The 57671-nt window shown below is 44.6% G+C and carries 55 protein-coding genes (1 of these 55 cut by a window edge); 21 read left to right on the top strand and 34 right to left on the bottom strand.

Annotated features, from left to right (window positions below; all coding sequences use genetic code 11):
• The 4 genes from AB4407_RS12940 to AB4407_RS12925 form a co-directional block, all read left to right on the top strand.
• Positions 1-1418: the 3' portion of a M48 family metalloprotease gene (locus AB4407_RS12940; protein ID WP_372120835.1), read on the top strand. It extends 37 nt beyond the left edge of the window; only the last 1418 of its 1455 coding nucleotides appear in the window; its start codon lies beyond the left edge, outside the window; the stop codon is at positions 1416-1418.
• Between the two features lie 123 nt (positions 1419-1541).
• Positions 1542-1892 (top strand): arsenate reductase (glutaredoxin), encoded by a 351-nt coding sequence (gene arsC, locus AB4407_RS12935; protein WP_372120834.1) that lies wholly within the window; start codon positions 1542-1544, stop codon positions 1890-1892.
• A 6-nt stretch (positions 1893-1898) separates the two neighbouring features.
• On the top strand, positions 1899-2492 hold the full coding sequence (gene wrbA / locus AB4407_RS12930) for an NAD(P)H:quinone oxidoreductase (protein WP_372120833.1): 594 nt from the start codon (positions 1899-1901) through the stop codon (positions 2490-2492).
• Entirely contained in the window at positions 2489-2926 is a 438-nt protein-coding gene (locus AB4407_RS12925) for a DUF2069 domain-containing protein (protein WP_372120832.1), read from the top strand. The genes wrbA and AB4407_RS12925 overlap by 4 nt, the downstream gene beginning before the upstream one ends.
• A gap of 123 nt (positions 2927-3049) precedes the next feature.
• Here the strand turns inward: AB4407_RS12925 and AB4407_RS12920 are convergent, their stop codons facing one another.
• Positions 3050-4306 (bottom strand): DUF2066 domain-containing protein, encoded by a 1257-nt coding sequence (locus AB4407_RS12920; RefSeq protein ID WP_372120831.1) that lies wholly within the window; start codon positions 4304-4306, stop codon positions 3050-3052.
• A gap of 277 nt (positions 4307-4583) precedes the next feature.
• On the opposite strand from AB4407_RS12920, the gene AB4407_RS12915 reads away from it, so the two are divergent.
• On the top strand, positions 4584-5822 hold the full coding sequence (locus tag AB4407_RS12915) for a uracil-xanthine permease family protein (protein WP_372120830.1): 1239 nt from the start codon (positions 4584-4586) through the stop codon (positions 5820-5822).
• A 137-nt stretch (positions 5823-5959) separates the two neighbouring features.
• On the opposite strand, the gene upp is transcribed toward AB4407_RS12915, so the two are convergent.
• A complete protein-coding gene (upp, locus tag AB4407_RS12910) occupies positions 5960-6586 on the bottom strand; it encodes a uracil phosphoribosyltransferase (RefSeq protein WP_009847387.1) in 627 nt (208 codons plus the stop codon).
• 169 nt (positions 6587-6755) lie between these two features.
• On the opposite strand from upp, the gene purM reads away from it, so the two are divergent.
• Together purM and purN are read left to right on the top strand one after the other, a co-directional pair.
• Positions 6756-7796: a phosphoribosylformylglycinamidine cyclo-ligase gene (gene purM, locus AB4407_RS12905; protein ID WP_008222945.1), complete on the top strand. Its 1041-nt coding sequence runs from the start codon at positions 6756-6758 to the stop codon at positions 7794-7796.
• A gap of 120 nt (positions 7797-7916) precedes the next feature.
• Complete coding sequence (gene purN, locus AB4407_RS12900) at positions 7917-8603, top strand: phosphoribosylglycinamide formyltransferase (RefSeq protein ID WP_372120829.1); 687 nt, start codon at positions 7917-7919, stop codon at positions 8601-8603.
• Positions 8604-8716: 113 nt separating this feature from the next.
• Here the strand turns inward: purN and AB4407_RS12895 are convergent, their stop codons facing one another.
• On the bottom strand, positions 8717-9562 hold the full coding sequence (locus AB4407_RS12895; protein ID WP_372120828.1) for a class II glutamine amidotransferase: 846 nt from the start codon (positions 9560-9562) through the stop codon (positions 8717-8719).
• Positions 9563-9629: 67 nt separating this feature from the next.
• On the bottom strand, positions 9630-10205 hold the full coding sequence (lpcA, locus tag AB4407_RS12890) for a D-sedoheptulose 7-phosphate isomerase (protein WP_009847390.1): 576 nt from the start codon (positions 10203-10205) through the stop codon (positions 9630-9632).
• Between the two features lie 328 nt (positions 10206-10533).
• Here lpcA and fadE point away from each other — a divergent pair, with 328 nt between their 5' ends.
• Positions 10534-12999: an acyl-CoA dehydrogenase FadE gene (gene fadE / locus AB4407_RS12885; protein ID WP_372120827.1), complete on the top strand. Its 2466-nt coding sequence runs from the start codon at positions 10534-10536 to the stop codon at positions 12997-12999.
• Between the two features lie 189 nt (positions 13000-13188).
• On the opposite strand, the gene AB4407_RS12880 is transcribed toward fadE, so the two are convergent.
• Both AB4407_RS12880 and dnaQ read right to left on the bottom strand, forming a co-directional pair.
• Positions 13189-14436 carry a TIGR03503 family protein gene (locus AB4407_RS12880; RefSeq protein WP_372120826.1) on the bottom strand — a complete coding sequence of 416 codons (1248 nt, stop codon included), beginning with the start codon at positions 14434-14436 and terminating at the stop codon, positions 13189-13191.
• Positions 14437-14445: 9 nt separating this feature from the next.
• Entirely contained in the window at positions 14446-15213 is a 768-nt protein-coding gene (gene dnaQ, locus AB4407_RS12875; RefSeq protein WP_372120825.1) for a DNA polymerase III subunit epsilon, read from the bottom strand.
• 56 nt (positions 15214-15269) lie between these two features.
• Here dnaQ and rnhA point away from each other — a divergent pair, with 56 nt between their 5' ends.
• The gene (gene rnhA, locus AB4407_RS12870) at positions 15270-15734 is read left to right on the top strand and encodes a ribonuclease HI (protein ID WP_372120824.1); all 465 of its coding nucleotides are present in this window, start codon (positions 15270-15272) and stop codon (positions 15732-15734) included.
• A 76-nt stretch (positions 15735-15810) separates the two neighbouring features.
• On the opposite strand, the gene AB4407_RS12865 is transcribed toward rnhA, so the two are convergent.
• The gene (locus AB4407_RS12865; RefSeq protein WP_372120823.1) at positions 15811-16596 is read right to left on the bottom strand and encodes a class I SAM-dependent methyltransferase; all 786 of its coding nucleotides are present in this window, start codon (positions 16594-16596) and stop codon (positions 15811-15813) included.
• 53 nt (positions 16597-16649) lie between these two features.
• Between AB4407_RS12865 and gloB the strand changes: the two genes are divergently transcribed.
• The 3 genes from gloB to AB4407_RS12850 all read left to right on the top strand — a co-directional run bounded on the left by gloB (position 16650) and on the right by AB4407_RS12850 (position 19733).
• Positions 16650-17408 (top strand): hydroxyacylglutathione hydrolase, encoded by a 759-nt coding sequence (gene gloB, locus AB4407_RS12860; RefSeq protein ID WP_372120822.1) that lies wholly within the window; start codon positions 16650-16652, stop codon positions 17406-17408.
• A gap of 70 nt (positions 17409-17478) precedes the next feature.
• Positions 17479-19050 (top strand): LysM peptidoglycan-binding domain-containing protein, encoded by a 1572-nt coding sequence (locus AB4407_RS12855; protein WP_372120821.1) that lies wholly within the window; start codon positions 17479-17481, stop codon positions 19048-19050.
• Positions 19047-19733, top strand: coding sequence for a YIP1 family protein (locus AB4407_RS12850; protein ID WP_372120820.1), 687 nt, complete (start codon positions 19047-19049; stop codon positions 19731-19733). The genes AB4407_RS12855 and AB4407_RS12850 overlap by 4 nt, the downstream gene beginning before the upstream one ends.
• A gap of 22 nt (positions 19734-19755) precedes the next feature.
• On the opposite strand, the gene AB4407_RS12845 is transcribed toward AB4407_RS12850, so the two are convergent.
• The 21 genes from AB4407_RS12845 to rpsB form a co-directional block, all read right to left on the bottom strand.
• A complete protein-coding gene (locus tag AB4407_RS12845) occupies positions 19756-20598 on the bottom strand; it encodes an endonuclease/exonuclease/phosphatase family protein (protein ID WP_372120819.1) in 843 nt (280 codons plus the stop codon).
• 61 nt (positions 20599-20659) lie between these two features.
• Positions 20660-20998, bottom strand: a complete 339-nt coding sequence (glnB, locus tag AB4407_RS12840) for a nitrogen regulatory protein P-II (RefSeq protein WP_017063373.1) — start codon at positions 20996-20998, stop codon at positions 20660-20662.
• Positions 20999-21128: 130 nt separating this feature from the next.
• Positions 21129-21452 (bottom strand): cytochrome c, encoded by a 324-nt coding sequence (locus AB4407_RS12835; RefSeq protein ID WP_206208344.1) that lies wholly within the window; start codon positions 21450-21452, stop codon positions 21129-21131.
• 46 nt (positions 21453-21498) lie between these two features.
• A complete protein-coding gene (tilS, locus tag AB4407_RS12830; RefSeq protein WP_372120818.1) occupies positions 21499-22839 on the bottom strand; it encodes a tRNA lysidine(34) synthetase TilS in 1341 nt (446 codons plus the stop codon).
• A 131-nt stretch (positions 22840-22970) separates the two neighbouring features.
• Positions 22971-23930, bottom strand: coding sequence for an acetyl-CoA carboxylase carboxyl transferase subunit alpha (gene accA, locus AB4407_RS12825; RefSeq protein WP_372120817.1), 960 nt, complete (start codon positions 23928-23930; stop codon positions 22971-22973).
• 45 nt (positions 23931-23975) lie between these two features.
• Entirely contained in the window at positions 23976-27455 is a 3480-nt protein-coding gene (gene dnaE, locus AB4407_RS12820; protein ID WP_372120816.1) for a DNA polymerase III subunit alpha, read from the bottom strand.
• Between the two features lie 160 nt (positions 27456-27615).
• Positions 27616-28236 (bottom strand): ribonuclease HII, encoded by a 621-nt coding sequence (gene rnhB / locus AB4407_RS12815; protein ID WP_372120815.1) that lies wholly within the window; start codon positions 28234-28236, stop codon positions 27616-27618.
• Positions 28237-28284: 48 nt separating this feature from the next.
• Positions 28285-29481: a lipid-A-disaccharide synthase gene (lpxB, locus tag AB4407_RS12810; protein WP_372120814.1), complete on the bottom strand. Its 1197-nt coding sequence runs from the start codon at positions 29479-29481 to the stop codon at positions 28285-28287.
• Between the two features lie 129 nt (positions 29482-29610).
• Positions 29611-30399, bottom strand: coding sequence for an acyl-ACP--UDP-N-acetylglucosamine O-acyltransferase (lpxA, locus tag AB4407_RS12805; protein ID WP_372120813.1), 789 nt, complete (start codon positions 30397-30399; stop codon positions 29611-29613).
• Position 30400: 1 nt separating this feature from the next.
• Positions 30401-30853 (bottom strand): 3-hydroxyacyl-ACP dehydratase FabZ, encoded by a 453-nt coding sequence (fabZ, locus tag AB4407_RS12800; RefSeq protein ID WP_009847408.1) that lies wholly within the window; start codon positions 30851-30853, stop codon positions 30401-30403.
• A gap of 93 nt (positions 30854-30946) precedes the next feature.
• Positions 30947-31978, bottom strand: a complete 1032-nt coding sequence (lpxD, locus tag AB4407_RS12795; protein ID WP_372120812.1) for a UDP-3-O-(3-hydroxymyristoyl)glucosamine N-acyltransferase — start codon at positions 31976-31978, stop codon at positions 30947-30949.
• Positions 31979-31983: 5 nt separating this feature from the next.
• Positions 31984-32484, bottom strand: a complete 501-nt coding sequence (locus tag AB4407_RS12790) for an OmpH family outer membrane protein (protein WP_009847410.1) — start codon at positions 32482-32484, stop codon at positions 31984-31986.
• A 27-nt stretch (positions 32485-32511) separates the two neighbouring features.
• A complete protein-coding gene (gene bamA, locus AB4407_RS12785; protein ID WP_372120811.1) occupies positions 32512-34917 on the bottom strand; it encodes an outer membrane protein assembly factor BamA in 2406 nt (801 codons plus the stop codon).
• A 48-nt stretch (positions 34918-34965) separates the two neighbouring features.
• Entirely contained in the window at positions 34966-36324 is a 1359-nt protein-coding gene (rseP, locus tag AB4407_RS12780) for a sigma E protease regulator RseP (RefSeq protein WP_372120810.1), read from the bottom strand.
• Positions 36321-37529 (bottom strand): 1-deoxy-D-xylulose-5-phosphate reductoisomerase, encoded by a 1209-nt coding sequence (gene ispC / locus AB4407_RS12775; RefSeq protein WP_372120809.1) that lies wholly within the window; start codon positions 37527-37529, stop codon positions 36321-36323. The genes rseP and ispC overlap by 4 nt, the downstream gene beginning before the upstream one ends.
• A gap of 51 nt (positions 37530-37580) precedes the next feature.
• Positions 37581-38423, bottom strand: coding sequence for a phosphatidate cytidylyltransferase (locus AB4407_RS12770; RefSeq protein ID WP_372120808.1), 843 nt, complete (start codon positions 38421-38423; stop codon positions 37581-37583).
• A gap of 15 nt (positions 38424-38438) precedes the next feature.
• Positions 38439-39191: an isoprenyl transferase gene (locus AB4407_RS12765; RefSeq protein ID WP_076656873.1), complete on the bottom strand. Its 753-nt coding sequence runs from the start codon at positions 39189-39191 to the stop codon at positions 38439-38441.
• Between the two features lie 98 nt (positions 39192-39289).
• On the bottom strand, positions 39290-39847 hold the full coding sequence (frr, locus tag AB4407_RS12760; RefSeq protein WP_372120807.1) for a ribosome recycling factor: 558 nt from the start codon (positions 39845-39847) through the stop codon (positions 39290-39292).
• A 97-nt stretch (positions 39848-39944) separates the two neighbouring features.
• Positions 39945-40676 (bottom strand): UMP kinase, encoded by a 732-nt coding sequence (pyrH, locus tag AB4407_RS12755; RefSeq protein WP_017630771.1) that lies wholly within the window; start codon positions 40674-40676, stop codon positions 39945-39947.
• A 162-nt stretch (positions 40677-40838) separates the two neighbouring features.
• Entirely contained in the window at positions 40839-41684 is an 846-nt protein-coding gene (gene tsf, locus AB4407_RS12750; protein WP_017630772.1) for a translation elongation factor Ts, read from the bottom strand.
• 141 nt (positions 41685-41825) lie between these two features.
• Positions 41826-42557: a 30S ribosomal protein S2 gene (gene rpsB, locus AB4407_RS12745; protein WP_009847420.1), complete on the bottom strand. Its 732-nt coding sequence runs from the start codon at positions 42555-42557 to the stop codon at positions 41826-41828.
• Positions 42558-43014: 457 nt separating this feature from the next.
• On the opposite strand from rpsB, the gene map reads away from it, so the two are divergent.
• The 3 genes from map to AB4407_RS12730 all read left to right on the top strand — a co-directional run bounded on the left by map (position 43015) and on the right by AB4407_RS12730 (position 47243).
• Positions 43015-43893: a type I methionyl aminopeptidase gene (gene map / locus AB4407_RS12740; protein WP_372120806.1), complete on the top strand. Its 879-nt coding sequence runs from the start codon at positions 43015-43017 to the stop codon at positions 43891-43893.
• 139 nt (positions 43894-44032) lie between these two features.
• Positions 44033-46654 carry a bifunctional uridylyltransferase/uridylyl-removing protein GlnD gene (gene glnD / locus AB4407_RS12735; RefSeq protein ID WP_372120805.1) on the top strand — a complete coding sequence of 874 codons (2622 nt, stop codon included), beginning with the start codon at positions 44033-44035 and terminating at the stop codon, positions 46652-46654.
• A 205-nt stretch (positions 46655-46859) separates the two neighbouring features.
• Positions 46860-47243, top strand: coding sequence for a DUF3461 family protein (locus AB4407_RS12730; protein ID WP_004734354.1), 384 nt, complete (start codon positions 46860-46862; stop codon positions 47241-47243).
• Between the two features lie 159 nt (positions 47244-47402).
• Here AB4407_RS12730 and truC read toward each other — a convergent pair whose 3' ends face one another.
• Positions 47403-48152 (bottom strand): tRNA pseudouridine(65) synthase TruC, encoded by a 750-nt coding sequence (gene truC, locus AB4407_RS12725; protein ID WP_372120804.1) that lies wholly within the window; start codon positions 48150-48152, stop codon positions 47403-47405.
• On the bottom strand, positions 48152-48466 hold the full coding sequence (locus AB4407_RS12720) for a YqcC family protein (RefSeq protein WP_048661214.1): 315 nt from the start codon (positions 48464-48466) through the stop codon (positions 48152-48154). Before AB4407_RS12720 ends, truC begins: the two co-directional genes overlap by 1 nt.
• 87 nt (positions 48467-48553) lie before the next feature.
• On the opposite strand from AB4407_RS12720, the gene AB4407_RS12715 reads away from it, so the two are divergent.
• Both AB4407_RS12715 and AB4407_RS12710 read left to right on the top strand, forming a co-directional pair.
• Positions 48554-49594, top strand: a complete 1041-nt coding sequence (locus AB4407_RS12715) for a DUF3549 family protein (RefSeq protein ID WP_372120803.1) — start codon at positions 48554-48556, stop codon at positions 49592-49594.
• Positions 49595-49681: 87 nt separating this feature from the next.
• A complete protein-coding gene (locus tag AB4407_RS12710) occupies positions 49682-49990 on the top strand; it encodes a DUF3301 domain-containing protein (RefSeq protein WP_102467008.1) in 309 nt (102 codons plus the stop codon).
• On the opposite strand, the gene AB4407_RS12705 is transcribed toward AB4407_RS12710, so the two are convergent.
• The gene (locus AB4407_RS12705; protein ID WP_372120802.1) at positions 49956-50474 is read right to left on the bottom strand and encodes a GNAT family N-acetyltransferase; all 519 of its coding nucleotides are present in this window, start codon (positions 50472-50474) and stop codon (positions 49956-49958) included. The genes AB4407_RS12710 and AB4407_RS12705 overlap by 35 nt on opposite strands.
• Positions 50475-51259: 785 nt before the next feature.
• Between AB4407_RS12705 and AB4407_RS12700 the strand changes: the two genes are divergently transcribed.
• Both AB4407_RS12700 and AB4407_RS12695 read left to right on the top strand, forming a co-directional pair.
• On the top strand, positions 51260-51547 hold the full coding sequence (locus tag AB4407_RS12700) for a hypothetical protein (RefSeq protein WP_372120801.1): 288 nt from the start codon (positions 51260-51262) through the stop codon (positions 51545-51547).
• 22 nt (positions 51548-51569) lie between these two features.
• Positions 51570-52013, top strand: a complete 444-nt coding sequence (locus AB4407_RS12695; RefSeq protein WP_017630780.1) for a YaiI/YqxD family protein — start codon at positions 51570-51572, stop codon at positions 52011-52013.
• 341 nt (positions 52014-52354) lie between these two features.
• Here AB4407_RS12695 and AB4407_RS12690 read toward each other — a convergent pair whose 3' ends face one another.
• From AB4407_RS12690 to AB4407_RS12680, 3 genes are all read right to left on the bottom strand, one after another.
• Positions 52355-53941, bottom strand: a complete 1587-nt coding sequence (locus AB4407_RS12690; RefSeq protein WP_372120800.1) for an AbgT family transporter — start codon at positions 53939-53941, stop codon at positions 52355-52357.
• Between the two features lie 386 nt (positions 53942-54327).
• Positions 54328-54453: a type B 50S ribosomal protein L36 gene (gene ykgO / locus AB4407_RS12685; RefSeq protein WP_010436457.1), complete on the bottom strand. Its 126-nt coding sequence runs from the start codon at positions 54451-54453 to the stop codon at positions 54328-54330.
• A gap of 1 nt (position 54454) precedes the next feature.
• Complete coding sequence (locus tag AB4407_RS12680; protein WP_004734366.1) at positions 54455-54715, bottom strand: type B 50S ribosomal protein L31; 261 nt, start codon at positions 54713-54715, stop codon at positions 54455-54457.
• A 124-nt stretch (positions 54716-54839) separates the two neighbouring features.
• Between AB4407_RS12680 and tsaA the strand changes: the two genes are divergently transcribed.
• Positions 54840-55535, top strand: coding sequence for a tRNA (N6-threonylcarbamoyladenosine(37)-N6)-methyltransferase TrmO (gene tsaA / locus AB4407_RS12675; RefSeq protein WP_372120799.1), 696 nt, complete (start codon positions 54840-54842; stop codon positions 55533-55535).
• Positions 55536-55636: 101 nt separating this feature from the next.
• Entirely contained in the window at positions 55637-57352 is a 1716-nt protein-coding gene (locus tag AB4407_RS12670) for a proline--tRNA ligase (protein WP_372120798.1), read from the top strand.
• Positions 57353-57671 lie beyond the last annotated feature (319 nt).

Genomic DNA, 57671 nt, shown 5'->3' with positions numbered 1-57671 from the left:
TCGCAGCTACATTAAGCACTCCAACGTTGGCAAATACCAATGGTTTGGAGCTACCCGATATCGGCACCGCTGCTGGCGGCACACTCACTATCGATCAAGAACTTATCTATGGTGATGCCTACATGCGCATCATCAGAAGCAGCCAGCCTATCGTAAACGACCCTGTTCTAAACCAGTATATTGATACGCTTGGTCATCGCCTTGTCGCTAACGCAAATGATGTAAAGACACCTTTCCAGTTCTTTATGATCCGTGACCGCAACATCAACGCCTTTGCTTTCTTTGGTGGCTATGTTGCTTTGCACTCAGGTTTGTTTCTGCATGCACAATCGGAAAGTGAATTGGCTTCCGTATTAGCGCACGAAATCGCGCACGTTACCCAACGTCACTTAGCACGTAGCATGGAAGATCAAGCTCGCCGTTCTCCTGCAACCATCGCAGCACTAGCCGCTTCTGTATTATTAGCGATTGCAGCACCAGAAGCCGGTATCGCAGCAATCACTGCAACATCTGCTGGTAACATGCAAAGCCAAATAAACTACACCCGAAGTAATGAAAAAGAAGCCGACCGCTTTGGTATCAACACGCTTGCAAAAGCAGGGTTCGATGTAAACGCTATGCCACGTTTCTTTGGCCGCTTAGCTGATGAATACCGCTATGCGAGCACACCGCCCCCAATGCTATTAACTCACCCGTTGCCTGAAGATCGAATCACAGATTCACGTGCGCGTGCTCGTAGCTATACCCCACTAAAACTGGCTCCGTCATTGGATTATCATCTAGCAAGAGCTCGGATTGTTGCACGCTATGCAGGTATTAATAATGATGCAGCTCTTGATTGGTTTGAGCGCAAGCTGAAGAAAGCCCCCAAAGCCTTGGTTCCATCATTAGAGTATGGGCAAGCACTGGTTTACCTAGATTCAAAAAAACTGGATAAAGCAGAACCGATTCTGACCAAGCTGATGAATAGCGATCCAACCAACTTGTTCTATCTGGATGCTATTTCAGATCTGCACATCGAACAGAAAAAGCCTGATATTGCGATTAAAGAACTGAAGTCAGCACTTGAGCGTCAACCAAACAACTCAGTTCTAACTATTAACTACGCCAATGCACTGATTGAAAATGAAGACCTACAGGAAGCAGTCCGCGTATTGCAACGTTACACACACGATAACCCGAACGACACCAATGGTTGGTACCTGCTTTCAAAGGCAAATACAAACCTTGGTAACAGCGATGAAGAATTGTCTGCTAGAGCAGAGATCTTGGCACTGCAAGCCAACTGGAACAAAGCGATTCAGTACTACACACAGGCGAGCCAAATAGCAGAACTAGGCAGCCTAAAACAAGCACGTTATGACGCTCGAATTGATCAACTAATGATACAGCGCGAACGCTTCTTATCGTTGCAATAAGTATATTGACTGGCAGCGAAGCTCGTTGCCAAAATACAAAGAAAGCTCAACGTTACATAATAAGAAGCCACTCAGTTGGCTTCGACTAAACGATTAAATCAAAAATAATAATGAGGAAGAACCATGTCTGTCGTGATTTATCATAACCCACGCTGCTCAAAGAGCCGTCAAACTCTCGAACTGCTTGAAGCAAACGGCGTACAACCAGAGGTGATCAAATACCTAGATACGCCTTTGACTGTTGAACAGCTGAAAGTGCTTTTCACTCAGCTTGGTTTTGAGAGTGTTCGCGACATGATGCGTACCAAAGAAGCGGATTACAAAGAAGCGAACCTTGGTGGCGCATCAGTGACTGATGAAGATCTTTTCGCTGCAATGGCAACGAATCCAAAACTATTTGAACGCCCAGTGGTTGTCGCGAACAACAAAGCAAAAATTGGTCGTCCACCAGAACAAGTACTAGAGATTCTGTAATCCAATATGAGCATCAACATTCTTGTTCTCTACTATAGTCGACACGGCAACACCCAAGCGCTAGCAAGGCAAATCGCTCGTGGGGTGGAATCCATCCCGAACTGCGAAGCCATACTAAGAACGGTGAACAACGTGTATACGGTAGAAGAGCAGCCGGATTCGCGCTATCAGCCAACAGATCCTATTGCGACCTTACAAGATCTCCGTTCTTGCGACGGTTTAGCACTCGGCAGCCCAGTATGGTTTGGCAATATGGCTGGGCCAATGAAGCACTTTTGGGATAGCACAACATCGTTATGGATTAATGGCGATCTCATCGATAAACCAGGTTGTGTATTTACTTCCTCTTCATCACTACATGGTGGTCAAGAGACGACACAGCAAAGCATGATACTGCCTCTACTTCATCATGGCATGTTAATCGTGGGCATCCCCTATTCAGAACCTGCGCTGCACACCACTCAAACCGGTGGCACACCTTACGGTGCAAGCAGCACTGGAGAGAGCGCTTCATTAAGCAAAGAAGAAATTGAGTTGGCGCAAAACCTAGGCAAACGCGTAGCGCGCATCGCTATTAACCAGAAGGGAATGCCTCAATGATGTATATGTCAGAGAGACCGATGTCTCCCAAAACCAAGCTATTTCGCTACCTTGCTTTAACGGGCAATTTGTCGCTGTTATTCTGGGTGGTTGCTTGGCAAATGACACTTTCACCGCACCCTCACCTCAGTAATGTAACACTGGCGATTGCTTGGGCTATACCGCTGTTACTGCCATTACCGGGCATCCTAGCTGGTAAACCTTATACGCATGCTTGGGCGAACTTCGTCCTAATGCTCTACTTCCTACATGCATTAACCATCTTGTATATAGATGGTGGAGAGCGCTTGTTAGCCGCTGTAGAACTGCTTTTGACGACTCTAGGCTTCGCAGGCAATATATTATTTACCCGTTTTAGGGCCAAAGAGTTAGACATCAAGTTGAAGCGCCTTTCCGAAGTAGAAAAGAAAGAGAAAGCTAAGTTCGAGCAATAATATTGGTTCGATGCTCTGGATCTGACATGACAACAGATAAACAAAAAGCCCTGCGATCTTCTCTTACAGGGCTTTTTTTCATGATTTCATATCGATCTGTCTGTCTGTCATGTCGGTAGACGATTACGAGCGAACCCATTCGTATACTAAGCTTGGCTTAGCGTGTACTGGCGCTGTGACTGGTAACGCTTCCTCATCAGATTCACCTAGCGTCATCTCAGCTGTATTTGTTAGCTCAGCATCTGTAGATAACTCACTGCCTTTAATCACTTGAACGCTTGGAGTTTCATTGCCCATCGCATCAGTAACAACAGCAGAGTCATCGCCTACAGACATAATGTTATCTTGCGCTTCAAATTCTGGGCTCACTTCAGGTTCGATATAAGACTCTTCAACCTTCGCGACTTGGCGAATGCTTGCAACTTCTTGTTCAAACTCTTGTTGGGTCGATAACAAATGAATTCGGAACGTCACTTCATTGTTTTGAATTTGTAGAATATCTAAGCTTGCCACCGAGTTTAGACGCTTCAGTGCATTCTCCAATTGGAAGAAGTCTCGCGCATTATTCAAACTGATAAACTGCGTTAAAATCGACTCTGATGATTCACTTGCTACAACAACAGCGCTTTTGCCTGCGTAGTAGTTACTGATTTGATCAACCAATTTCTTAGAAGTCGTCGCACTGTTACCCGATACCGAACCACTTACCGGTGATGTTGGTGCACTCGTCAGTTGGTTTGGTTTTTGGTCATACAAAGTCCAGCGTAATCCAGAAGACTGTGCCTTAATCACCAAAACAGCATCAACAGGGTAACGTTGACTCGCGTTGCTAATCGGTATGACAAAGCTGCCCCACAAATCCGAGGTAGCCACTCCCGTAACATCATCAAAATCACCAACAGGAAGCATCAAAGGCAAACCACGTTCTTTTGCATTAGCTTGTAAGCCTGCAGCTAATAATGAATTGGAGTGTTCCCAGACAATGCTCTTGTCGTAGTTATTCTCTTCTACCAGCCAAACAAGAATATTTGAGCGAGTATCAGGCCAATACGGTAATTGCGCTTGAGTCAGTAGTGAACGAATTTGAGCACCGTTAAAACGCATACGCAATGTTGATTGGTCATTGCTTTCGCCAAAACTCATTTGAGACATGTACTGCGCACTCTTACGCATCGCCTTTTGAATCGTTTCATTCGACGCAACATCAGTTTGGCCTGTCGCACGTATCAATACCTGCTCCATGCCAGTATTTCTTGCCACTTGTTCTGGTTGTTTGTCTTCAGCGTTAATCGCAACTTCAGCACTAAAGATATCTACTTGAGTTAAGGCATAACTCGGAGAGGCTAATAGTCCCATCAACAACAATGCTATGTAGCGCATATTGATCCTAATATTCAAAGCTTGTGCCTTGATGATAAGCAACTATGGATTAAGGGGCAAGGTCGTTAGCACCCACCGTGTTTAATAACCACAAAATATCACCTGACCATAATAAATCGTTCACTTGTAAACTGAATTTTTCTTATTTTGATAGAGATAAACATAACTAATATAAATAAATTTGATCTATCTGACATAGCAACCGATTGCCAAGTGATAGAATCCCGCGAATTTTATTTTTCGCTTTTCATATAACGACCATTTTTAAGGACATAACATGAAAAATGCTCTGCAAGGTGCGCAAATGCTATTTGTCGCTTTTGGTGCACTTGTACTGGTGCCCCTGCTGACAGGCCTTGATCCCAACGTAGCGCTCTTTGGTGCAGGTATCGGTACCCTTTTATTCCAACTTATTACACGCCGTTCAGTACCTATTTTCCTTGCGTCTTCTTTTGCATTCATCGCACCTATTATGTTTGGCATTCAAACTTGGGGTGTAGGTGCAACCATGGGTGGCCTAATGGCGGCAGGTGTTGTGTATGTATTAATGGGTGCATTGATTAAAGTACGTGGTGTCGCCTTCATTCATAAACTTCTTCCCCCAGTCGTTGTTGGTCCTGTAATCATGGTGATCGGCTTAGGTCTTGCGCCTGTTGCGGTAAACATGGCGCTAGGTAAAACAGGCGATGGCGCGGTTCAGCTTGTTGATGCAGACGCAGCACTGTGGATCTCTTCGATTTCACTGCTAGTAACAATTGTTATCAGTGTGTTCTCAAAAGGCTTCCTTAAACTGCTGCCTATCTTCGGTGGTATTGTTGCAGGTTACATCACCAGTTTGGTATATGGCGCGGTAGACTTCACACCTGTAGCTCAAGCGTCTTGGTTGGCACTACCAAACTTCACAGCACCTGAGTTCAACATCAACGCTATCTTCTTTATGGTGTTTGTGGCAATTGCGCCAGCCGTTGAGCACGTTGGCGACATGCTTGCTATCTCTAACGTAACCGGCAAAAACTACCTTAAGAAGCCAGGCTTACACCGCACCATCACAGGTGACGGTGTGGCGACAATCGCGGCTTCTATGCTGGGCGCGCCACCAAATACAACCTACAGTGAAGTAACTGGAGCTGTAATGTTAACCAAAGCATTCAACCCAGTGATCATGACTTGGGCAGCGGTAACAGCCATCGTTCTTGCATTGGTTGGTAAGTTAGGCGCTCTACTGCAAACGATTCCAGTTCCTGTGATGGGTGGCATCATGATTCTATTGTTTGGTTCAATCGCAACGGTAGGTTTGAATACTCTAATTCAGAACAAAGTTGATCTACACAAATCACGCAACCTAGTGATTGTCGGCATTACTTTGGTCTTCGGCATTGGCGGCATGGCATTTGGCATCGGCGACTTTAGCCTGCAAGGCGTAAGCTTATGCGGTATCGTGGCAATTCTGCTTAACCTAGTGCTTCCAGAAGAGCTCGGTGATAACACTGTGGTAGACAAAGCTCAGATCGACTAACCAATCGATACGGCTGGATTCAAAAGAATCACAAACAATGATCCAAAAAGGGAGAGCATTTAATGCTCTCCCTTTTTTATTAATACTTTTAATTCAGTCAGTTAAGAACGGTTTAAGTCACTTAAGCTGAAACCGAATTACTTAGTACCGAAGATCTTATCACCAGCATCGCCAAGACCAGGAACAATGTAGCCCTTGTCGTTTAGCTTCTCATCGATTGCCGCAGTGTAAAGCTCAACATCTGGGTGCGCTTTTTCTAGAGCTGCGATACCTTCAGGGGCAGCAACAAGTACCAGTACTTTAAATACTTTACAGCCTTGCTCTTTTAGAAGGTCAAGAGTTGCAATCATAGAACCGCCAGTTGCTAACATTGGATCAACCACTAGAGCAATACGCTCATCAATGTTAGATGCTAGCTTGTTGAAGTATGGTACAGGCTCTAATGTTTCTTCGTCACGGTAGATACCCACGACACTGATTCGAGCACTTGGCATATGCTCTAAAACACCATCCATCATGCCTAGACCTGCACGTAGGATTGGCACTACTGTTACCTTTTTACCTTTAATTTGGTCAACTTCTACTGGGCCGTTCCAACCATCAATAGTTACACGTTCAGTTTCAAAGTCTGATGTCGCTTCGTATGTTAGAAGGCTACCCACTTCTGTCGCTAGCTCACGAAAACGCTTAGTACTAATGTCACCTTCACGCATCAGGCCAATTTTATGTTTTACTAGCGGGTGTTTTACTTCAACAACTTTCATTTCCAACTCCGGCAATATTTAAACAAACCTGTAGATTATACACGAACTGTGGGGTTATTTCAGAATCTTTATTCTAATAAAAAAAACCGCGCAAACGTTTGCTCTTGGCAATCAAGCCCTGTTAGAATAGCGCCGTTTTCACATCCAACTTAAGTTCGAGGACTATCCCGTGAGTGGTAATACTTCTTCTCTAAGCTACAAAGACGCTGGTGTTGATATCGATGCAGGTAATGCACTAGTAGACCGTATTAAAGGTGCTGTTAAACGCACTCGTCGCCCTGAAGTAATGGGCGGTATTGGTGGCTTTGGCGCCCTATGTGAACTTCCAACGAAATACAAAGAGCCGGTACTTGTTTCAGGTACTGATGGTGTGGGTACTAAACTTCGCCTTGCTTTGGATCTGAAAAAACACGACACCATTGGTATCGACCTAGTGGCAATGTGTGTGAACGACTTAATCGTTCAAGGTGGTGAGCCGCTATTCTTCCTAGACTACTACGCAACAGGTAAGCTAGATGTAGATACAGCAGCAGATGTTGTTTCTGGTATTGCTGAAGGCTGTGTTCAAGCAGGTTGTGCACTGATAGGCGGTGAAACTGCTGAAATGCCAGGTATGTACGAAGGCGACGACTACGATGTAGCCGGCTTCTGTGTTGGTGTTGTAGAAAAAGCTGACATCATCGACGGTACTAAAGTAGCTGCAGGCGACGCACTTATCGCTGTTGGCTCAAGTGGTCCACACTCAAATGGTTACTCTCTAATTCGTAAAGTTCTAGAAGTTTCTGGTGCTGATAAGAGTGAAGAGCTAGAAGGTCGCACTATCGGTGAACACCTACTAGAACCGACTAAGATTTACATCAAATCGGCACTTAAGATGATTGCAGAGCATGACATTCATGCTATCTCACACATCACAGGTGGTGGTTTCTGGGAAAACATCCCACGCGTACTTCCTGAAGGCACTAAAGCAGTGATTGATGGCAAGAGCTGGGAATGGCCTGCTATCTTCAACTGGCTACAAGAGAAAGGTAACGTGGAGACATTTGAAATGTACCGCACTTTCAACTGTGGTGTAGGCCTAGTTGTTGCTCTACCTAAAGATCAAGCAGACGCTGCTGTTGAACTGCTGAAAGCCGAAGGCGAAAACGCTTGGGTTATCGGTGAGATCGCAAACGCTGAAGCTGGCGAAGAGCAAGTTGAAATCAAATAAGTGATACGCTCACTTACTTAGTTAATCAATGAGGACCTAATGGTCCTCATTTTGCTATTTAGCCCGCAGAAAACCTTAGTTTATGTAGGTACATTGTAAACAGTTCAGTTAATCAATCGTATGACCCACTCTATGAAAAACAGCCATTCTATGAATAACAGTCACTCTAAGAAAAACATCGTCGTTTTAGTTTCAGGAAGCGGAAGTAACTTGCAAGCAATTTTGGACGCCTGCGATAGCAATATGATTGATGCTTCAGTTAAAGCTGTCTTCTCAAATAAAGCAGAAGCTTTTGGTTTAGAGCGAGCGAAAACCGCAGGTGTTGACGCACATTCTGTGAACCCAAAAAACTTTGGTTCACGTGAAGATTTCGATCATGAGTTGATGATTCAGATCGATGCTTACCAACCCGATTTAATCGTACTTGCGGGATACATGCGTATCTTGAGTTCAGAATTTGTTCGTCACTATGCCGGTAAAATGGTCAACATCCACCCTTCTCTACTTCCTAAATACCCTGGCTTACACACCCACCAGCGCGCTATTGATGCGCGAGACAAAGAACACGGTACAAGTGTTCACTTTGTTACCGAAGAACTCGATGGTGGACCTGTGATCTTGCAAGCCAAGGTGCCGGTATTTGAAGATGATGATGCTGACATGTTAGCAAGCCGTGTACTGACTCAAGAGCACTGTATTTACCCGATGGTTTGTAAATGGTTTGCTGAAGATCGTTTATCGATGGTAAACGGGAAGGCTGTCTTAGACGGTGAAACATTAGGTACACACGGTTACGCAGAAGAGTAATTCGTCAGAAACTAAATCAAATCAAATCAAATCAAAAAAGGCCGCTTACTGATTAATTAGTTCAGTAAGCGGCCTTTCTTTTATATGGTTGAAACTAATACTATTCGAGACGTTTAGATCAATGGCTCAGTTGGCGCTTGGCTTGCCACCTTCTTCGGAGCATAAGCAACATCTTCCAACGTTTGGTGGTTGTTGCCAATTAACTCTCCAAAATGAAACAGCGCGTATTCACCTGGCTTCATTCTAAACCACTCTTCATTGTCTGTTAGAGGCTGAGTTGCTACGACGGTTACCACATCGTTGGGCGTGGTTTCTTCTTGGAAGTTAATCTCAACATCTTCATCAATCAGGCTCGCGTTACCAAAAGGAGCGCGTCTTGTGATCCAGTACAAATGGTTCGTACAGTAGTTCATTACGTACTCACCGTCACTGAGCAGCATATTGAAAACACCTTTCTCTCGTAGCTGGTCACAGCACTCAGCGACAAAGCGAAACATGCCTTCCATATCTTGAGGTGGCTCAGGAAAACGGTCTTCAAGTTGTTTCAACAGCCAACAGAAAGAGAGTTCACTGTCCGTCTCACCGACGGGTCTGAATCGGCCACTAATCAGATCATCATAATCCGTTAGTTGACCATTGTGAGCAAAGGTCCAGTATCGTCCCCAAAGCTCACGAGTGAAAGGGTGAGTATTTTCTAGATTAACGCCACCACGGTTGGCTTGACGGATATGACTGACAACAGCTTGGCTCTTAATTGGGTAGTTTTGAACCAGTTCAGCGATCTTTGATTCACAACTAGGATTAGGATCTTTAAATGTACGAAAGCCCTTTCCCTCATAGAAAGTAATACCCCAACCATCACGATGTGGACCAGTGTTGCCTCCACGCTGCATAAGGCCAGTAAAGCTAAAACAAATATCAGTTGGCACATTCGCGCTCATACCGAGCAATTCACACATGGTTTAATCTACTCCCTATTAAAACCAATGGAGCCATAAACCTAGGCTCCAAATGTCTGTAAAACTATTATTCCATTTCTTTTTCAACAAGCTGAATCACAATGTGGATGATCTTAATGTGAATCTCTTGGATGCGGTCAGCGTAGCCAAAGTGTGGTACTCGGATTTCGATATCAGCACAACCTGCCATTTTGCCGCCATCTTTACCTGTTAAGGCGATAGTTTTCATGCCTTTCGCTTGAGCTGCTTCAATCGCTTTTAGAATGTTGCCAGAGTTACCTGAAGTCGACAAACCAAACAACACATCGCCTTTACGACCTACCGCTTCTACATAACGAGAAAATACGTGATCGTAGCCAAAGTCGTTACTCACGCAAGACAGATGACTCGGATCTGAAATCGCAATACCAGCAAAGCCTGGACGATTTTCACGGTATCGGCCTGTTAGCTCTTCCGCGAAATGCATTGCATCACAGTGCGAGCCACCGTTACCACAAGAAAGCACTTTGCCCTCTTGCTTGAATGAATCTGCAATCATTTTTGCAGCAGCTTCAATTTGAGCAATGTTATGGTCATCACTCAAGAACTTGTTCAGAACGTCAGCAGCTTCGTTCAATTCACTTTTGATTAGGTCTTGGTACATTTGGCTTATCTCTTATGTTTTTTGACGCAACTTAAAGTGCGTGAAATGAGAATTGAGGGTTTTCCCCTCTTTATAACTGAGTTTACCCACAAACATGAAATAGTGTCGACACTTAAGCCCAAAGATTGCCATCTTAATTAACCTCTCACTGTCGATCCGTCCAAATATTCAGCACCAACCTCTCACAATTAGAACTTTAACTCTATTGAGATCACTTTTTATTCACTTTGGAGTTTTACAAATATTTAATATTTTGTTTACACTTAACTGGTTAGACCTCTTACCTAAACTTAATAACAATAAGTGATCTCTGAAAAGGAAATCGATCATGAACATATTGCTCTCCCTACTCGGCATGACAGCCATCTTAGGCGTCTGTCTTTACCATAGAGTTAGTCTGGTCCGTGCATTAATTGTGTTAACCGGCGCAATGGTAGCATTAACCCTGTTTGGCAGCGTGGCAGTCACTGGTTGGCTTTGCTATCTATTGGCCATTGCAATCTTTGCTGTACCAGCAATTCGCCAGACCCTGATTAGCCAAAAAGCACTTTCTTTGTTTAAGAAGGTTCTACCAGCAATGTCTCAGACGGAAAAAGAGGCATTAGAAGCTGGCACAGTATGGTGGGAAGCTGAGCTGTTCAAAGGTAAGCCTGAGTGGAAGAAGCTTCAAAACATTGCGGATCCGAAACTTTCTGAGGCGGAACAAGCGTTTTTAGATGGCCCTGTAAATACTGTATGTGAAATGGTCAATGATTACCAAGTCACACATGAACTTGCTGATTTACCACCAGAAGTATGGCAGTACCTAAAAGACCACAAATTCTTCGCCATGATCATCAAGAAAAAATACGGCGGCTTAGAGTTCTCGGCTTACGCTCAGTCGTTGGTTCTACAGAAACTAACCGGCGTTTCTAGTGTATTATCATCAACGGTTGGTGTACCTAATTCGTTAGGTCCCGGTGAGCTATTGCAACACTATGGTACAGAAGAACAAAGAAATCACTACTTACCTCGCCTAGCCGAAGGTAAAGAGATCCCTTGCTTTGCCCTAACAAGCCCAGAAGCTGGATCGGATGCTGGTTCAATCCCAGATTACGGTGTGGTATGTAAAGGCGAATGGCAAGGTGAAGAAGTATTGGGCATGCGCTTAACTTGGAACAAGCGTTACATCACTCTCGCGCCTGTCGCGACCGTTTTAGGTTTGGCCTTTAAACTGCGTGATCCTGAAGGCCTGTTGGGTGATCAAAAAGACCTTGGCATCACTTGTGCGCTTATCCCAACGGATTTAAAAGGCGTAGAGATTGGCAACCGCCACTTCCCACTTAACGTACCGTTCCAAAATGGTCCGACTCAAGGTGACGACATCTTCGTGCCTATCGATTTCATCATCGGTGGCCAGAAAATGGCAGGTCAAGGCTGGCGTATGTTGGTTGAATGTCTGTCGGTTGGTCGTGGTATCACACTGCCTTCAAACTCAACCGGTGGTATTAAATCTGCAGCATTAGCAACCGGTGCTTATGCTCGCATTCGTCGTCAGTTCAAACAACCAATCGGGCGTATGGAAGGGGTTGAAGAGCCACTAGCACGCCTAGCGGGTAATGCTTACGTGATGGATGCAGCGAGTAACCTAACGGTTGCAGGTATCGACCTTGGCGAAAAGCCTTCAGTTATCTCTGCCATCGTTAAGTACCACTGTACTCACCGTGGTCAACGCAGCATCATCGATGCGATGGATATCGTCGGTGGTAAAGGTATTTGTTTAGGTCCATCGAACTTCTTAGCGCGTGGCTACCAAGGTTCGCCAATCGCGATTACCGTTGAAGGTGCGAACATCCTGACTCGTTCAATGATCATCTATGGTCAAGGCGCGATTCGTTGCCACCCTTATGTTCTGAACGAAATGGAAGCGGCTTATTCGGAAAGCAGCGATGCACTTGATAAGTTTGATTCAGCATTAGCAGGACACGTTAGCTTTACTATGAGTAACCTAGTCCGCAGCTTGTGGTTTGGTTTAACCGACGGTCGTGGTTCAGACGCTCCAACACCATCCAATAAAACGGATAAGCAGACACAGCGTTACTACCAACAGTTGAACCGCTACAGTGCTAACCTAGCGCTACTGTCTGATATTTCAATGGCTGTATTAGGCGGTTCACTGAAACGCAGAGAGCGCCTATCAGCAAGACTGGGGGATATCCTGAGTCAACTCTACCTAGGTTCAGCAACACTTAAACGCTTTGAAAGCGAAGGTAGCCACGCTGAAGATCTCCCATTAGTCCATTGGGGTATGCAAGATAGCTTACGCCAAACTGAAGTGGCGATTGATGAGTTCTTAGCGAACTTCCCTAACCCTGTGATTGGTCGCCTACTTCGCGTTGTGTTAATGCCATTTGGCCGTATCCGTCGTGCACCAAACGACAAGCTGGATAGCCAAGTCGCGCACATCCTACAAACACCAAGCGAAACACGCTCTCGTATCGGCCGTGGCCAATACTTGGAAGCAACGGAATACAACCCAGTAGGCAAGATTGAAAAAGCGCTAGAAGTGATTCTTCAAGCTGAACCTCTGTTCGATAAGGTTTGTAAAGAAACACATCAAAAACGTGCTTTCTTACGACTTGATCTTGTTGCTCAGTTGGGGCTTGAGAAAGGTATCTTAACGCAAGACGAAGCAAATCTTCTGATTAGCGCTGAGGAACATAGACTGTACACGATTAACGTTGATGATTTCTCACCAGAGGAGCTCGCAGCAAAGTCGCAATATCCAAACCAATCGATTGATAACGTCGCTTAAGGTCAGAGAAAGCAACAAAAACGGGACTCCAATGAGTCCCGTTTTTTATTCATCACTTCATTGTCACAAATTTTATTGCTTAGTCTCTCGAGGCTTGTTCTATCTAAGTTTAGTCTCTCGAGGTTTGTTGTCCCGACGTTTACTCACTCAAGACAACAATCCCAAGACAACTCTAGTGATACAGACAAGTTACTTAGGTGCCTTGAGCTGCATCTCAGGTAGCGCTCTCTTCTTCGCTGCGATTTTACGTATTACAAACCAAATCAGTAAGCCCAATAAAATCACAGCCACATTACCTATCGCTATAATCATTATGCTGCGCTGCCTATCATCTTCTCTCTTTTGAAGAATCATTAATTTCTCAGCAATACGCTTCTGCTTAGCAAGAGCCTCTTCTTGAAGGCGTCGCGATTCGGCTAAATCTATCTCTTGAACAACACTGTACGATTGCTCGGTAATCGGGAAGATCAGTGGACGCTGGCTTGACGCATCGGTGGCATAAACCATCCCCGACCAAGTGTAAATTCCCAAATCATCATTATAGGGTAATGATAAAGACACTTTCATCGCATCAGCTTCGGCTTGGCCTTGTTTGTACATCACATACCCATCAGGGGCTTTATACTCAATGTGAGCCGCTAAAGAGCTTGGTGCTATCATACCTGACTCACCAGACGCCACTAACGTATGAGATAAGCCTTCTTTACGAGATTGAATAAAGGTGGTCGTGATTGGCGTTGGGTAGACCAATACTTCTTGCTCTTGGGCTCGCAGGAACACACCATTACCAGAAGTAATTCGAGCTCGATATTTACCAGGCTCAATGTCCATTGGCAACGACACGGTGAATACACCATCTCCCGCTTTTTCGTCAAGGTCAGCGCCATCATCAGCAAACTCGCCCATCACAACCGGAATTGGTCGCGCCTCTCTCACTAACGACTCTTCGTTTTCAACAAACTTAGTAAAAGTGACCTTAAGTTTTACTCGGTCGAGAAAGTCACGTAAGACAAGCGGCTTACCGTCTGAAGTCAAACGGGCAGTAAATTTGATGTGTTCTGTTTGATACAGCTTATCCGGAAAATCATTGGCGTCTAAAACCAGATGAGATAAGAGTTTGATATTATTTTTAGGTGAGACTTTACCTACCGCTTGCCAAGGGCCAGGCATCGGATTATCGATCGAGATAATATCCATTGACGACTCTTGGTACCAACGGACATTATCGTCGTGACGTAAAGCGTGATACTTCTTGCCATCAGGACGAACTAAGACGACAGGTTTAGAATTATCGGCTCGATAGATCACAAAAGTAACTTGTTCGATACTGGGATCAACTCGAAAGCGATTATCCAATAAACTCATTACAGATTCTGTAGCTGCATGTAAGCTAAAGCTCAACAGCAATAAACAACCGGTAGCCAATACCCTTAACATACTTTCTCCCTACTGACGCCAGAGACAGCTTCCGCTTTTCTCGACGAGGTCTAAACGACTTTGATGCGCTTCTAATTCATCGGCCGTAGCTCGTAAAACCTTTAGAGATTTTCGACCACTTTCTACTCTTCGTATGCTTTCCGCTTCACCTTCTTGTTGGCCAGCGTTAAATTGCAGCGAAGTTTGCCCACCCGTCATCAATAAGTAGACGTCGGCAAGGATCTCCGCATCGAGTAATGCGCCGTGGAGAGTACGGTGTGAGTTATCAATACCGTAACGGTCACATAAGATATCTAGGTTATTCCTTTTGCCTGGGAATATCTTCTTCGCCATGGCCAAGGTATCGGTAACTTTACAGTAGTCATCCGTTTTACCTATCGAAGGGTTTAGCTTTTCAAACTCATAATCCATAAAGCCCGTATCGAAGGGCGCATTATGAGCCACCAGCTCCGCACCTTTGATAAAGTCGAGAAACTCTTTATGTATGTCTTGGTATTCTGGTTTATCCACCAAGAATTCATCGGTAATACCGTGAACGCCAATTGCCTCTTCTTGAATGGCACGATCGGGCTTGATGTAAACGTGGAAGTGACGCCCAGTCAGCCTACGGTTGATGATCTCGACGGCACCAATTTCAACGATGCGATGCCCCATATAGTGAGGGCCACCCTCTGTATTCATACCGGTGGTTTCAGTATCGAGTACAACGATGCGTTTATTTTCATTCGAACTATTTTTTTCGTTCGTGCTTTGTTCTGGAGTGCTACTGGTATTCATAAGGATAACTGTGTCAGACTATGCCGATAATGTGCTTGAGGTAATAGTATCAAATCATGACGAAACAAGTTGAAATTTTCACTGATGGTTCTTGTTTAGGCAATCCAGGTCCCGGTGGCTATGGCATCGTACTTCGCTACAAAAAAGTCGAAAAGACGTTAGCGGAAGGTTTTACCCTAACCACCAATAACCGAATGGAAATGCTCGCCGCTGTCGTGGCTCTCCAAACCCTCAAAGAGCCTTGCTCTGTCATTCTAACCACAGATAGCCAGTACGTGCGCCAAGGCATTACACAGTGGATTCACAACTGGAAAAAGCGTGATTGGAAAACGGCCGATAAAAAGCCCGTCAAAAATGCAGACCTATGGCAAAGACTCGACAAAGAGACGGCGCGCCATAGCGTTGATTGGCGCTGGGTTAAAGGGCACGCAGGACACAGAGAAAACGAAATGTGTGATGATTTAGCAAGAGCTGCAGCAGAGAACCCAACTCAAGAAGATACGGGCTATCAGCCAAGCTAATCACCGCTGTAAATGAGATATAGGTTTCAGAAACTGATAGATAGTGTCTGAAACGAATAGATAGATGAAAAGCCGACTACGAGCCGGCTTTTTCTGTTTTTAACGGATACGAAGTTTTAGCGGAGTCCAAGGTGCGACGCGTATTGGTTCTAAAACTGGCTCCTACAGGAGAGAAACGTCGCTTAAGGTGCCAATGTGGCTTGATCGGTTTAAGCGGATAAGTACGTTTACGAGCAACAATAAAGTATTGGCTACCAGCGAACGATGCGCAGCTGCCTAAGCTGTTCTCCAACCACGTCCACATCGCTTGGTATTTACTCATCGGGAACAGCGCGTAGGTGTCACAATGAATCACTTCATAATTAAGTACGCCTAGCCAATCTTTAATTCGGTTTGGCGTATACATACGCCCACTCCATGGCAAGCTGTTCTTTCGCCAAGGCATCAAACTGGCAAGCCCAGTCACACTAAAAGGGTTAAAGCCGGTGATGATGATATAGCCATCGTCCATCATGACTCGGTCGACTTCTCTCAATAGCCGGTGTGGGTCGTTGCTATAATCTAACTGATGACTCAGCACCACAACATCAAAGCTTTTCTCTAAAAAGGGTAAATTATAGCCATCTGCTATCACATTATGTAATGGGTTCTGGATATCTAGGTTTACTTGATGTTGAATGTTGCATGTGCAGCTAGAAATCTCACTGCTGAGGCCACCAAGTTTGAGCATATGGTAACCAAATAGTTTTGGACACCACTCATCGAGTCGAGTTTGAATAGATTCTCTCAACCAGTCCCCATTGTGCAATTGTGCCCAAGTATAAGGACGCTCAAACTTTTTTCTGCTACGTGCTGGCTTCATCAATAATCTGTCTCACTCATTCTGTCTCACTAAAAGTGACTGGAGAACCAATAATGTTACATATCAAAAGCATACCTGCATTTAACGACAATTACATCTGGCTGATTCAAAATAGCGATCGCCGTTGTGCTGTCGTCGACCCTGGTGATGCAGCTCCAGTATTAGAGTACTTAGCACACCATGAGCTAACTTTAGATGCAATCTTGATTACGCACCACCACCACGATCACATTGGTGGCGTGCCAGAGTTGGTAAGACAATTCCCTAGTGCGGATGTCGTTGGCCCCAAAAATGAACCTATCCCGACCTTAACCCATCCCGTTGATGACGGTGACCAATTAGAGCTGTTTGGCGAAGTATTCCTCGTACTAGGGCTTAGTGGACACACCGCTGGGCACATTGGTTATGTGGGTGATGCCAAACTGTTTTGTGGCGATGTACTGTTTTCAGCCGGTTGTGGGCGAATCATGGAAGGCACACCACAGCAGATGTTTGATGCATTGAACAAGATCACAGCACTCCCACAAGAAACCGAGGTTTACTGTGCTCATGAATACACGGCAGCCAATATCGCTTTTGCACTGGCTGTTGAGCCTGACAACCAACATTTACAACAATACCGCGATCAAGTGAATCGGCTTCGAGCTCAAAATAAGTCGACCATCCCCACAAATTTAAGACAAGAAAAGTTTATTAACCCCTTCTTACGCTACACAGAACCAAGTGTAGTAAAATCAGTATCTAATCGTACCGAGCAGACCGATCCTTTATCAGTTTTTACCGCTTTACGTGCGTGGAAGAATGAATTTTAACAAATACAGGCTTGTCACTCATAGGGAGTGGCAAGTATTATCATCGGCCGTTTATTAAAAAGGCTGTAACATGCGAGTTAAGTACAGCTGGGCTTTGGTACTACTACTTTCTGGTTGCCAATTAACTCAGTCAGAGAATCCAGACCAAGCTTCCGAGCAAACCAACACCTCCCCTACTAAAGAAGTTTCTCAAGCGAACGTTTCATCGGGAGCGATCCAAGAACAACCAAAAGTTGAAACACCCGTCGTTACTCCACAAACACAGCAAGATGTTTGGAAACGTATTTCGATGCAACTTGAAATGGAAGTGCCAGACCAAAAGAAAGTCGACTACTACCGCACTTGGTACCTCAAGCACCCTGGTCATCTAAAAACTGTATCAAAACGCGCTGAACCTTTCCTTTACTTGATCACAACTAAGATTGAAGAAAGAGACTTGCCTTTAGAGCTGGCCCTATTGCCCGTTGTTGAAAGCTCGTTTGATGCATTTGCTTATTCTCATGGTAGCGCTGCTGGACTATGGCAGTTCATTTCGGGTACCGGCAAAGCTTACGGACTAGAACAAAACTTCTGGTACGATGGCCGCCGTGACGTAGCCGCTTCAACCGACGCTGCATTGGATTTCTTAACCGACCTAAACAAACGTTTTGATGGGAACTGGCAACACGCAATAGCTGCCTACAACAGTGGCGGTGGTCGTGTGAACAGCGCAATCCGTAAGAACAAGAAACTGGGTAAGCCAATCGACTTCTTCTCTCTAGACTTACCAAAAGAGACCAGCAGCTATGTACCTAAACTACTCGCACTGGCTGACGTGATTGCTAACCAAGAAAAGTATGGCATCGATATCCCTGCGATCCCGAACAAGCCAGTACTGACTCTGGTTAACCCAAGTGAACAACTTGATTTAGCCATTGCCGCAAGCTATGCCGACATTCCTGTCAAAGAACTGCAAAGCTACAACCCGGCTTATAACCAGTGGGCAACGGCACCAGAGAAACACCAACAATTATTGCTTCCTTTAGGCTCTATTGAGAAGTTCAACAAAGAAGTGGCTGCCAATAAAGGCAAAGGCATGAAGTTGGTGCGCTATAAAGTGCAATCTGGCGATAGCATCAGCGTACTGGCGAGTAAATACAACACCACCAACAAAGTGATCCGCTCTGCAAACGGTTTGAGCAACAATAATATTCGTGTTGGTCAGCACCTATTTATTCCAACATCAACAAAAGACGACAAGACATACGCACTAAGCGCTTCAAATCGCCTAGCAAGCACACAGTCAAAGAGTCGAGGTCAATATAAGCTCAGCCATACCGTAAAAAGTGGTGATAGCCTATGGACGATTGCGCGCGCAAATAAGGTATCTCACCAATCACTGGCTAAGTGGAATGGCATGGGACCACGTGACACACTTAGAATTGGTCAAGAACTGGTCATTTGGAAGAATAGTTCAGACGGTGCCATCATCCGAACTGTCTTTTATAACGTAAGATCAGGTGACACAGTCAGCGGTATTGCATCAAAGTTCAAAGTAAAAAGCACAGATGTTGTAAAATGGAACGCTTTGCAGAACAAGAAATACCTACAGCCAGGACAAAAACTGAAGCTGTATGTTGATGTAACTAAGGTAAGTGTATGAACCCGTCAAGTAACCCACTCGTCATGCTGTTGGATATATTCCGTTCACCAACAGCTTGTTTCTTAGCGCTTTATCAAAGAAGTGCTTGGGGATGGCAACCCTACGTCGTATTAATGCTCAGCCCATTCTTATTTTGGGGAGCCTATTTTTCGAATGTAGATTTTGCATGGTTAAGCGCTGAGTTGTCACTGCAACTGGCTCAAACAAACCCTGACCAATTGGCGTTACTTGACAGTAATACTCTACTCGCGAGTGAAATCATCAGTGATGTATTCGGCCGTACGTTAACCATCATTCTGTTGGCATTTTGGTTTAACTTGGCAACAAAGCCAAGCCAACACCAACATAGCTTTTGGCGATGGTTTGCAGCCGCATCGGTAGTGATATTCCCTGCAGTTCTAGGCGATGTAGCAAGCTACGCAAGCCTGATACTCAAGCACGGGCATGTGATGAGCTACGCGGCCGACTTGAACAGCTTAAACGGCTTAATCAAGTTACCGCTCACCAGCGACTGGTCGCAGTTTGCTAGCTCATTACCACTCTTGCTGCCATGGTACATCGTGCTGGGTTATGCCGCCGTATTAACATGGACTGAGTTTGAACGTGGGCAAGCGCTTGTGATTTCAGGCTTACCATGGGTTGGCTACTATCTAATCTGGGCTCTCTACATTTTAATATTTTAAGTTGAAGAGATAACTCTCTAGCCTATTTAGCCTTAAAGGTGACTCGCATAGGGTTATGATCAGAAGCGTCTGTAATGGGCGCTTTTGCTTTGTCTACTTCTAACCCTCGATAGAACACATGATCGAGCACCAACCCTGTCATAAACTGTGTACGGTTATCGGGTTCAAAAGCAACTTCCGTCAAACCTACCTGTTCCAACGCATCTTTCAATACAGCAAAGCGAGCTTCACTCCAGCTATTAAAATCTCCAGCAAAAATAACAGGCCCACGATACTTTTGCAGATTGTCGGTTAAGCTCTTGAGCTGAGCCTCGTAATCTTCCGTACCAAAGGTAAAGTTCACCGCATGGATATTAATCACAGCCAGCTCTTCGCCATTACTTAGCAGGTAGCGAGACCAAAGTGCGGATTTCGGCAATTGAAGCCAAGGTTCTTCGTGAGTATAAGCACAAGCTTCAATCGGTAAATGGGTGGCTAAGTTGAGTACACCCGCACTTTGCTCAAAGGCTTCAAATGCATTCACACGAGTACTTCCCCACTGGCCACTCGTTACCCATTGGCGAAGCCCTTCTGTCATACTCGCTTCTTGCAGCAAAACTAAATCGCTATCGGCTGACAACTTATTTAACTCACTTTGCCAATTATTTCGGTTTTGCTTATAGATATTCCACACGGTAATGTCTAGGCCATCTGACACATCAATCGCTTTCGGGGCAGAGTTTTGGTAGCAGCTGTAAATATCGTTGCTAGTGTTTCCAGAAGAAGTGATCAAGTTGGGTTTATTCGGGATCACGAAGATAAAATGAAAACTAACGACAGCAATCGTTATCAATAGCGAGATAACAATGATGGTTTTCTTAAACATACAGCACCCTATCAGAAATGAAAAAGGAGCGATAAACGCTCCTTTTAGGGTAATAGTTTTTTTATACGGCGTCTTCGTCTTCTTCGCCGGTACGAATACGTACCACACGTTCAACTTCAGTAATGAAGATCTTACCGTCACCAATTTTACCGGTTTGAGCCGTTTCGATAATGGTATCAACACATTGGTCAGCCACTTCGTCGGTCACAACAATTTCCAATTTCACTTTAGGTAAAAAATCGACCATGTACTCTGCGCCGCGGTATAGCTCAGTATGTCCTTTTTGACGTCCAAATCCTTTAACTTCAGATACTGTCATACCCGTAATACCCACTTCTGCAAGTGCTTCACGTACATCATCAAGTTTGAATGGCTTGATAATGGCTTCAATCTTTTTCATGTTCATCCCTTAAACTGTGCGAATGGCTCATTATCGGTTAGCTATAGTAAACATTCAATGAAAAAAGCCAGAGCATTAAAGCTCTGACTCGAAATTTATCATCTTGTTCAATCTGCGCTTTGAGAAGGTATTACTTAAGGCTTGCGTAGTAAGCGGCTAGATTAGCAATATCTTCATCACTCAACATTGAAGCCTGAGCCTGCATGACAGCGGCCAAACCGCCGGTGCGCTGGCCGTTCTTATAGGCCTTAATTGATGAAGCGATGTATTGCTCGTTTTGGCCTTTAAGGTTTGGATATCCTGGGATCATTGCGATACCGTCTGCGCCATGACAAGCCGCACAGATTGCCGCTTTAGCTTGACCCGCAGCAACATCACCCGCCAGAGCGTTACCACTCAGTAACCCAAGTCCAAGAACTAACCCTAGTGTAATTTTCTTCATTGCATATTCCATTAATTATTTTTATTAAAGTGACGGTGAATTGTGACACAAACTTTTTCTACTTGCTCCAAAGCGCTTCACAATCTTGACCTTCGTAGTTTCTATCTACGAATAAACCTAAAACAGCGATCACTCGATCGCCATCCATTAATATCGGCGTTCTACGTCTTAACCAGCTGGGTACTTGGTATTCCTGAAAAAGCTTCTTGAGTTTTCGACTATGACCACGTCCAACAGGATGCGCTGATAATCCTTCAGGGTTGAAGATAACTCGTAGTGCTCCGCTTGTGTCCTTCAAACTGAAGTTTTGCGAGTTACGACCATTCGATACAGCATCACTCTGTGACGGCATTAATTTCAGCTCCCCTAAACCATCGGGCAGTTGCAAGCTATCACCAAGCACAACATCGGCATGCCAACTCGACAAGTCCTTAGTCTCTTTCACTATGTAGAGCTGATGATTAAAGCGCCTAATCTCAACATCATTCAACACCAGCTTAGGATTGGCATCTGCCTGAGCACAAGCCACTTCATCCCAAATAAGTTTTAGCTGCTTTTGGCTTGGCATCGGTTGATTGCAATGGCTGATCCACATTCTGATCAAACGTGCTCGTAACAAATCAGAATGCTGAGATAACGCCTCAATGCTTAAGCTCTTACTGTTACTGCCTCCCAAAGCTTGTTGTAAGTGAGACTCAAGCAGTTCGTCGAGTAGCGACTCTTGTTCTGCACATAATTGAGCACTGCGACAGACCGATTCTCGAAAGCTAGGCCAGCGCTCAGTCAACGTCGGAGTGACTTGATGACGAATGAAGTTTCGATCAAAGCGCAGATCCTGATTACTCTCATCTTCGACCCACGTTAACCCCATATCGTGAGCCGACGCTTCGATGTCTGATCGAGTCACTGACAGCAGAGGTCTCACAATAAACGCTTCGCCAAACGACATCACTTTTGCCATAGAAGAGAGCCCTTTCGGGCCACTGCCACGTTTTAACGCCAACAAAAAAGTTTCAAGTTGGTCATCAATATGTTGACCTGTAATTAGAACATCACCAAAACTAAGGTGCTTCTGAAGCGAATCATAACGAGCATCTCGAGCAAGTTTTTCTACGCTCTCACCATTATTGATATCCAGCGAGACCCTTTCTACTGCTAACGAAACCGACAAAGCATCACACCATGTTTGGCATTGTTCAGCCCAAAGATCAGCATTCTTACTGAGACCATGATGAACGTGCACCGCAAAGCACTCAATGTGATGGGACTTAGCGTATTGCTCAGCCAATTCCAATAACACTCGAGAATCGACACCACCACTGAAAGCAACAACCAACCGACGAGGTTTTAGATCGCTTTGTTGAAATGCAGAGGTAAAAGTTTCGATTAAGTGGGTCATGGGGTTAAGTGAGCCGTGTGTACTAATGAGAAAGGAGAATGTTTTAATAATAAAAAAGGGTTGGCACTGAGTCCAACCCTTTCATCAACTTGTTACGGAAAGCAGGTCTTATACCTTGCTAAGGTCGCTTATCAGCAGTAACCGTAGCTCATTAGGCGCTGGTAACGACGCTCTAGAAGTGTTTCGTTATCAAATTGCTCAAGCTCTTCTAACTGCTTAACTAACATATCTTTCATGTTCTGAGCTGTCTGTATTGGATCGCGGTGCGCACCACCTAGAGGCTCAGGAATGATTTCGTCGATAAGCTCAAGCTCTTTAAGACGAGGAGCAATCAGGCCCATCGCTTCAGCTGCTTGTGGTGCTTTATCTGAATCACGCCACAAGATTGAAGCACAACCTTCTGGAGAGATTACTGAGTATGTAGAGTATTGAAGCATGTTCACGTAATCACCAACACCAATCGCTAGTGCACCACCAGAACCGCCTTCACCTACAACGTTACAGATAACTGGAACAGAAAGACCAGCCATAACCTTTAGGTTTTTTGCGATAGCTTCAGATTGACCACGCTCTTCAGCGCCAACACCTGGGTATGCACCCGCAGTGTCGATGAAAGTAATGATTGGCATGTTGAAACGCTCAGCCGTTTCCATTAGGCGAAGTGCCTTACGGTAACCTTCTGGCTTTGGCATACCAAAGTTACGGATCACTTTCTCTTTAGTCTCACGACCTTTCTGGTGACCAATAACCATAACAGGACGACCATTTAGACGAGCCATACCACCCACAATTGCTTTGTCGTCAGCGTAAGCGCGATCGCCCGCCATCTCTTCAAACTCTGTGAAGGCATGCTCCAGGTAATCTTTGGTGTAAGGACGTTGAGGGTGACGAGCAAGTTGAGCTACCTGCCATGCACCTAAGTCACTAAAGATTTTCTGTTTAAGCTCTAAGCTTTTTTTCTCTAGTTGTTCAATTTCTTTGTCTAGATCTACCGCTGTGTCACCACCGTGACGTGAAACGTCACGTAGCGCTTCGATTTTTGCTTCAAGTTCAGCGATAGGCTTTTCAAATTCTAGAAAGTTCAGGCTCATCTATGAATCCTTGTTGATTCAGCTCCGCTGTTACGGAGCTAAATTTTAGTTAAATTCGAGTTCTACTTGGCTATTACCAAGCAGCTGTTTTAATTCGTCTAGTAATGTATCACTTGGCGTCACACGCCATTCTGTGCCCAATGTTAACCGCGCTCTAGCGTCGGCACGTTGGTAGTATACATTGACTGGGACCGTTCCGGCTCTATAAGGTTCTAAGATTTGACCAAAGCGTTCAAAAAATTGACCGTTAATTTGGGATTGCTCGATAGATATCGACACCCCACGAGCATATTTCTCACGGGCGCTTCCTAAGTCCATGACCTCGCGCGCGGACATTTTAAGCCCACCATTGAAATCATCAAAGCTGACCTGTCCAGAAACGACCACAATTTTGTCTTTTTCGAGCAATTCTGCATAGCGATCGAGCGCATCTGAGAACAACATCACTTCCATTCGGCCAGATCGGTCATCAAGTGTCATCAAACCGATTCGTGTACCGCGTTTAGTGGTCATCACCCTAGCCGCAATCACTAAACCTGCAATCGTTAAGGACTGGTCACGACGCGTTGGCGTGGCATCTTTCAAGCGACAGCTGGTGTATTTCGCAAGTTCTTTAATGTAAGCATTCACCGGGTGACCCGTTAAATACAAACCAAGCGTTTCACGTTCACCCTCAAGCCAAACCTTCTCAGGCCACTTAGGCACTTGGGTATACTTGTGTTCAACCTCTTCCGGAGCGTCGGTCAACACACCAAACATATCAGATTGACCGAACGACTCAGCATGATGATGTTGGCTTGCCGCCTTAACCGCATCTTTCAAAGATGCCATCATCGCCGCTCGGTGAGGACCTAATCTATCTAAGGCACCGGATAGAATCAACTTTTCAATAACACGTTTGTTGACCTTCTTCAGATCAAGGCGAGCACAGAAGTCGAATAAGTCTTTAAAGTAACCGCCCTTATTTCGCGCTTCGATAATGGCTTCGATAGGGCCTTCACCTACCCCTTTGATCGCGCCGATACCATAAACAATCGCGCCATCTTCATCCACGTTAAAGCGGTACAGACCCGAGTTGATATCTGGTGGAAGCAGCTTGAGCTTCATGCGGAAACACTCATCAACAAGGCCAATAACCTTCTCGGTGTTATCCATATCCGCCGTCATTACCGCAGCCATGAATTCCGCTGGGTAGTGCGTTTTCAACCACAGCGTTTGGTAAGAAACCAGTGCGTATGCAGCCGAGTGAGATTTGTTAAAGCCGTAGCCCGCAAATTTCTCAACCAAGTCAAAGATCTTCATGGCAAGTTCGCCATCAATGCCGTTAGCTTCCGCACCTTCTTTGAAAATACTGCGCTGCTTTGCCATCTCTTCTGGCTTTTTCTTACCCATCGCACGACGCAACATATCTGCGCCGCCAAGCGTATAGCCCGCCAGAATCTGTGCGATCTGCATTACCTGTTCTTGATACAGGATGATGCCGTAGGTCGGTTCTAGTGTCTCTTTCAGTGATTCGTGTTGCCACGTTTCATCAGGGTAAGAAACCGCTTCACGGCCGTGTTTACGGTCGATAAAGTTATCTACCATGCCTGATTGCAGAGGACCCGGACGGAACAGGGCTACCAATGCGATGATATCTTCAAAACAGTCGGGCTGTAGACGTTTGATCAGGTCTTTCATACCACGCGATTCCAGCTGGAATACCGCGGTGGTTTCAGAATTTTGTAATAGATTGAACGACGCTTGGTCATCAAGAGGAATCGACTCAATACGAACCGGTTCTTTACCCTCTTTTTTCAAACGTGGGTTCACTAGGCCTAGCGCCCAGTCGATGATGGTCAGGGTACGCAGACCCAAGAAGTCAAACTTAACCAAACCAGCTGTTTCAACGTCATTCTTATCGAATTGCGTTACTGGGAAGTTACCTTCAGCATCGGCATAGATTGGCGCAAAGTCAGTGATCGTGGTTGGTGAGATTACAACACCACCCGCGTGTTTACCGGCGTTTCGTGTACAACCTTCAAGGATGCGACATTTATCGATCAGTTCACGAACTTCTTCATCGCCATCGTAAAGCTCCGGCAGTGCCGGTTCAGCAAGGAATGCTTTCTCAAGCGTCATGCCCGGATCTGGCGGCACAAGCTTTGAAATTCGGTCAACGAAACCAAATGGGTGACCCAGTACACGGCCTACATCACGAATTACCGCTTTCGCCGCCATGGTACCAAAGGTGATGATCTGAGATACCGCATCACGACCGTACATCTCGGCTACGTGGTCAATAACTTGGTCACGTTTATCCATACAGAAATCGATATCAAAATCGGGCATGGATACACGCTCTGGGTTCAAGAAACGTTCGAAAAGTAGATCGTATTCAAGCGGATCAAGATCGGTGATATCCAAAGCGTAAGCGACTAGAGAGCCGGCACCAGAACCACGACCAGGACCTACTGGCACATCGTTGTCTTTTGACCACTGGATGAACTCCATTACGATCAAGAAGTAACCGGGGAAACCCATGTTATTGACAACTTCTAGCTCGATTTTAAGGCGCTCATCGTATTCAGGCCTGCGTTCAGCTCTGACTTTTTCATCAGGAAATAGAAACGCTAAACGTCGCTCAAGACCTTCTTCTGATTTTTTGATCAGGAAGTCTTCAATCGCTAAGCCTTCTGTTGGGAAGTTCGGTAGGAAGTATTCACCTAGACGTACGGTCACGTTACAACGCTTAGCGATCTCAACACTGTTTTCTAATGCTTCAGGGATATCTGAGAAAAGCTCACACATCTCTTCTTCGCTACGGAGGTACTGTTGTGGACTGTAGTTTTTCGGTCGACGTGGATCAACCATGGTAAAGCCGTCGTGAATCGCCACACGGATTTCATGAGCGTCAAACAAGTCTTCAGAAATGAAGACCACTTCGTTGGTCGCAACAACTGGCAGGTCTTCTTGCTCGGCCAGTTCAAGCGCAAAGTGCAGATAAGACTCTTCATCCGGACGTCCGGTACGAATCAGTTCAAGATAGAAACGGTCTGGGAAGTATGTTTTGTAAAACTCGACATTACTTGCAACCAGTTCACGGTTACCTTTCAGCAACGCTTTACCAATTTCACCTTCTTTCGCACCCGATAGGATGATTAGGCCTTCGGCATTCTCAATCAACCACTCTTTATCGATAACAGGCTGATGCTGTACATGACCGCGAAGGTAGGCTTTTGAGATAAGCAACGTTAGGTTGTTATAACCTTTATTGTCGGTAGCAATGACGGTGAGCTTGGTCAACTCGTCACCGAACTCCGGAGACTGCATTAAGAAGTCAGCACCAATAATTGGTTTAACCCCGCACCCATGAGCAGTACCGTAGAACTTAACCAAACCACACAGGTTGGTAAAATCGGTAAGTGCTAGAGCAGGCATACCCATTTCAGCGACTTTTTTAACTAATGGTGGCACCTTAGAGAGGCCGTCCACCATAGAAAAGTCACTGTGTACGCGTAGGTGAACAAATTTTGGATCTGACATTATTTTTCCTGAGTTCTAGGTTTGAGCCTAGGATTACAACTGTGTGTATTCTATTTTTTTCTAGCGTCACTAAGCAACTTTATTCGATGCCAAGCTCCAATCAATAGGAAGCGCTAATCAACGTAAAGCTCTAATCTATATAGAGCTTATTCAACTCGATCTAATCTATGCCAAGAATACGTTTTACTGGCTTAAAGCTTTTGCGGTAATGCTCGGTTACGCCATGTTTTTCAATCGCTTCAAAATGCGCTTTTGTCGGGTAACCTTTATGTTTCGCAAAACCAAACTCTGGATGAAGCTTATCAAGTTCTTCCATCTCTTGGTCACGAACCACTTTAGCGATGATAGACGCTGCGCTGATCTCTGCTACTCGTAAATCACCCTTTATAATAGCCAGACCGTCCATTGGCAGTTGAGGAACACGGTTTCCATCTATTAGCGCCATATCAGGCTGAACACTCAACCCAGCGATAGCGCGCTGCATGGCGACCATAGTCGCTTGTAATATATTCCACTCATCAATTTCTTGTGGGGAACAACGACCCACAGACCATGCCAAGGCTTTCTCTTTAATTTCAGGAAGTAGAGCAAGGCGCTTTTTCTCGGACAGTTTTTTTGAATCGTTCAAGCCTTCGATTGGATTATTCGGATCGAGGATAACCGCGGCGGTCACTACATCACCAACTAACGGCCCACGCCCCACTTCATCCACACCAGCGAATAACTGGTAGCCTTGAGGATACTCAAAAGGAGGAAATTCTTTTTTCTCTTTTACTGCCATGACAATTCTCTTTGTAACTTTTAAGCAAATGCTTTTGAAAGAAGGACTTTATGATTCAACAAACTCTCGACCGATCAACTTCAGAACTGCGTTAGCCGCCTGTTTGTCAGCATCTTTACGAATCCAGTGATGCATTTTAGTAAAGCGTTCAATCAGTGGCGCGTTGTCAGTTGAAAGCATCTTATCGACCGATGGGAAAAGGTAATCTGGGTGACACTCTTCAAGAATGTGTTCTTTTACGATTTCTTCACCCGCTAGGATATTCGGTAACGAGACAAATTCTGTGATCGACAATTTCTTAACGATATAGCCAGTGAGCTTGTTGACCTTGTAGCCAACGACCATCGGGCGTTTCAGCAACATACACTCAAGAGCAACAGTACCAGAAGCTAACAAAACAGAATCAGCAGCACTAATCACATTGGTAGCCGTATCTTCTACCAAGGTAAATTCAAGTTCAGGTGCCGTCGATTGCCAGATCTCTGTAAACTGTTTCTTGCGCTGTTCATTAACCAATGCAACAACAAAATTGATATCAGGGTACTTTTGCTTAATGCGCTGACAAGTTTCGATAAATGGTCGAGCAATCAAACTCATTTCACCACCACGGCTACCTGGCAATACCGCTAACCACGGCTTATCTTGATCTAAACCTAAAAGATCGCGAGCCTCTTTCTTATTCGGCTCCAGTGGAATGGTATCAGCCAACGTGTGGCCAACGAATTCACAAGCAACGTTATATTTATCATAAAACGCTTTTTCGAATGGTAAGAAAGCCAGTACCAAATCGGTTGCTTTGTCGATTTTAAAGATACGCTTTGGACGCCATGCCCAGACTGAAGGACTGACATAATGAACAGTCTTAATGCCCGCGTTCTTAAGATCTAATTCAAGTCTTAGATTAAAGTCTGGCGCATCGATACCGACGAAGACATCTGGTGGGTTTTGAGTAAAATACTTAACTAGATCCGCTTTCACTTTTAGCAAGCGAGGTAAACGACCAAGCACTTCTACAAGCCCCATCACGGCAAGCTCTTCCATTTCGAAAAGAGACTCACAACCAAGCGCCTTCATTTTTGGTCCGCCAATACCCACGAATTCAGCATTCGGATATTGTGATTTGATCGCTTTAATAAAGCCTTCGCCAAGCGTGTCACCAGAGAGTTCTCCAACAACGATACCTACGCGCAGAGGTTCATTCGAAACAAAGTCCAAGCTATTGGTTGCTGCTTCTTGCTGTGCCATAGTTTTCTAATTCCCTTCTTGCCTAAAACAAAAAAGATCGCCTAACGAGTAGCGATCTTTTTGTTATACCAATCTAACGAGGTAACTATTGTCATACTCATATTGATTGGTACATAACCACATCAAGTATTAACGAATAATACCGCGCTCAGAGCTCTCTAGCATTTCTAACATAGGAGTTACCGAAGCAAACTCTTTCGCCATTTCAACTAAAGCGGCTTTCGCTTCTTCAAGTGTTTTGCCTGAACGGTATAACTCTTTGTACGCTTTCTGTAATGCTCGAATTTCTGGTTTTTCAAATCCGTTACGCTTCAAGCCCACTAGGTTAAGGCCGAATGGAGCGGCATGATTACCCTGTGCAAGCACGTACGGCAGTACATCTTGAACAACCGCAGAACAGCCGCCAATGTACGCATAAGCGCCAATTGAACAGAACGGGTGAATCGCAGACAATGCCATTACACCAGCGTAATCGCCAACCGTCACGTGACCGCCAAGGATAGCGTTGTTACCAATGTGAGTGTGGTTTCCAACGATTACATCATGCGCTACGTGAGCATTTACACAAAGTAAGTTGTCATCGCCAATCACAGTGGTCGATTTGTCTTGAGTTGTACCACGGTGGATCTGAACTGCTTCACGAATCACATTACGGTCACCGATCACAACAGTCGTATCTTCACCACCGTATTTCTTATCTTGGTTTTCTTCTCCAATCACTGCGTGTGGGAAGATTCGGTTTTGCTTACCAATTGTCGTGTGACCTTTGATCACAACATGTGACATCACTTCAGTGTCGTCACCAATTGTCACGTTACCAGCAATGTAAGTGAAAGGACCAACCGTCACGTTAGCACCGATAGTTACATCACCTTCGATTACTGCTGCCGGGTGAATTTTCGCTGTTTCATGAATCATATTAAAACTCTCTACGAGCACATTTAAGTTCAGCTGAACATACAACTACGCCGTCAACTTTAGCCACACCGTTGAACGATGCAATGCCACGACGTTCTTTTAAGAACTCAACTTCGATAACCAATTGGTCACCTGGCACTACTGGCTTGCGGAACTTCGCTTTATCTACGCTAGCAAAGTAGTAAAGCTCATTACCAGAAGGAGCACCAAAAGATTTAAATGCTAGAAGACCTGTTGCTTGCGCCATTGCTTCTAAGATCAACACGCCTGGGAATACAGGAAGTTGTGGGAAGTGGCCTGTGAACTGAGGTTCGTTAACAGAAACATTCTTAATCGCAGTCAGTGTTTTTTCTTTTTCAAAGCTAGTCACACGATCAACCATTAAGAATGGGTAGCGATGAGGTAATAGTTCCTGAATTTCAGTAATGTTCATCGTTGTCTGTTCAGTAGTCAAAGTCGTATTCCTATGTATATTCTTTATTTAATGAGAAGGATTATAAACGAAAAAGACTCGCTGTACGCGAGCCTTTTATTAGAAATGCTGGAATTATGATTCCGCGCTGTTCTCGATAAGTTTTTCAACGGTTTTCAAACGCTTGTTCATTTCATCAATACGATGAACTCGCGTCGCTGTTTTACGCCAGTCTTTATTTGGCTGTAAAGGAATACCTGAAGAGTACATGCCTTTTTCGGTGATACTGCGCATTACCATCCCCATACCGGTGATTGTAACGCCGTCAACGATTTCTATATGACCATTAATCACACAACCGCCACCAATAATACAGTACTTACCTATCGTTGTGCTGCCGGCGATGATAGTACCACCTGCAATAGCAGAACCATATCCGATGTGAACATTGTGAGCTATCTGAAGTTGGTTATCTAAGATAACGTTATCTTCAATGATAGTGTCATCTAATGCACCACGGTCAACGGTAGTACACGCGCCGATTTCTACGCGGTTACCAACGCGAACTGAACCGACTTGCGGGATCTTAACCCACTCGCCTTTCTCATTCGCATAACCAAAGCCATCGGAACCAATCACTGTACTAGATTGAATCAAACATGCTTCGCCAATCACCACTTCATGGTAAACGCTTACGTTAGCCCAAAGCTTAGTGCCTGCGCCAATTTTTGCATTTTTACCAATAAAGCAACCAGCACCGATAACGACATCATCACCAAGCACTACACCAGTTTCAATCACAGCATTGGCACCAATAGACACATTTTGTCCAATGGTCGCGTCGCCTGAGATTGAAGCAGAATCAGCAATAGCCACAGCCGGCGCTGGCGTGGTATCGAGCGCTTGAGCAACCTTAGCAAAAGCAACGTAAGGGTCGCTGACCACAATAACGTTGGTCTTACACAGTTCACGCTCGCTCTCTTTAACCATAATAGCGGATGCTTTACAGTCACCAAGGTGCTTGCTGTACTTCACGTTAGAAAGGAACGTAATATTTCCTTCTTGCGCTTTATCCATAGGAGCGACTGCTGAAACGGTAACTGTGCCGTCTCCGTGTAGCTCTCCACCGGTAATCGTTGCCAATTCGGCTAAGGTCAGATTCTTCATAAAACTTATTTCAGTGATTTAATTACTTTTTCAGAGATGTTGTATTCTGGCTTGCCGTACTGCAGAGCTTGAATATCAACGATCATGTCATAGCCTTCTTTCTCTGCAACTTTCGTTACAGCATCTTGAATTACTTTGAATAGCTTCTGCTTCTCTTGTGCTTCACGACGTTGGCTTGCTTTTTCTAGTGCTTGAGCTTTGATTTTGTATTTGCTGTCTAGTTGACCGACTTCAATACGAAGTTTCTCTACTTCGTCGGGCCCTAATAGCTCACCATCACGCTTAAGCTTTTCAATCTTAGTTTTTGCTTCTGCTTGAATGCTCTGCAGCTCAGCGGCTTTATCTTTGAACTCTTCCTGCATTTTTTGAAGAACAACTTCACGCTGAGGTAAAGCCTGGAATACTTGTGCAGTATTTACATAGCCCACTTTTTGCGCAGCTTCAGCCGCTGTTGCAAAGAAAGAAGAGCTAAGAACTACAAGGCCTAAACCTGCTGCTTTAATCATATTTTTCAAAATATTGTCCTTTAAAGATTAGAAAGTTCTACCAATGGTGAATGTGAAGAATTCTTCGTCATCGCCTTCGTAGATTTTGATTGGTTTCGCTAGAGAGAAAACCAATGGTCCCATCGGTGACATCCACTGAAGAGCGGCACCATAAGATGAACGGTAATTTGTTGGGTCAGAGTAATCGTAGTAGTACTGTTGACCGCTATTCGGTGCGCCACGGTCTACGAATTCGGTATCCCATACACTTGCCATATCGAAGAACACGCTAGTTCGAATCTGACTGCGCGCTTCATCAGAAGCAAACGGTGTAGGTACGATTAACTCAACGCTAGCCAAAGCAACCGCATTACCACCAACCGAATCATCGGTTGCAGAATTGTACGTTGGGTTGTTGCCCGTGCTATTTCCGTAAACAGCTTTTGGACCCGCTGAGTTAGAACCAAAACCACGTAGTGTTGTAAAACCACCCGCGTAGTAGTTTTCGTAGAATGGGAACAAGTTATCATTACCATCCGTTTGACCATAACCGTTACCATAGCCTAATCGACCACGCATCAATAGTGTGAACTCATGCTTTTTAGTCAACGGAATGTAATGTTTTACATCGTATTGCGCTTTGAAGTATTTAGCATCCGAACCGGGTACTGTCATTTTCGCGAAAGCACGTTGGTGGTTACCTTCAGTAGGGAAGAAGCCACGGTTAAGGTTGTTGCGCGTCCAAGAGATATTGATATCGAAGTCATCGGTTAAGATATGCTCATCACCGTATTGGTCAATACTTCTCGCAAACTGTTCAACTTGGATATAGGTAGGAACGTTCCCGATCTTGTTGTGCGTATAACCAAAACCAAACTCGAGACGGTTCAGCTCATCCATAGGGAAACCCCATGTTAAGCTCGTACCATAACTTTGGTTGGTATAATCGACAATACCCGCTTCAGAGGCTTCAAATTCATTGTAGAAGATTTTTCCGCCCATACTCACGCCATCAAGGTTCCAGTATGGGTCTCGGTAATCTAAGCTCACATTCTTTTGGTAATCGTTCATCATGGCGCTTACGCCAACACGGTTACCAGAACCGGCAAAGTTATCTTGCTGTAAACCAACCTGGAAGCTGACACCCGATTCAGTACCGTAGCCAACACCGAAGTTGACGCTACCCGAGTTCGCTTCCTTAACGTTGTAAACCAGATCCACTTGGTCTTCACTGCCAGGAACACGTACCGTTTGCACATCGACCGTTTCAAAAAAGCCTAAACGGTTAAGACGGCTCTTACCTGTATCAATCGACTTGGAGTTCAGCCAGCTGCCTTCCATTTGACGCATTTCACGACGCAGTACTTCATCTTTCGTTGAGTTGTTACCCGTGAATCGAATATCACGAACGTAGATACGGCTGCCCGCTTCTACATTGATAACCAACGACACTTCTTTGGTCTCATCGTCAAATTCAGGAATCGTACGAACTTGCGGGTACGCATAGCCAGATTCGCCTAGAATTCGTTTCACGCTCTCTTCTAAAGACGTTACGGAAGAGCCGTTATATATATCACCATCTTCGAATGGCACTAACGCTTCGAAGTCAGCCTCGCGGCCGATAAGTTCACCACGGAAAGAGACATCTTTAACGGTATAAGCTTCGCCTTCGTCTAGGCCTAGGGTGATGTAAACACCTTTCTTATCAGGAGAGATCGCAACCTGAGTCGAATCTACCTGAAACTTAAGGTAACCACGGTCAAGGTAGTATGATTTCAACGCTTCGATGTCACCTGCTAACACTTGCTTCTGGTATTTTTCATCCGCAAGGAAGTTCCACCACGCAACGTCTACGTTCAAGTTGAAACGACTAAGTAGATCAGCGTCAGAGAAAACTTCGTTACCGATAAAGTTAATTTGCTGAATCTTAGCGGACACACCTTCAGTAAACACAAACTTAAGGTCAGAACGGTTACGAGGCAGAGGTGTCACTACGGCTTTTACTGTCGCGTTGTACTTACCAACACTGTAGTAAAAGTCTTCAAGGCCCTTTTCAATGTTACTCAGCGTAGTACGATCAAGGGCTTCACCTTCGCGAACACCAGAAGCATCTAGGTTCTGCTGAAGTTGTTCTTCTTTGATCGCCTTGTTACCTGAGAATGAGATGCTTGCGATGGTCGGTCGTTCTTTGACTTGAACAACTAAAACATCATCATCGCGAAGGACTTTAACGTCCTCAAAGTTGCCTGAAGCATACAGTGCACGAATGATCTCAGATACATCGCCGTCGTCCACTTCATCGCCAATACGTACTGGCATTTTCAGTAGAGCTGCACCAAGTGCAACACGCTGTAAACCTTCGATCTTGATATCTTGAACTACAAAGTTTTGTGCTCCGTTCGCAGCCACACTAGTGGCCAATAGACTTGCGAACAGAATTTGCTTAATCGCCATACTTATTCTAATTATTCCTTGCTACTACCAATGCCTGTGATAAACCATTCACAGACGAGTAAAATCATTAAATATTGCCAGAGCCATCAAAGAGAAGAGGATTGCGCCTCCCACTCTGTATCCCATTTCTTGAACTTTTTCAGGTACAGGTTTACGAGTAACGGCCTCAATAGCGAAAAAGAGCAAATGTCCGCCATCAAGCATAGGCAGCGGAACTAAATTAATAATACCCAAGTTAACACTAATCAGAGCTAAAAAACCTAAGAAGTAAACCAAACCGTAATCGGCGGTTGCCCCTGCGCCTTTAGCAATTGAAATTGGGCCACTCAAGTTATTTAAGCCAACATCACCAACGATGAGCTTCTTAAGCATTGTCAGCGTCAAACCTATGATTTGACCTGTTTTATCAAATGCTTTTCCTACAGACTCAATTACACCAAATTGTAACTCAAAGCGATAATCTTCTGGCCATTCTGCGACTTCAGGAGCAATACCCGCATAGCCGATTGTAGAACCATCAGAAAATTCACGACTGTTGGGCGTCATAACCAGTGACTGCTCAACACCATTTCGTAATACGACAAGGTTCAAGGACATCATTGGGTGTGAACGAATTAATTCAACAACCGAGTTCCACTGCTCAATAGGCTGACCATTAATCTCAACGATTTTGTCGCCAGCCTCTAGTCCTGCAGAATACGCAGCGCCGTCATCAATAACTTGAGCGAGCACTGTCGATATCTCTGGTGAATAAGGTCTAAAACCAAGCGTTGTCATTGCTGACTCAGTTTCAGGGTTGAAAGACCAGTCAGAAATATCCAATGTTATCTGTTGTTCAAAGCCGATATTGTCTTGAGAAGAAACCGTTACTGTCATGGACTCATCACCAATATGTGATATCAAGCCCAAGTTTACTGATTCCCAATCTGCGGTTTTGATTCCTGAAATAGATTTAAGTTCCATTCCACTTTCAATTCCGGCTTGTGCCACGATAGACTGAGGTGTTACCTCTCCAATCACAGGCTTAACCGCTGGAACACCAATCAAAAAAACCAGCCAATATGCGAACACGGCAAAGATAAAATTGAATGCTGGACCTGCTCCCACAATCGCCGTTCGTTTCCACAACGGTTTCTTATCAAAAGCGTATTGCTGTTCGTCTTCAGAAAGATCATCAACACGACCATCAAGCATCTTAACGTAGCCACCCAATGGAATGACTGACAAGCTGTATTCCGTTCCATCGCGGCCAACTTTACTCCAGATCGATTTACCAAAACCAATCGAGAATTTTTCTACTTTCACACCGCAGCGACGAGCAACCCAGAAGTGTCCAAATTCATGAACAGCGACCAGAATACCAAGCGCTACAATAAAGGATGCGAAGTTCCACAGAATTCCACTCATGCCAGCTGCTCTTTAATAAATTGATTGGCTATTTGACGAGACATATTATCGAGCTCAAGAAGGCTTTCCAAGCTATCTAAGCCCTCAGAGTTATGTTGTTCACATACTTTGTTCATAACATGCTCGTTAATGATAGCAATATCGGTAAACTTCACTTGATTGTTCAAGAAAGCATCGACTGCAATTTCGTTTGCCGCATTAATCGCTGTTGTGGCATGCTGACCCAAATAGCACGCCTCAATGGCTAATCTCAAACACGGGTAACGACTAAAATCTGGTTCTAAGAAGGTAAGCTCGCCCACTTTAGTAAAGTCCAACGGCTTCACACCCGCTTCAGTACGATCAGGGTAAGACATGGTCAAAGCGATTGGCGTCGCCATATCAGGCTCACCCATTTGAGCCAATACCGAGCCATCTTTGTACTGAACCATAGAATGAATCACAGACTGAGGATGGATAATGACTTTGAGTTGCTCTTGAGAGGCATTAAATAGCCACTTAGCCTCAATGTACTCTAAGCCTTTATTCATCATAGTTGCTGAATCGACAGAGATCTTAGGGCCCATTGACCAGTTAGGGTGTGCAATAGCACGCGCAGGAGTAACGGATTCAAGCTCTGCGACATCGGTATAGCGGAAAGGACCGCCAGAACCCGTCAAGAGAATATGGTTGATACCGTTCTCTTCTAAATCACAACGACCTAGATTGGTTTGTACATTCTGAGGTAGGCATTGAAAGATAGCATTGTGTTCACTATCTACAGGAAGTAGCTCAGCGCCATATTTTTCTACTGCATCGATGAACAGTTGTCCGGACATCACTAAGGCTTCTTTATTAGCCAGTAAGATACGTTTGCCAGCTTTAACTGCCGACATAGTAGGAAGCAAACCTGCCGCCCCCACAATCGCAGCCATTACCGTGTCCACTTCATCTAGAGAAGCGACCTGACACATACCTTCTGAACCAGAAAGAACTTTGATGTTTGGGTAATCAGCAGACAACCTGTCAGTCAACTGAGATGCAGCGTCAGGGCACGCCATAGCTACATAGCTAGGGTTCCACTTTTCAACTAACGCCAACATCTTGTCGACATTCGAACCTGCTGCTAGTGCGACAACTGAATAGAGCGTCGGGTTTTTCTCGACCACTTTCAGTGTACTTGCACCAATAGAGCCTGTAGCACCAAGGATAGTTAGATTTCGCATCGCATATGACCGTAGAAATGTAATAAAGGGCAGAATCACTGCCCTTTTTTATTAGAATGCTAAATAAAGCAGAGCAAAGACAGGGAATGCAGCCGTTAAGCTATCTATTCTATCAAGTATACCACCATGACCAGGAATCAGATTACTGCTATCCTTGACCCCGGAAACACGCTTAAACATGCTTTCAACAAGATCACCAAGAACAGAGATAACAACCGTCACGAGGGTGATAACAATCATGTGAAGAGGACTGGTAAACTGGATATCAAACAAATCAGCAAAGATCCAAGCCACGATCACCGCAGTAATAATACCGCCAATAAGACCTTCAATCGTCTTATTTGGGCTTACCGCTGGCGCCATCTTACGTTTACCAAAACTCTTACCTGAGAAGTATGCGCCGCTATCTGCAGCCCACACGAGCAAGCAAACAAACATCACTAGCTTTGCACCATGGTAAGGATCCGCATCGATACCGTTAGCACGCAGAATCACCACACTCCAAAAGAATGGCAGCAGAGTAAGTAATCCAAAGCCGTGTCTAAGAATAGAAGAATCTTTCCATGCTGGCATAGACTTAGGATAAGTCACCGCCATACCACTCGCTATCACCCACCAAATCGAACCAATACTAAGAATGGTGTAGTGAGCACAAGAAAGATTATTAAGGCTAAATGCATCAAAAGGGATAAAAGCAAAGCTGGCAGCGCTAACCACAACCGTTGGAATCAACGCTAAATAACGCGATTTGCTTTCAACAAACTGAGTCCACTCCCAAAAGCCCAATAGCGTAATTACCGCTAATGAAAGTATAAATGTGGGAAGTGATAACTCGAAAATACCTAGAATAACTAGGGGAGCCAAAATCAACGCCGTAATAATTCGTTGTTTCAAACCAAAAAATCCTTATTAACTGTCCATCAGAGCTTTAATCTGCTCACCAGTGCATCCAAAACGACGCTCACGGTTTACAAACCAAGTCACAGCTTCTACTAAGCTGTCTTCATTAAAGTCTGGCCAGAATTGTTCAGTGAAATACATTTCAGCGTAAGCCAATTGCCAAAGCATAAAGTTGCTAATGCGACATTCACCACTGGTACGAATAAGTAGATCGACTTCTGGAATATCGGCCATAGTCAGGTGCTGTGTAATCATAGCTTCATCAATGTCTTCTACATTAATATCGCCAGACTTAACCTGTTGAGCAATCGAGGTCATCGCTTGCTGGATATCCCATTTTCCGCCGTAGTTAGCTGCAATATTAATAACCATACCGGTATTAGTGCTAGTCAAAGCTTCCGCTTCTTCTATTTTTTTTTGTAGTCGCGCATTAAAACGACTTTTATCACCAATAACACGAAGTTGTAGATTATTTTTATGAAGCTTTTTTACTTCACTCGACAGCACTGAAATAAACAGTTCCATCAGGATACCCACTTCTTCTTCAGGACGACGCCAATTTTCACTACTAAAAGCAAAAAGAGTTACGGCTTTAATGCCAAGTCTGGCTGCTGAAGATATGGTTTTTCGAACGGCTTGAACGCCATTTTTATGACCAAAGACGCGAGGCTTACCCTGAGCTTTTGCCCAGCGACCATTACCATCCATAATGATAGCAATGTGTTTAGGAAGAGAGTCTGTGAACGCTTGAGAATTATGCATAAAAGAGTGAATCAAATTCTAATAGTCGAACAGAATAGCATAAAAAAACGCTGCACCGTGAGTACAGCGTTTTTCCTGAAAGAAAAGAATAGGGAAAATTAAACTTCCATCAACTCTTTTTCTTTAACTGCTAGAACTTCATCTACGTTCTTAACCGCAGCGTCAGTTAGCTTTTGAATTTCGTCTTGTGCTTTACGATCTTCGTCTTCTGAAATTTCTTTGTCTTTAAGAAGCGCTTTTAGATCGCCATTCGCGTCACGACGAATGTTACGGATAGCAACACGGCCACCTTCAGCTTCGCCACGAACGATTTTAACTAGGTCTTTACGACGCTCTTCCGTTAGCGGAGGAAGTGGAACACGGATAACCGTGCCAGCAGACATAGGGTTTAGGCCTAGATCCGATGTTAGGATTGCTTTTTCTACTAGAGGAGTCAGTGTTTTATCAAACACAGTGATAGCTAGTGTACGTGCGTCTTCAGCGATAACGTTAGCTACTTGAGCTAACGGCGTTGGAGCACCGTAGTACTCAACAGTAATACCAGAAAGTAGGCTTGGGTGCGCTCGACCTGTACGAATCTTTTGTAGGCTGTTTTTTAGTGCATCAACACTTTTTACCATGCGCTCTTGAGCGTCTTTTTTGATTTCGTTAATCACAATTTCACCTTGATTATGTTCTTTCTTCAAGAAAGCTTTTTATTTGGAGTGATAAGGATAAGCTTACCGAAGCACAAACCTCAGTAAGCCCGAAAAATTAGTCAGCGTCGCTGATTAATGTACCTTCAGTTTCACCCATAACCACGCGACGTAGTGCGCCTGGTTTATTCATGTTAAATACGCGGATTGGCATTTTGTGATCACGTGCTAGCGTAAATGCAGCCAAGTCCATTACTTTCAGTTCTTTATCAAGAACCGTGTTGTAAGACAACGTATCATACAGCTCTGCGTCTGGGTTTGCTACAGGGTCAGAAGTAAATACACCATCTACTTTTGTCGCTTTTAGAACTACGTCAGCTTCGATTTCGATACCACGTAGACATGCCGCTGAATCCGTAGTGAAGAATGGGTTACCAGTACCCGCAGAGAAGATCACAACACGACCTTGACGCAGTTGGCTGATTGCATCTGCCCAGTTGTAGTCGTCACACACACCTTTAAGAGGGATTGCTGACATTACACGTGCGTTTACGTAAGCACGGTGTAGAGCGTCACGCATTGCTAGGCCGTTCATTACCGTTGCAAGCATACCCATGTGGTCACCAACAACGCGGTTCATACCTGCTTCAGCAAGACCTGCACCACGGAAAAGGTTACCGCCACCGATAACAACACCTACTTGAACACCTAGTTCAACCAATTCTTTTACTTCTTGAGCCATACGATCAAGGATCGTCGGGTCAATACCAAAACCTTCTTCGCCTTGTAGTGCTTCACCGCTAAGTTTTAACAGAATACGTTGATACGCCGGTTTAGGGTTCGTAGTCATGGAGTTTACCTTCCAAAGAGTTGATGATTAACAGTCATGGATAAAAACTGAATATGTCAGTTCGTATTCATAACAGCTAACGTTGCGAGCAAAAAATAATTCACTATTCATAAAAAGACCGCAGCAATGGCCACGGTCTCTTTTCAAACAATACGCTAAGGATTAACCTTTTTGTACCGCTGCAACTTCGTCAGCGAAGCTCATTTCAGCAGCTTTCTCGATGCCTTCACCAACTTCTAGACGTACGAAGTTAGATACTGAAGCGCCTTTCTCTTTAAGGATAGCGCCAACAGTTTGCTTAGGCTCCATGATGAAAGCTTGACCAGTTAGAGAGATTTCGCCCGTGAATTTCTTCATACGGCCAACAACCATTTTCTCTGCGATTTCAGCTGGTTTGCCTTCGTTCATAGCGATTTCAACTTGAACTGCTTTCTCTTTAGCAACTACGTCTGCAGGTACGTCTTCTGGGTTTAGGAACTCAGGACGTGATGCAGCAACGTGCATTGCAACGTGCTTAAGAGTTTCTGCTTCGCCTTCACCAGCAACAACAACACCGATTTTCTCGCCGTGACGGTAAGAAGCTAGTGCTACACCTGAAACGTATTGTACGCGACGGATGTTGATGTTTTCGCCGATTTTTGCAACTAGAGCAACGCGAGTTTCTTCGAACTGTGCTTGTAGCTCTTCAACAGTTGCTTGAGAAGCTACTGCTGCAGCTGCAACTTCTTCTGCGAATGCAGTGAAGTTAGCATCTTTTGCTACGAAGTCAGTTTGACAGTTAACTTCAAGAAGAGCAGCTACGCCGTTCTCTTCTTTGATGATGATTGCGCCTTCAGCAGCAACGTTACCAGCTTTCTTAGCTGCTTTCGCTGCGCCAGATTTACGCATGTTTTCAATTGCTAGTTCGATGTCAGCGTTTGCTTCTACAAGCGCTTTCTTACATTCCATCATGCCAGCGCCAGTGCGCTCGCGAAGTTCTTTAACTAGAGCAGCAGTTACAGTTGCCATTCTCTATTCCTCGGTTGATTCGAAAATAAGGTAAAAATCAGGGGCCAAAATGAGGCCCCTGATCTAACTATAACTTAGCTTACATTTAATAAAGATTTCAAAATCCAAATTAGCTAAGCCAAGCGTGATTCAGAGCCGCTATTATTCAGCTTCTACAAAACCATCTTTTTCAGCAGCTACAGCAGCAACATCTTTGTTACGACCTTCTTTAACCGCGTCTGCAGCAGCGTTTAGGTAAAGCTGTACTGCACGGATTGCATCATCGTTACCTGGGATAACGAAGTCAACGCCGTCTGGGTTAGAGTTAGTATCAACTACAGCGTAAACTGGGATACCTAGGTTGTTTGCTTCTTTAACTGCGATGTGTTCGTGATCAGCATCGATAACGAATAGAGCGTCTGGAAGGCCGCCCATGTTCTTGATACCACCAAGAGATTTCTCTAGCTTCTCCATTTCGCGAGTACGCATTAGAGCTTCTTTCTTAGTAAGCTTGTCGAAAGTACCGTCTTGAGCTTGCGCTTCAAGTTCTTTCAGACGCTTGATAGACTGACGAACAGTTTTGTAGTTCGTTAGCATACCGCCTAACCAGCGGTTGTTAACGTAGAACTGGTTGCTGTTGATAGCAGCTTCTTTAACAGCTTCAGATGCAGCGCGCTTAGTACCAACAAAAAGAACTTTACCTTTCTTCTCGCCAACTTTAGCAATTTCAGCTAGAGCGTCGTTGAACATTGGTACAGTTTTTTCTAGGTTGATGATATGTACTTTGTTACGAGCACCAAAGATGAATGGCTTCATTTTTGGGTTCCAGTAACGAGTTTGGTGACCGAAGTGAACACCAGCTTTAAGCATATCGCGCATTGATACAGTTGCCATTTTAAAATCCTCTATGGGGTTAGGCCTCCACATCCCCCATGAATCCGACCCCTAACAACTAACCACTTTTCAGCCGTTATCTGTGTTGTTGAGGCACCCCGGAACATGTGTCGGAATGTGTGTGATTTAAAGAAATAAGTTAGTGGACACGAAGCTTGTTTCGCCAATTGGAGAAAACAGTCCTGATGTCCGGCGCGCTTTATACCATATTTTGTCTATCTATGGCTAGAAAAAAATCCAAAAATGGCGACTGCTATACTGTAGCCTATTAGCGGATTTCACCGATAACTCGCGGCCTAATCAAATCGGTTCAGCATCGTCTTACAGCGCAATATCGGCTTAAGTTAAGTAGTATCCACCAGCATTGTATGGATATGGGAATGTTGCGCTAAAATGCTGCACTGATAGAATAGCCCCAATATGCACACTTAGGTGCTACCAAATTAAGAGATATGCAATGGCTGTAAAAATTAAAACTGCTGAAGAAATTGAAAAAATGCGCGTCGCCGGCAAGCTGGCTTCTGAAATTTTAGAGATGATTGAACCTCACATCCAAGTGGGTACAACGACAGAAGAGCTTAACCAAATCTGTCACGAGTACGCTCTAGAGAGAGGCGCATACTCAGCACCACTTGATTACCATGGTTTCCCTAAGTCTATTTGTACGTCTATCAACCACATCGTGTGTCACGGTATTCCAGCATCACAAGATGAGATGGGTAGCACAGGTCAATTCAAACCTGCAGTATTGAAAGATGGCGATATTCTAAACGTTGACATCACTGTGATTGTTCCTGATGACGAAAATGCAGACCTAAGCACTCGTCCGCAGGGTTACCATGGTGACACATCTAAAATGTTCCTTGTGGGTGAAGTTTCACCAGCAAACAAACGTCTATGCATGGTTGCTCAAGAAGCACTTTACGAAGGCATGCGTCAGGTTAAACCAGGCGTTCAACTTGGCCAAGTTGGTACTGCTATCGAGAAGTACATCAAGACAAACAACAAGAATAACCCACGCGCTAAGTTCTCTATTGTAAAAGATTACTGTGGTCACGGCATTGGTTCTGAGTTCCACGAAGATCCACAAGTCGTTCACTACAAAAACAGCGATCGCACAGTGCTAAAAGCAGGCATGTGTTTCACAATCGAGCCAATGATCAATGCTGGTAAATTTGGTTGCCGTCTAGATGACGAAGATAGCTGGACAGTGTACACAGCTGACAGCAAGAACTCGGCTCAGTGGGAACACACACTGGTAGTGACAGATACAGGTTGTGAAGTACTAACACTACGCAGCGATGATACGATTCCACGTATTATGAAGAACGCTTAGTTCAACAAACTGAACACCTCAGACTTTTGAAAATATCCTCGCATTGCCGAGGATATTTTTTTATCCGCTCAATTTCGATTTTGCATCAGCTTCTGTTAAATTGTTTACTATTCTCATTTGCTTGCACGGATAGCAGACTATGCCTTATCAATGCCCTATTACGTTCAATGACGAACAACTTGAAATCTGCGAATTAAAAAATCAGCTCGAAATCTTCACGCAATATCAAAAGAGCGAATTTCTAAATCATCATCCAGTTACCGATTTGGTTCTGCTGCGCTCCGAATACATGGATTTGCTTCTCAATCGTTTATGGGAACATTTCGGATTTAGCAAACTGCCACATATCGCACTGGTCGCAGTAGGCGGCTATGGCCGTGGTGAACTACACCCTTTATCCGACATTGATATTCTCATCGTCTCGCAAAAAACTCTGCCACCAGCACTAGGTGAGAAAGTCAGTCAATTCATCACCCTACTGTGGGATTTGAAGTTAGAAGTCGGCCACGCAGTCCGTACCATTGCCGAGTGTCTTGAGATCGGCATCGATGATTTAACCGTTGCGACCAACTTGCAAGAGTCACGTTTACTATGCGGAAGCGAAGATACCTTTCAAGAGCTAAAGCTTAAGATTCACTCCGATTCATTTTGGCCAAGTGAGACCTTCTACAAGGCGAAAATTCAAGAACAGAGAGAGCGTCACGCTCGTTATCACGACACGACTTACAATCTAGAACCGGATATCAAATCAACTCCGGGTGGGCTCAGAGACATCCACACCCTAAGTTGGGTAGCACGTAGACATTTTGGTGCCACGTCTCTACTAGAGATGAGCAAATACGGATTTCTTACCGATGCTGAATATCGTGAACTCGTGGAGTGCCAAGATTTCTTATGGCGAGTTCGTTTTGCACTGCACATAGAACTGCGCCGTTATGACAACCGCCTTACGTTTGCTCATCAAGCTCAAGTCGCTGAACATTTGGGTTATACCGGTGAAGGCAATCGTGGTGTCGAGATGATGATGAAGGAGTTCTACCGAACACTTCGTCGTGTAGCTGAGCTCAACAAGATGCTGCTTAAGCTGTTTGACCAAGCAATCATTAACGGTGGTCAAACACAAGAAGCCGAGATTCTCGACAATGATTTCCAGCGCCGTGGTTCACTGATCGAAGCGCGTAAGCCTGCTCTATTCCAAGCGAGACCAGAAACGATTCTCGATATGTTTATCCATATCGCGAATGACTCGACGATCGAAGGGGTAAGCCCACCAACATTACGACAACTGCGAACGGCGCGTCGCCGATTGAACCGCTTCCTGCATACCATTCCTGAAGCTCGTGACAAGTTCATGGATTTAGTTCGCCACCCCAACGCACTGCACAAAGCGTTTAGCTTGATGCATAAACTGGGCGTGCTATCGGCGTACTTACCACAATGGAGCCAAATTGTCGGCCAAATGCAGTTTGATCTGTTCCACGTTTACACCGTGGATGAACACAGCATTCGCCTGCTCAAGCACATCAACCGCTTTAGCCAAGTAGAGAACCACGACAAACACCCAATTTGTTGTGAAGTGTACCCTCGAGTTCAGAAAAAAGAACTCCTGATCCTCGCCGCAATCTTCCACGACATCGGAAAAGGCCGTGGTGGAGACCACTCGGAAATCGGCGCCGTTGAAGCTTACTCTTTCTGTATTGAACATGGGCTATCGAAACCTGAAGCCAAACAAGTTGCGTGGCTAGTACAAAACCACCTGTTAATGTCAGTGACCGCTCAGCGCCGTGATATCTACGATCCGGATGTGATTACCGAATTCGCCAAAAAAGTTCGCGATGAAGAGTCACTTGAGCTGCTGGTTTGCTTAACTGTCGCTGATATCTGTGCAACCAACCCTGAGCTATGGAACAGCTGGAAACGTACCCTACTCGCAGAGCTATTCCATTCTACGCAGCGAGCACTGCGTCGCGGCTTGGAAAACCCCGTCGATGTCAGAGACCGTATTCGTCACAATCAACAAATGGCATCTGCACTGCTGCGTAAAGAAGGTTTCTCCGCTCGTGAAATTGAAGTGTTGTGGCAGCGTTTTAAAGCTGACTATTTTTTGCGTCATACACACACTCAAATTGCTTGGCACTGTGAGCACCTACTTCGCTTAGAAGATCCGAGCCAACCTTTAGTACTTATCAGCAAAAAAGCAACACGAGGTGGTACAGAGGTATTCGTATACTGTAAAGACCAAGCGGCACTTTTCGCAACCGTTGTTGCCGAGCTCGACAGACGTAACTTTAACGTTCACGACGCACAGGTCATGGTCAGCAAAGATGGTCACGTTTTGGATACCTTTATCGTACTTGATCAGCATGGTGAAGCGATAGATGAAGCAAGACACAAAGCCGTTGCCAAACATCTAACTCATGTTCTGGCTGATGGCCGTCCAACTAAGATTAGGACACGTCGCACGCCTCGAAACTTGCAGCATTTCAAGGTAAAAACTCGGGTTGAGTTCCTACCCACTAAAAGCAAGAAGCGCACCTTGATGGAGTTAAGAGCTCTTGATACACCGGGGTTGTTGGCTCAAGTCGGTGCAACCTTTGCAGAATTAGACATCAATTTGCACGGCGCTAAAATTACCACCATCGGCGAACGTGCAGAAGATTTGTTTATTCTGACCAGTGACGCGGGAGGAAGGTTGTCTGAAGAACAAGAACAAGCCTTAAGAGAAAGATTAACCGAGCACGTTTCAGAACTCGCACCCTAGAAAGCTAATTTAGAGCTAGAAGTAAGTTGTGACTAGGAAACAAGTTTAGCTCTAGGAGCTGCTTTAATAGCCAAATAAGTGTGGGCAAAGATAGAGAGCGATCTTGCCCACAACTTACAATCAATTCACAGATATCAACTATCTAGCTCGTCGTTAGGCTGCTACATTGATCAAGTCAATTACATTCATAACCTAGAGGTCGCTTATGTATCCAAACCTCACTGGCTTAGGTATCCACGAACCTAAACAGATTGAACGTTACTCCCTTCGCCAAGAAGCGCACAAAGATATCCTGAAGATTTACTTTCGTAAGCAGAAAGGTGAACTGTTCGCGAAAAGCGTTAAGTTTAAGTACCCACGACAAGTAAAAAGTGTGCTTGTTAGCGGCGGCAATAATCAATACAAAGAAGTGACTGAGATTAACCGCAATCTCACTCTTGTGATTGATGAACTCAACAAGATCACCAAACCGACGCCAACGGCTGAGGTGGATGTGAAGCAGAAGATCCTTACTGACTTACGCCATCTAGAAAAAGTGGTCTCAAGCAAGATCGCAGAGATCGAAGCCGATCTAGAAAAACTTAAATGATCCCGCGATTAACTGTTAGCGATTAACGATTAACTAACCTACATTAGTTATGCCGTTAAGGTCGCACAGATACAAAAAGGGCTGATATCACTATCAGCCCTTTGTTTTTATTATATTTTTCTTTTCACTTAGACTCGCGATTGCTTAAATACGCGTGACTTACTTCGACAAGCAAGTTTGAGCATCGATTAAGTTGGCGTCCCACTCAAAAGTTTCAAACAACCTTAACCACGTTTCATCTAAGTTCGCCTTCATCACCAATTCTTCTTTAGTGAAAGGATGAATGAAGCGCAATTCAGAAGCATGCAGCAACAGACGGTGTGAGTCTAAATCATCACGGAACAGTCGGTTATGCTTACCATCACCATGTGAAGTATCGCCCACGATTGGGTGTCTTAGATGAGCCATGTGACGACGCAGCTGATGTTTACGTCCTGTCTTTGGCATCATCTCAACTAAGCAATAACGACTGGTAGGAAAACGGCCTGTTGAATACGGCACTTCGACTTTCGCTAACGGCTCGTAAACAGTGACGGCTTCTTGTGGTTCTTTATCTTCTTTCGCGAACTTGTCGGCGATCTTATCCAATTCAACCTTAAGCGCATAATCGAGCGTATCGCCCTCTTCTATCCACCCACGCACAATCGCATGATAGGTTTTTTGCATCTCGTGGTTGGCGAACATCGGCATCACCTCTGAGGCAACCTCACTCGACAGTGCGAACACCAATACGCCAGACGTTGGACGGTCTAAGCGATGCAGAGGAAATACGTGCTGACCAATTTGGTCGCGCAGAATCTGCATCACAAACTGAGTCTCGTGTTTATCCAACCATGAGCGATGCACTAGCATACCCGCAGGCTTATTCACCGCGACAAAATACTCATCTTGATAAATGATCTCTAACATTACGCGCATACCTCATCAATGCTCTGAATCGTCACTAGCAGTTCAGCCTTGTCTGCCTCATTTTTCCAAACTTCACCAAAATAAGGATGGATAGCAAAGCCCTTCGGTAGGAGCATTTTCGCATCCATCATTGCGTTGATCTTAACGATAAAGATCCACTGCAACCACTCTTCCGGTTGTAACGAATCAATCGCGAAAGGTTCAACACTGGCCAGAGCTTCGTCCGAAGGTGGAACATCACTCCACAGCGAACATTGGCGCATTTGTTGTTCTAATTGTTGAAGTAAAGGAGGTAACTTTGTGGCAGCTGTCATTTTTCACCAAGTTATTTATCTAGTGACCTTGAAATTGGGGAATAGAGTACCATCTATTTAGGAAAGAAAGTTAGGAGCTTTATTACTATGGAAACGATTCACACGCTCACTCAGTTACTCAAGAATAGCGGTTGCCAATACGACATCTACGACCTAGGTCGTCGTATCCAGAAAATCGACAACACCCTATTCTCTGATGTTGAGCAGGGGAAACAGCCATACCCATTTCCACTTCAGAAACAAGCTCACTTAGCGATTAGCTACTGGAACGAACACAAGCAACCTTGGATCTGGTTTCTAAAATTCAAACTGGACGAAAGAGGTCTATTACATCAAGGTGATGTCGGCAACTTCCTTAAATTTGTTATCGAAGCAATGGGCACACGTCTAAACGGTGAGATCAGCGAAGAGCAACAACAAAAGCTGTCTAACAACCCATACACGTTCAAGCCTTCAGAAGACAAGATGGCCGTGTTCCATAGCCAAGTAAGAGCAGGTTTAGACCTTGCAACGAGCCAATATTACGAGCACGCTCAGCATTACTTCACTGGTGAGCTTGGCTGGGATAACTGGAAAACGGTTGGCTTACAAGGCATCACAGATATGTGTGCTCGCCTAGGCAGCCAACAAAACGGTGTCGCGATTCGTAAAGCATTGAACAAACTACCATCAGAACCTCTATACGCAACACTAGGGGCGCTTGAGCACACGCAAATCAATGACAAGCTGGCTCAACGCTTACAAGAGATGGCCGAAAATGAGATTAATAGCCAAGAGCCGGATCTGTTCTTGCTGTCTGCGTTGGTTCGTGCCCTTTCTGGTGCAGAACCAAGCACAACGAATGCCGTAATTAACCAAGTTCTGGCGAGCCCACGCTTAAGTCACCAAGAAGTGTTAATTGGTTTGGCTGGTCGAAGCTGGCACGCACTGCAAGATCCTGCGATTGCTGAGCAATTCTTGCTGCGCCTGGCACAAACAGGTAACCAAAACTTGTTCAATCAGTTATTTGCAGATTTAGTGATGATTCCAACTCTGAGAATGGTATTTTTACCGCTACTGAACTCAAATCCATCACCAGAACTTGCAAACGCACTGGTCGAACTGCAGCAAGCGACTAAAGCTAAATAAGTTCACAAAGAGACTCACTCTGTAGTCCATCAAAATGCGCAACTATCACAATTGGAATGAAGAGATAAAAAAGGAAGTATGGATTAAATGATAGATAACTTATTGGCTATTTTGTTTCTGTGCTTCTTTTGCTTTCTGTTTTGGCAGCAGCGCAGGCAATCAGAGCTTGCGAAAGCTGCCATTGCGAGAAAGTGTAAAGAGCTCGACCTGCAATTATTAAGTGTCGCCTTCAACGGTCATAAACTTAAGATGCGCCATGAACTCACGACCATTTGGCGCTGGCATACTGTGTACCATTTTGAATTTTCGGCGTTAGGTGATGACCTGTACCAAGGAAAACTGACCATGGTCGGTTTCCGCTCTATGCGGTTTGAGCTACAGCCTCATAGAATGTAACGTCGCAATACTCGGTATAACGATATTCATGGTAAGGGCCAAACTGATCTTGTTTGGTCTCTTTAAATGCAAAACCTAATTTTTCTAATAGCTTAATGGATGGGTTGTGTCCAACATTCACAGTCGCAACAACATTCGTTAAACGCTCTTCAAAGCGCACCAAACTAAAGAAAGGTTTCAGTACCTCACTAGCAAAACCTTGATTCCAGTATTCTTTATCCAAAATAAAGCCAAGTTCATGCTTACCCTTTTCCGATGAAACAAAGACATGCCCAAGATATTCACGGGTCTGGTTATGGATAATGGCACGACAAAAACCGACGTTGTCGTTCAGTATTTCTTGAAAAAGGTGCTTCGCAGAGGCGACAGAGTGAGGCCCATTCATTTCGGCACGATTAATGGGGCAGCAATTTAACTTGATAAAGTCGAGTTGTAGCTGTTCAGTATAAGGTACCAACAGCGTTCTTGAGGTTGCTATCGTCATAAAACACTCCTTGTGTTGACCATTAGCAGAAAAGCCGATGTTGCGCTCTTAAATGAAGAAGCTCTTAGTTAAAGACGCTCTAGATTTAAAAGAGTCTCCTAGATAGAGAAAAGCCTCAGGAAAAGAAAAGCCCCGACACCGAAGTGTCAGGGCTAGGGTCTTACTCGCAGCAGTCCGGCTACTAATTAATGCTCCATGCATCATCCATAATAGTGGCTGTAATCCTTCAGCTCTTTCCTTTACTTCGCCGTCCTAGCGGTGTCCAATCATCCTGAAAGCTAACAATCCTAGTTAGCGCACATCACTTGTTCCGTGAGCGGTGTCCTTTACATCGTCCTGATGCTAATCCAACCCTTTAATCCTAAAGGTGTCCATTGTCATTCCGTTGCAGCTAACTTCCTGTTAACTGACTGTATCCCTACAATGTCCTTACGCTCCATGCTTGATCACTCAATCCTAAGTAACCAAATCTTCATCCTGAAGATAACCAAATCCTTGGTGCTTTCCTGTTCCGTGTCAGAATCCTTCCGACAAGGTTTAATTTACGCGATTTAGGATTTCGGACAATAGATTTGCATCACACTTTGAATTCAGCCGAGTTGTTAATTATATAAAACAATTAAAATTCAACAATTTAACCATATGCATATCAATCTCTCTAGACAACTATTCGTGTTATCTCACAGCCTTTGTAAGAGATCTCTCACACGCTATGGGATGTTTTATGATTCGCTATCATCCACCAGAGCGAGTAAAATGACCAAAGGCAAAAAATGGAGGTCAACATGCTAACAAAAGATGTTTCTGAAGAGTTGAAATCGGTGCTTGAAGGACTGCAAGCACAAGGCAAAGAACCGACTGTTGCGTTAGTGAAAGCTCGCATGAGTACTTCGGTACCAATGCCTGCTTTAATCACTACAATCAAGAGTTGGAAAAGTGCGAATCGCGTTCCTAAAGTTGAAGTCGCGACACCAGACGAGCCAGCACTAGATCGTGTTAGCCAACTGGAAAAACAAATTCTTGAACTGACTGCTCGCGTAACTACGCTTGAAGCTAAGTTATTACATAAATAGGCTAACAGAGAAATAGAGCACTATGAAGATATGGGTTGATGCGGACGCTTGTCCCAAGGTTATTCGAGAAACCATCGTACGCGCAGCTGAGCGAACAGGTGTTGAATGCACCTTCATCGCAAACCACGTTGTTCCTGTACCAAAACGAGTGAACATCCATTCGATTCAAGTACCAAGCGGCTTCGATATCGCCGACAACGAAATAGTAAAGCGAACGGAAAAAGGCGACCTTGTCATTACCTCAGACATCCCTCTGGCAGACGAAGTGATCACCAAAGGCGCATTGGCGCTGAGCTCTCGCGGTGAGCTTTACACCAAAGAGACCATTAAAGCGCGTCTCAACATTCGTGACTTTATGGAAACCATGCGCTCAAGTGGCATCCAAACGGGCGGACCAAGTACCCTTTCTCAAACCGACCGTCGCGAGTTTGCCAACCACCTAGATCGCCTGCTAGCAAAGCGTTAATCATTAGGGCGTGTTGAGGGTGATTTGTCTAGAATGACTAGGCCACTTCCCCCTCACCCACGATTAAAGCGCTTTTATATCGAACGAAATTTAGTCACACAAGGTCAACACACGAAACATTGATATTCGCTCATCACCATGACCGCGAACCTGTTGATATGAGTGCCGACATACTCCGTTCTTGTTACTTTAACGGGGTATTGATGGCTCTTCGAATAACTATCTCATTCCTTTTAAGCTACCCAACTCGCAGTAAGTGATGACTACAACATAACCTCGACCAAAAAAAACCTGCACGAGGCAGGCTTTCAAATAAAACAATATCAATATTACTAACGTTACTACGGCGTGTAGTACGTTGCAGCACCAGGGCCTACTGGAAGACCAAATACAAATACCCATAGGTAGAACAATACGCTCCAACCAACCATAAAGCAGATTGAGTATGGAAGCATCGTTGCGATCAGAGTACCAATACCTAGGTTCTTCATGTAACGAGTCGCTACGGCAAGGATAAGACCGAAGTAGCTCATCATTGGTGTGATGATATTCGTTGTTGAATCACCGATACGGTAAGCCGCTTGAATCGTTTCAGGAGCGTAGCCAACTAGCATTAGCATAGGTACGAAGATAGGTGCAGTAACAGCCCACTGTGCTGATGCAGAACCAATCATTAGGTTAATGAAGCCACACATTAGGATGAATGCAAAGAACAACATTGGACCTGTTAGACCGATATCTTGTAGGAAGCTAGCACCGCCAACAGCGATTACTTGACCAAAGTTAGTCCACTTAAAGAAAGCAACGAACTGTGCAGCGAAGAATACAAGAACAATGTACATGCCCATTGAAGACATAGACGTAGCCATCGCATTAATCACATCACGGTCGTTCTTCATTGAACCAGTAACTTTACCGTAAACAAAACCCGGAATTGCGAAGAATACGAAGATAAACGCTACGATACTTTTCAGGAATGGAGAGCCTGAAACTGTACCAGATGCTGAACGTAGAACACCGTCTTCAGGAACAATTGTCCATGCAAGAAGGGCACTTACAGCAAGAACTGCGATACCAGCAAGCTTAAGACCTTTCTTCTCAACAGCCGTTAGTTTACCCATCGAGTCGTTAGATAGATCTTCTGATGCTTCTTCGTCGTTGTATTTACCCAGTTTAGGTTCAACAATCTTCTCCGTTACAAATGCACCAGTAATCGCGATGAAGAAAGTAGAAACAAACATGAAGTACCAGTTTGACTCAGGACCAACCGTGTAAGACGGGTCTATCATCTGTGCCGCTGTCTCTGTAATACCAGAAAGCAGTGGGTCAACAGTACCGATAAGTAAGTTTGCAGAGTAACCACCTGACACACCAGCGAATGCCGCAGCAAGACCAGCAAGAGGATGACGACCTAAAGAATGGAAAAGCATTGCTGCTAGTGGAATAAGTACCACATAGCCAAGCTCTGATGCTGTGTTAGAGATAATACCTGCAAACACAACCGTTACTGTAACCATGCGCTTAGAAGCACCCATTACCATGCCGCGCATTGCAGCAGATAGTAGACCTGAGTGTTCAGCAATCGCCACACCAAGCATAGCAACAAGTACAGTACCTAGTGGAGCAAAACCAACAAAGTTCTTAACTAAGTTAGTCACAATAAGTTGTAGACCTTCTGCATTAAGCAGACTTACAACGTGGATCATGCCGTCAGCAGCACGACCTTTAGCACCTTCTGGTCGAGGGTCCATAACAGACACTTCGAAGTAACCAGCAATACCTGAAGTAACGAGAATTGCTAAGCAGAAGATTGCGAAAAGAGTGATTGGGTGGGGTAATAGGTTCCCCAAATATTCAACGCCATCTAAAAAGCGAGTAAAAATAGGTTTTTTAGGCGAATTGTTTTTTATTGAAGCTGATGAACTCATCAGTTCCCTCCTTGTAGTGATTCCTGTGCAATTGTGACAAAGATGTTTAAATTGCCCGCGCAGATTACTCGACAAAAGGGTCAATTAGAAATCGTAAATGTTACAAAATGTGTAACAAACCATTCCTTTAACCTAATAAAAACAAAAATTTAGCAAATAACTCCAACTATGAGATAAAAGTTAGGTTTATAATTGGTATAGATACATTCATTCGGTTTATACCAAAACCTGTAAGTTATTGATAAAGTGATAAATAAGAAACACCGTACGCTAAGTGAGCACCTGCTCTCCTGCAAAACCCCTCTCGAAGGAAAAGAAAAACAGACAAATGAATGAAGTTTGACTTTCCCCTCGTTTTTACACTCGTGTCACATCAATTTGACTGACTATTTTTGAACCGCTTTGAATCTCGGGTTGGATTTACAGATGACATAGTGACGGCCTCTGCGCTTTACTATTTGGCAATCTGGATGACGGCTTTTCGCACTTTTAAGTGATTTTACAACTTTCATTCTATTTCGCTCCCTTACCTAATTGACCAAAGCGACGAGTAAAGTTAGCAACACGTCCCTCTTTATGTAGCACTCGCTGTTTACCCGTATAGAAAGGGTGCGACTTTGCAGACACTTCAATCGTGAAATAAGGGTAAGTATTGCCATCTTCCCATTCGATAGTACGTTCTGTTTTCAACGTTGAGCCAATCAAGAAGTACTCATCAACACTGGTGTCGTGGAACACCACTGTGCGGTAGTCAGGGTGGATATTCGGTTTCATTGTATTTCCCTAAATAATTAAATTGATACGTTATAACATCCCAAATGATAATTATTATCAAAAGAAAAACAAGCGATTTTATGATATTTTTCCGCCATAGATCGTAATTAGAGAACGTCCGCTCATGTACTCCATTGAACCTGTTGGCTTTATTGAGTCTCCTTATAAAGAGAAGTTCGCTGTGCCAAGACAGCCTAGGTTAGTACCCACTTCTACCTCAAGAGTCAGGCTAGTTGAAGCAGCGAACTGCCTTGAGTCTGTTCGTGAGATTGAACAATTTAGCCATGTGTGGTTGTTGTTTTTGTTCGATAAAAACCTTGAAGCAGGATGGAAACCAACCGTGAGGCCACCTCGCCTTGGCGGGAATGAACGTATTGGTGTATTCGCGTCTCGTGCCACTTTTAGGCCGAATGGAATTGGCATGTCTGCGGTTGAACTCAAAGGTGTATCTCAAGAAAAGGGACAAACTTGGTTGGACTTGGGCAGTGTTGATCTCGTTGACGGCACGCCGATCATCGACATCAAACCTTATATCCCCTACTCTGATTCGATTCCCGATGCACTAGGAGGGTTTGCCGCCGATGAACCTGAAGTGTTAGAAGTGAACTTCTCGCAACAAGCCCAAAGTAAGCTGTCTGGTCACCCTCAGGCGCGCCATATCATTCAGGTGATCAAAGAAGTGCTAGGCCAAGATCCACGCCCCGCCTATAAGAAAGGTAAGCCAGACAGTAAAGAATATGCGGTAAATTTGTTCGATCTTAACGTGAAATTCGTTGTTGAAACGCTTTTCATCAATGTTACCGACATTGAACGCTTTTGAGATCCCAAATAGGCTGATATTATATGCGGCTATATCAGATTTGCTGTTGTCATTAACCGCAGCAAGTTTTCTTTTATCAATGATGAAACGGATACCATAGAATGCGTACCAGTAACTACCTTCTTTCTACTCTGAAAGAGACTCCAAACGACGCAGAAGTTATCAGCCACCAGCTGATGCTACGTGCAGGTATGATCCGTAAGCTAGCTTCAGGTTTATATACTTGGCTACCTACTGGTCTACGTGTACTGCGTAAAGTCGAAAATATCGTTCGCCAAGAGATCGATAATGCAGGTGCCGTTGAAATCTTGATGCCCGTAGTTCAACCATTTGAGCTTTGGGAAGAGACTGGCCGTTCTGAAAAGATGGGCCCTGAGCTACTTCGTTTTACAGACCGTCACTCTCGTCCGTTCGTTCTTAGCCCAACAGCTGAAGAAGTTGTGACGAGCCTAGTACGTAACGAGATCAGCTCTTACAAACAGCTACCTCTAAACCTGTACCAAATTCAGACTAAATTCCGTGATGAACGCCGCCCTCGTTTTGGCGTAATGCGTGCACGTGAATTCTCTATGATGGATGCGTACAGCTTCGATATCGACAAAGAAGGCTTAGAAAAGTCTTACCAAGCGATGCACGATGCTTACTGTAAAGCATTCGACCGCATGGGCCTTGAGTACCGTCCAGTATTGGCGGACTCTGGCGCAATCGGCGGCAGCGGCTCTCAAGAGTTCCACGTTCTTGCTGAAAGCGGCGAAGACCTAATCGCATTCTCTTCAGAATCTGATTACGCAGCGAACATCGAGAAAGCAGAAGCACTTGCTCCAACGACTGAAGCGGCAGCGCCAACTCAAGAGATGGAACTGGTTGATACGCCAAACGCAAAAACAATCGCAGAACTTGTAGAGCAACACGGTCTAGCAATCGAGAAGACAATTAAGACTCTATTCGTTAAAGCTTCTGATGAAGTAGACGCTGATATCATCGCGCTAATCATCCGTGGCGACCACGAGCTTAACGAAGTGAAAGCAGAGAACCTTCCACAGGTTGCTGCTCCGCTAGAGATGGCTTCTGAAGAAGAAATCCGTGCACTTGTTGGTGCAGGTCCTGGTTCACTTGGCCCTGTTGGCTTAGAACTGCCATTCATCGTTGACCGCTCTGTTGCTGTAATGAGTGACTTCGGCGCTGGCGCAAACGTAGATGGTAAGCACTACTTCGGTATTAACTGGGGTCGTGACGTTGAGCTTGCTCAAGTTGAAGACCTACGTAACGTTGTTGAAGGCGACCTTAGCCCATGTGGTCAAGGTACTATCCAGCTTAAGCGCGGTATCGAAGTTGGTCACATCTTCCAACTGGGTAATACTTACTCTAAAGCAATGAACTGTAACGTGCTTGGTCCTGATGGTAAGAGCGTAATCCTAGAAATGGGTTGTTACGGTATCGGTGTTTCACGTGTTGTTGCATCTGCTATCGAGCAAAACCATGATAAATTCGGTATCACTTGGCCAGACGCACTAGCGCCGTTCCAAGTTGCTATCGTACCAATGAACATGCACAAATCTGAGCGCGTTAAAGAAGCCGCTGAGAAGCTATACGCTGAATTAACAGCTATGGGTATCGAAGTACTATTCGATGACCGTAAAGAGCGCCCAGGGGTTATGTTTAAAGATATCGAGCTAGTGGGTATTCCTCACACTATCGTTATCGGCGATCGCAGCATGGATGAAGGCAACTTCGAATACAAAAACCGTCGTACTGGTGATAAAGAAGCAATCGCTATGGATACGGTTATCGAGCACCTTAAGGCTCAACTAGCTTAGTCGCTTAATCGCTTAATCGCCTAGCTGCTTAATCGCATAGTGATGAAGTAACTGAGTCTGCCTGTATTGGCTAGATAATCGGTTACTAGATAAATATTGGAAGGCTTCCATTTAGGAGGCCTTTTTTGTACCTGTCGTTTCTCTTCAAAACTCCCTTCTATTTATCACCAGAGTAAATAACGTAAGTTAATCCCCTGTTCATCTTCAAGTCCGTATATTGGTGTCATCAACTTTTTATACCAATCATAGTAAATAACTGGTCACCCTAGCTGGTTAAAACGCTCGATAACTGTGTTAGAATTTTTGATTGTAGAATAAC

This window comes from Vibrio sp. 10N.261.46.E11, from assembly GCF_041472735.1.
GTDB lineage: Bacteria > Pseudomonadota > Gammaproteobacteria > Enterobacterales > Vibrionaceae > Vibrio.
The sequence above is the reverse complement of the archived record's forward strand: the minus strand, read 5'-3'. Positions and strand labels throughout refer to the sequence as shown.

Bases quoted from the DNA above. Each gene is read 5' to 3' on its own strand.
- arsC (WP_372120834.1), top strand. From the start codon at position 1,542: ATGTCTGTCGTGATTTATCATAACCCACGCTGCTCAAAGAGCCGTCAA.
- wrbA (WP_372120833.1), top strand. From the start codon at position 1,899: ATGAGCATCAACATTCTTGTTCTCTACTATAGTCGACACGGCAACACC.
- AB4407_RS12925 (WP_372120832.1), top strand. From the start codon at position 2,489: ATGATGTATATGTCAGAGAGACCGATGTCTCCCAAAACCAAGCTATTT.
- AB4407_RS12920 (WP_372120831.1), bottom strand. From the start codon at position 4,306: ATGCGCTACATAGCATTGTTGTTGATGGGACTATTAGCCTCTCCGAGT.
- AB4407_RS12915 (WP_372120830.1), top strand. From the start codon at position 4,584: ATGAAAAATGCTCTGCAAGGTGCGCAAATGCTATTTGTCGCTTTTGGT.
- upp (WP_009847387.1), bottom strand. From the start codon at position 6,586: ATGAAAGTTGTTGAAGTAAAACACCCGCTAGTAAAACATAAAATTGGC.
- purN (WP_372120829.1), top strand. From the start codon at position 7,917: ATGACCCACTCTATGAAAAACAGCCATTCTATGAATAACAGTCACTCT.
- AB4407_RS12895 (WP_372120828.1), bottom strand. From the start codon at position 9,562: ATGTGTGAATTGCTCGGTATGAGCGCGAATGTGCCAACTGATATTTGT.
- lpcA (WP_009847390.1), bottom strand. From the start codon at position 10,205: ATGTACCAAGACCTAATCAAAAGTGAATTGAACGAAGCTGCTGACGTT.
- fadE (WP_372120827.1), top strand. From the start codon at position 10,534: ATGAACATATTGCTCTCCCTACTCGGCATGACAGCCATCTTAGGCGTC.
- AB4407_RS12880 (WP_372120826.1), bottom strand. From the start codon at position 14,436: ATGTTAAGGGTATTGGCTACCGGTTGTTTATTGCTGTTGAGCTTTAGC.
- dnaQ (WP_372120825.1), bottom strand. From the start codon at position 15,213: ATGAATACCAGTAGCACTCCAGAACAAAGCACGAACGAAAAAAATAGT.
- rnhA (WP_372120824.1), top strand. From the start codon at position 15,270: ATGACGAAACAAGTTGAAATTTTCACTGATGGTTCTTGTTTAGGCAAT.
- AB4407_RS12865 (WP_372120823.1), bottom strand. From the start codon at position 16,596: ATGAAGCCAGCACGTAGCAGAAAAAAGTTTGAGCGTCCTTATACTTGG.
- gloB (WP_372120822.1), top strand. From the start codon at position 16,650: ATGTTACATATCAAAAGCATACCTGCATTTAACGACAATTACATCTGG.
- AB4407_RS12855 (WP_372120821.1), top strand. From the start codon at position 17,479: ATGCGAGTTAAGTACAGCTGGGCTTTGGTACTACTACTTTCTGGTTGC.
- AB4407_RS12850 (WP_372120820.1), top strand. From the start codon at position 19,047: ATGAACCCGTCAAGTAACCCACTCGTCATGCTGTTGGATATATTCCGT.
- AB4407_RS12845 (WP_372120819.1), bottom strand. From the start codon at position 20,598: ATGTTTAAGAAAACCATCATTGTTATCTCGCTATTGATAACGATTGCT.
- glnB (WP_017063373.1), bottom strand. From the start codon at position 20,998: ATGAAAAAGATTGAAGCCATTATCAAGCCATTCAAACTTGATGATGTA.
- AB4407_RS12835 (WP_206208344.1), bottom strand. From the start codon at position 21,452: ATGGAATATGCAATGAAGAAAATTACACTAGGGTTAGTTCTTGGACTT.
- tilS (WP_372120818.1), bottom strand. From the start codon at position 22,839: ATGACCCACTTAATCGAAACTTTTACCTCTGCATTTCAACAAAGCGAT.
- accA (WP_372120817.1), bottom strand. From the start codon at position 23,930: ATGAGCCTGAACTTTCTAGAATTTGAAAAGCCTATCGCTGAACTTGAA.
- dnaE (WP_372120816.1), bottom strand. From the start codon at position 27,455: ATGTCAGATCCAAAATTTGTTCACCTACGCGTACACAGTGACTTTTCT.
- rnhB (WP_372120815.1), bottom strand. From the start codon at position 28,236: ATGGCAGTAAAAGAGAAAAAAGAATTTCCTCCTTTTGAGTATCCTCAA.
- lpxB (WP_372120814.1), bottom strand. From the start codon at position 29,481: ATGGCACAGCAAGAAGCAGCAACCAATAGCTTGGACTTTGTTTCGAAT.
- lpxA (WP_372120813.1), bottom strand. From the start codon at position 30,399: ATGATTCATGAAACAGCGAAAATTCACCCGGCAGCAGTAATCGAAGGT.
- lpxD (WP_372120812.1), bottom strand. From the start codon at position 31,978: ATGAAGAATCTGACCTTAGCCGAATTGGCAACGATTACCGGTGGAGAG.
- AB4407_RS12790 (WP_009847410.1), bottom strand. From the start codon at position 32,484: ATGATTAAAGCAGCAGGTTTAGGCCTTGTAGTTCTTAGCTCTTCTTTC.
- bamA (WP_372120811.1), bottom strand. From the start codon at position 34,917: ATGGCGATTAAGCAAATTCTGTTCGCAAGTCTATTGGCCACTAGTGTG.
- rseP (WP_372120810.1), bottom strand. From the start codon at position 36,324: ATGAGTGGAATTCTGTGGAACTTCGCATCCTTTATTGTAGCGCTTGGT.
- ispC (WP_372120809.1), bottom strand. From the start codon at position 37,529: ATGCGAAATCTAACTATCCTTGGTGCTACAGGCTCTATTGGTGCAAGT.
- AB4407_RS12765 (WP_076656873.1), bottom strand. From the start codon at position 39,191: ATGCATAATTCTCAAGCGTTCACAGACTCTCTTCCTAAACACATTGCT.
- pyrH (WP_017630771.1), bottom strand. From the start codon at position 40,676: ATGACTACGAACCCTAAACCGGCGTATCAACGTATTCTGTTAAAACTT.
- tsf (WP_017630772.1), bottom strand. From the start codon at position 41,684: ATGGCAACTGTAACTGCTGCTCTAGTTAAAGAACTTCGCGAGCGCACT.
- rpsB (WP_009847420.1), bottom strand. From the start codon at position 42,557: ATGGCAACTGTATCAATGCGCGATATGCTTAAAGCTGGTGTTCACTTC.
- map (WP_372120806.1), top strand. From the start codon at position 43,015: ATGGCTGTAAAAATTAAAACTGCTGAAGAAATTGAAAAAATGCGCGTC.
- glnD (WP_372120805.1), top strand. From the start codon at position 44,033: ATGCCTTATCAATGCCCTATTACGTTCAATGACGAACAACTTGAAATC.
- AB4407_RS12730 (WP_004734354.1), top strand. From the start codon at position 46,860: ATGTATCCAAACCTCACTGGCTTAGGTATCCACGAACCTAAACAGATT.
- truC (WP_372120804.1), bottom strand. From the start codon at position 48,152: ATGTTAGAGATCATTTATCAAGATGAGTATTTTGTCGCGGTGAATAAG.
- AB4407_RS12720 (WP_048661214.1), bottom strand. From the start codon at position 48,466: ATGACAGCTGCCACAAAGTTACCTCCTTTACTTCAACAATTAGAACAA.
- AB4407_RS12715 (WP_372120803.1), top strand. From the start codon at position 48,554: ATGGAAACGATTCACACGCTCACTCAGTTACTCAAGAATAGCGGTTGC.
- AB4407_RS12710 (WP_102467008.1), top strand. From the start codon at position 49,682: ATGATAGATAACTTATTGGCTATTTTGTTTCTGTGCTTCTTTTGCTTT.
- AB4407_RS12705 (WP_372120802.1), bottom strand. From the start codon at position 50,474: ATGACGATAGCAACCTCAAGAACGCTGTTGGTACCTTATACTGAACAG.
- AB4407_RS12700 (WP_372120801.1), top strand. From the start codon at position 51,260: ATGCTAACAAAAGATGTTTCTGAAGAGTTGAAATCGGTGCTTGAAGGA.
- AB4407_RS12695 (WP_017630780.1), top strand. From the start codon at position 51,570: ATGAAGATATGGGTTGATGCGGACGCTTGTCCCAAGGTTATTCGAGAA.
- AB4407_RS12690 (WP_372120800.1), bottom strand. From the start codon at position 53,941: ATGAGTTCATCAGCTTCAATAAAAAACAATTCGCCTAAAAAACCTATT.
- ykgO (WP_010436457.1), bottom strand. From the start codon at position 54,453: ATGAAAGTTGTAAAATCACTTAAAAGTGCGAAAAGCCGTCATCCAGAT.
- AB4407_RS12680 (WP_004734366.1), bottom strand. From the start codon at position 54,715: ATGAAACCGAATATCCACCCTGACTACCGCACAGTGGTGTTCCACGAC.
- tsaA (WP_372120799.1), top strand. From the start codon at position 54,840: ATGTACTCCATTGAACCTGTTGGCTTTATTGAGTCTCCTTATAAAGAG.
- AB4407_RS12670 (WP_372120798.1), top strand. From the start codon at position 55,637: ATGCGTACCAGTAACTACCTTCTTTCTACTCTGAAAGAGACTCCAAAC.